Origin of the sequence: Microcoleus harperi Pol14_C6, assembly GCF_036701295.1 — a bacterium.
In the GTDB taxonomy this organism is placed as follows: Bacteria; Cyanobacteriota; Cyanobacteriia; order Cyanobacteriales; family Microcoleaceae; genus Microcoleus.
The window spans coordinates 1-57,671 of record NZ_JAUBQN010000028.1 but is presented as its reverse complement, the minus strand read 5'-3'; the positions used below and the strand labels follow the sequence as shown (position 1 = coordinate 57,671).

The following is a 57,671-nucleotide window of genomic DNA, read 5'->3' as shown; positions in this document are numbered from 1 at the left end:
CGATCGAAGCCGCCAGTACAACTGATATCATCAGAATTACTAGCAAGCTGCGCAATTGCCACAGCAGCACTAGCAGCAAGGACGATGCTACAATTAGCAGCAAATTAGGTAAAGAAATGGTAATCCGCTGTTCTGACATGATTAAGTAATCAAGGTTTGTATTCGGGCTTATGTCATCCCGCAGGGCGGGTTTATTTATATTCTCATTTACGAATGATATGTCGGGTTAAACCCGCACCTACTCATATTATAATAAAAAGTAACATCGGTTCTAAACAAAATAATATGCAACCGCCATATTCAACCCAAGATTTGTCCACTATTTCGTCTATAAAATCACCAACGCTGTTTTACGAATGGCAAAATTACCGTTGTGCTTATGAAGTTTATAACCCAACTACTGCGACAGAAGATAGCATCCCTTTGTTATTAATTCATCCGATTGGAGTTGGATTGTCAAGAATCTTTTGGCATAGATTTTGTGAGAGTTGGTACAAAGCAGGGAATACTAATCCCATTTATAATCCCGACCTTTTGGGCTGCGGCGATTGCGAAATGCCGGCTGTCGCTTGCTATCCAGACGATTGGGCCGCACAGTTGCAGTATTTCTTGGAAACTGTAGTGAAAAAACCTGCGATCGTCCTCGTGCAAGGTGCTTTACTGTCTGTAGGCTTGGTTTTAGCAAAAATGCAGCAGGAAAGCGGCTCAAATTTAATTCGCGGGTTAGTTCTCGCGGGGCCTCCCGCTTGGGCTGTGATGAACAAACATTCGACAGAAAGACAGCAACGAATTGTCTGGAACTTGTTAAATTCTCCCTTGGGAAACGCTTTTTACCGGTACGCCAGGCGCGCTGAGTTTTTGCGTTCTTTTTCAATCAAACAACTGTTTGGCGATGCGGCAAAAGTTGACAGCGAATGGTTGGATGCTTTGCAGGCTGGGGCGGCAAATCCTGACAGCAGACACGCGGTTTTCTCGTTTTTAGCGGGGTTTTGGCGCCAGGATTATAGCGGTACGATCCAAAAGTTCGATCGCCCCGCACTCGTTGTGATGGGAGAAAAAGCCTCAAGCATCAGTCAAGCGGGTAAGGAAGAGAAACCGGATGAAAGATTAGCGCAATATTTGGCTGCTTTTCCCAACGGTGAGGGTTTGTTGATACCGGGGCGGAATGTTTTACCTTACGAATCAACGGCAGAATTTGTGGCGGCTGTTGCTGAGTTTGTCAATGGGAGTTTTTAACCGCAGATATTAGCAGATGAACACAGATCAACGCGGATGGAATTTTATCTGCGTTCATCCGCGTTCATCTGCGGTTAAAAAACTCTAAATTTCAACTGGGATGCCAAATTGTTGTGCCATCTTTTTGATCGATCAGAGTAATGCCCCGATCCTTGAGTTCGTTGCGAATGCGATCGCCCTCTGCAAAATTCTTAGCTTTGCGGGCATCTTTCCGCTGCTGAATCATCACCTTAATCTCCTCATCAGTTAATCCGCTAATCACTTCAAGTTTATTAATACTCATTTTCGAGTTATCGGTAAACATAGTCGCACTTCCCACGACGAGTTTGGGTTTTCTAAATCCTAAAACTTCGGATAACTTAACCAGATTCTGCCACTTTTGTTGCAACACTTCCGAAGGTATTTCCGTTTTTCCCCCATGTACAATTATATTGCTTTCGCGCCGCAATTCCTTCGCCAATTCAAACAGAACAGCTAAAGCATTAGGAGTATTGAAATCATCATCCATCGCGGCTCTAAATTGCTGTACAGCCTCACTCTCCACTATGGGCAATTTCAGAATTTTATCTGGATCCCAGCCCAATTGGGAACCGTGCACCTTACCAAAAACTAGGCTTTCTTCAAGAGTATGCCAGCCATTTCGAGCGCTAGCGATCGCCTCTTCGGTAAAATCAATTTGACTGCGGTAGTGCGCTGTTAACACAAACAGCCTCACCGCCATCGGATCTACCGGTTTTGACTTCTCGCTTCTTTCATTCTGACTCCCCCCGTTACCAAGGGGGGGCTGGGGGGGGTTAGATTCCAAATCGCCCGACCAATTCCCATTTAACAAATCGCGAATTGTAATAAAATTGTGCAAAGATTTCGACATCTTTTTGCCGTTGACAGTCACAAAAGCATTGTGCATCCAATAATTAGCAAGCGACTTGCCCGTCGCCGCTTCAGATTGAGCAATTTCGTTTTCGTGGTGCGGAAAAGTTAAATCGGAACCGCCGCAGTGAATGTCAATTGTTTCGCCCAAGCAATCGCGCACCATCGCCGAACATTCGATGTGCCATCCGGGGCGACCTTTTCCCCAAGATGAATCCCAAGCAGGTTCTCCCGGTTTAGCGCTTTTCCACAGGGCAAAATCAGAGGAATCTTGCTTTTTTTGAGCTTCTATTTCTGCGGTTTCCAATCTACCACTAGCCCCGGCCTGCATTTCTTCCAACTTGCGGCCCGAAAGTTTTCCGTAATCGGCAAACTGCCTCACGTTGTAGTAAACGTCGCCGCCGGAAGCATAGGCATAACCTTTATTTTCTAATTCGTGAATCAGCCGTTTAATGCCGTCGATTGTATGGGTGGCGCGGGGATATTCATCGGCCCTGAGAATATTTAGCTTGTCCATATCTGCAAAATATTCATCGATGAAGCGTTCCGCCACAGCTTCCATTGTGGAATTAGTTTCGCGGGCGCGGTTGAGAATTTTGTCGTCAATATCTGTAAAATTCTGCACGTAGCGCACATCGTATCCCCGCCACATCAGATAGCGCCGCACCATGTCCCAAACAATGTAAGCGCGGGCGTGACCGACGTGGCAGTAATCGTATACCGTAACGCCGCAGCAATACATCCGCACCTTTCCTGGTTCGAGGGGTTCAAAAGGTGATTCGCGACGGGTCAAGCTGTTGTAAAGCGTTAAGGGCATGGGATTTGAGATTTGAGATTTGAGATTTTACAAGATTTAGGCAGAACGTCTATGTCTAGGGTGTGCAGTACCCACATTATCTGTATAGGTAGTGCATCCAACCATTTTTGCATTCAGGACTACGGGCTTGTAGTTACGATCGCCCGTTAGCGAAGCTTGCAGAAAAAGAGCGCCCAACTGCCAGCCTAGGAAATTTGGTACTAAATCTCCTCTATCCATAGTACCGCCCCGGCCGACTCAATCTCACATCTCATTCATGTCAGGGAATCTTGACAATAGTTGGTGACGATCCCCACAAGCGTTTTATTGTCAAGGTTTCCTGACATATTGATCCCCAAAATCACGAAAATGCGTATAACTACTCATGATTGATGGCAAAGACCCCTTGACCCGATCGCAACTTGTCTGCAACATTAAGTCATGACAAAGCGATCCCAAAGAAATGCTTGAATTAAGCAGCCCTGGGAGTCGAATAGCGCGTGTGCTGCCAGCACAGCGTTGCTAGCAGCACCGATCGCACTCACAAAATCGATCTTGTCAATCAAGAATCGACAGAAAAGTTTTATTTAGATCGGACGGTGCGCGCAGAAGCCAAGAAGTCACAACCCTCGATCGCATGGGGGATAAGACAAGCTAAAAACAAGCAAGGCTTCAAAGGTTGGAGAGATTTGGAAGCTCGATAATATTTGCATTTAAAAGAGTTTCTAACTCAAAAAATCAACACCTTTGTGTTGAAACGAAAAATCTAACCCGCCATCCCAAATAAGTGGAGAACAAACTCATGGCAAAAGAACGCCCACCATTAGAAGAGATGACTTTGCGACAACTCCGCAGAGTTGCTAGCGAATGTGGAGTCTCTCGCTACAGCCGGATGCGGAAATCGCAACTTCTGGCATCAATTCAAGAAATTCAGCGCACCAAATTTTCCTACAGCCCATCTCGCAAACTAGAGGCACAAGAAGCAGTGGAAGCAGCAAAGTTTGAACTCGGTCAAGAAGATAGAACAGGCGGTTCTTTGTCGTCTGTAGATGAAGGTTTAGCAGATTTGCCCAACGGCTACGGCGAAAGCCGGGTTGTTTTAATGCCCCGCGACCCTGAATGGGCCTACACTTACTGGGACATTCCCAACGATCGCAAAGAAGAAATGCGTCGCCAAGGAGGACAGCAACTCGCCCTGCGGATCTACGACGTTACAGATGTTAACCTCGACATCCAAAGCCCGCACAGCATTCAAGAATATCCCTGCGACGAACTGGCGCGGGAATGGTATGTGCCAATCCCCGTGAGCGATCGGGACTACGCGATCGACATCGGCTACCGCTGTGCAGATGGCCGCTGGCTGGTATTAGCTCGATCGGCCCAAGTCCGCGTTCCTCCCGTCTATCCCAGCGACTGGATTGAAGATCAATTCATCACCCTGGATTGGGAAGAAGAGTTGCAAGGCAAAACCTTCGCCGAACTGGTTCCTCCGGCCAAGAAAATGGCTCAAGCAGCCAATGGCTTCGGTTACAGCACCGAAAATGCTATCTACGAACAAATCTTCGGCATGGCAGAATCTGCCGAATCCATGCGCGTAGCTGGTTCTATCTTCGGTTCCATGCAGCACGTCGCCGGTTCGGTCCAGCAAGTCGGTATCCACGAACAAGCTCTCAGTTCCTACGTGTTCCCCTCCGGCGTCGGAATGTGGGCGGCTCCCACCATGTCCGGCCTTACCGCGTCAGGTGTCGGTATGTCCGGCCTCACCATGTCGGGTGTCGGTATGTCCGGTCTCACAATGTCCGGTTTCGGTATGTCGGGTGTCGGTATGTCGGGAGTTGGCTTCGCCGCCCCGATGCGTCCCCGCCAGTTCTGGTTAGTTGCTGATGCCGAACTGATCGTTTACGGCGCCACCGAACCCGACGCTACCGTCTACGTAGGCGGACAGCCGATTAAACTCAATGCTGACGGCACTTTCCGCTTCCAGATGTCCTTCCAAGACGGCTTAATCGACTATCCGATTTTTGCAGTAGCAGCAGATGGCGAACAAAACCGGGCCATCCACTTGAAATTCAACCGCGAAACCCCAGAACGGCGCACCAATACCAAGCAGGATGCCGTTGTCGAATGGTTGGGCTAATCCCAAAGGTAGATCGAGCGGCGGGCGCTCATGCAGGTTTGTGCCAATTTTTGAACCATCACAAGGCATAGCCTCAGCCGATCGTGATTTGTTAAGGTTAATCCCAGACAACAACCCATAACACCCCCTATACACCGTTCTCCTGTTTTGAGGAGCGGTGTTTTTTGTGTTTGGAAGGAAGAAGGAAGAAGGAAGAAGGAAGAAGGAAGAATTATTTATTTATTTAAATGTTATCAATAGACTTGAATTGCATAAATCTTTGAGAGAAGGATCAACCGCAGATTACAGGCAGATAAACACAGATAAACGCAGATAATCTCAAGATAGTTGATGATTTTTGTAATAGGTTTAATATCTATCTGTAGATAGATGTTGATTTAACTCGCCATCTAATCAGTTAAATCAAAATTTGCACTTTTCACTCAAGCATTATTAAGTAAGCTAAAGTTTACTTAAATTTTTATTGCACAAACTCGGTAAATCCAGCGAAACAAAAGAAAGCGAGTTATGAGAGAAAGAAGGCGATCGCACCGCCATTTCTCAAAAGCAAATGCAAAAAATAAATTCCCTGCAGCAACGAAGCCAGAAGCGTCCCCGTCTTTTAGCCTTATTCGCTGCCACATTAACCGCCGTCTTGTTTTTATTTATTCTGCCTGCACTGACTCAACAGCCAGTCGTGCTCACCATGTTAATGCAAGGACAAGACATTGTTAACTGGAAACCCTTTGTCAAAGAATTTGAACAGAAAAACCCCGACATTCGCATCAACCTCATAGAAGGGCCTTTTGACACCAACCTCATAGAAAATCTTTATACATCTGCCTTTCTGTTAGGCGAATCGCCCTACGACATCATCAACATGGATATTGTCTGGGTTCCCAAATTTGCAGCCGCAGGTTGGGTAAGGGATTTGACAGACAGAATTCCCCCCGAACAACTTTCTAAATTTATCCAAGGTAACGTCGAAGGCGGGCGGTATCGAGGCAAACTTTACCGAATTCCCCACGCTTCCGATGCCGGAATGCTTTATTACCGCAAAGACATTTTAGAACAAGCAAAAATTCCAGCCCCGAAAACCTTTGAAGAGATGGTAAAAATCTCTCAAAACTTGCAAAAACAGGGGAAAGCAACTTGGGGTTATCTGTGGCAAGGCAAACAATACGAGGGAGTATCTGCGATGTTTGTCGAAGTGCTATCAGGTTTCGGTGGCTTCTGGGCAAACCCTCAAACTTTTGAAGTTGGGCTCGATAAACCCGAGGCAATTAAAGCAGTGGAATTTCTCAAAAAAACGATCGCCTCCGGCATCTCTCCTCCGGGTGTCACCACCTACGGCGAAGAAGAAACCCGGCTGTTGTTTCAAAATGGCAAAGCGCTGTTTTTGCGAAACTGGCCGTATGTTTGGAAGCTGGCAAATGCCGAAGGATCGAATGTTAGAGGCAAAATTGCGATCGAGCCAATGCTCAGCAGTACCGGTAAAACAGGCGGTTCCTGCTTGGGTGGCTGGGGCTGGGGAATTGCCAAAACCTCAAAACATCCAGAACAAGCGTGGAAAGCAATTCAGTACCTTACCAGCGAGGAAACCCAGCGCAAATTTATTTTAGAAACAGGTTTAATTCCCAGTTACAAATCCCTATTTACCAACAAAGAAATAGTCGCCAAATATCCCCACTACCCGCAACTGCTAAAAGTAGTGGAACGGCCAGCTTTGCGCCCGCCCCTGGCACAATACGCTCAAGCTTCTGATATTTTGCAGCGTTATTTGAGTTCAGCTTTTACCGGAAGAATGAGTGCAGAACAAGCAATGAAAGCAGCAGCTAGCGAAACTCGCAATTTATTAGGCAGTTTGAAACAACCCCAAACTTCATAAATTTGACATCTTGCCTCTGTCAGAAACAGGCAAGATGCCTGTTCCACAAAGAGTGAATTTTTTTATTGTGGGGTGGGCATCTTGCCCGCCCGAACAGGCTTTCCAGCCTGTTCCACAAAAGCTAATTCTCTTGCGGGTTGGGCTTCTAGCCCGCCCTAAAATAAATTAAAGGTGAACAATATGCAATTAGACAAGATGCGACAGCGCGAACAAAAAACCGGATGGATATTAGTAGCACCAGCTTTGATAATTCTGCTGCTAGTATTTGCTTACCCAATATTACGCGCTTTTTGGCTGAGTTTATTCACCCAAAACCTCGGTACAGAATTAAAACTGGTTTTTTCCGGTTTTGGTAACTACAGTCGAATGTTAGGGGACGGGCGTTTCTGGCAAACTTTAGGCAACACCACTGTATTTACAGTCGTCTCTGTTTTGCTGGAATTAATTCTCGGTATGGGCATTGCCTTAGTCTTAAATCAATCCTTCGCAGGGCGTGGCATTGTTCGCACAATCTCCTTGCTACCTTGGGCGCTGCCCACTGCATTGATGGGAGTAGCTTGGGCGTGGATTTTTAACGACCAATACGGCGTAATTAACGACATTTTAAGGCGTTTGGGATTGATTCAAAATAGCATTAGCTGGTTGGGAGATCCAACTTTGGCAATGATGGCAGTAATTACAGCAGATGTGTGGAAAACGACGCCCTTTGTCAGCTTGCTTTTGCTAGCGGGATTGCAATCAATTCCCGGTGATTTGTACGAAGCACACGCGATTGACGGCGCCAGTAGCTGGCAGAGTTTCCGTCAAGTTACGGTTCCCCTGCTGATGCCCCAAATTGTGATTGCTTTGCTGTTTCGATTTGCCCAGTCTTTCGGCATTTTTGACTTGATTCAGGTGATGACGGGAGGGGGGCCGGCGGGGGCAACCGAGACGGTTTCTATCTACATTTACAGCACGGTAATGAGGTATTTAGACTTTGGGTACGGGGCGGCTTTGGTGGTGTGTACTTTTTTGCTGTTAGTGGCAGCAGTTGCGATCGCCGCTTACCTGTTATCGAGAGCCCGCACCAATGCAGCAGGAGGAAACTAAGACGATTTTAGATTTGGGATTGAAGATTTTAAATAACCAACTGTTGCACTTTTATTTCATTGGTATAAATTATGTCTATCGCCCGCGAACACCCCACGAAAAAAACCTTTAACATCCAGCAATTAATCTTGCCAATCTCAGCGCTCTTAATTGTCGCCTATTTCCTCGCACCTATTATCTGGCAGGTGCTAACTTCTTTCAAAGTAAATGCAGATATTTCGGCGATTCCCAACATCTACATTCCCAAACGAATTACTTTCGAGCATTACCTGTCCCTCTTCCAACGTCGCCCGTTTGCTCTTTATATTTTAAATAGCGCTTTTGTTTCCATTACTTCAACATTGCTGTGTTTAGCAGTAGGCGCTCCTGCTGCTTACGCTTTAGCTCGGTTGCGGTTGTGGGGCGAGAGAATAATTCTGGCAACAGTGACGATTGTAACGCTATTTCCGGCAGTTCTGCTATTTTTGGGACTGCTGGAAATTGTCAAAGCTTTGGATTTAGGCAATAATTATTTAGCATTAATTATTCCTTACACCGCGATCAATCTGCCCTTGACAATTTTGGTAATGCGGAGTTTCTTTCAACAGTTGCCCAAAGATTTGGAAGATGCGGCTAAAGTAGACGGATATAACACTTTCCAAATGCTGTGGAAAATCGTGCTACCGATGACATTTCCCGCGTTAGTCACAACGGGAATCTTGACATTTATTTCAGCTTGGAACGAGTTTATTTTTGCACTAACATTTATGACTCGCGAATCTCTAAAGACAATCCCCGTCGCCACGGCTCAACTCAGCGGGGTGTCAGTATTTGAGATTCCTTATGGCCCGATCGCCGCAGCCACCGTTTTGGGAACTTTGCCCTTAGTTTTGCTGGTTTTAGTGTTCCAGCGGCGCATTGTTCAGGGTTTAACTGCGGGGGCGGTAAAAGGATAGTTTAGAACTCGTTCCCCGGCAGAGCCTGGTAACGAGTAAACAATCAACAGTCAACAGTCAACAGTCAACACTTTAAAAATCATGGCAAAACTGCAACTAAAAAACCTCAATAAAACCTACAGCCCTAAAGTAGTTCCCGTAAAAGACATTAGTTTGGATGTCAGCGAAGGAGAATTTCTAACCTTGCTGGGGCCGTCGGGGTGTGGCAAATCTACGACACTGCGGTTAATTGCAGGGTTGGAACAGCCAACTAGGGGCGAGATTAGAATTGGCGATCGCAATGTCACTTATCTCAGACCGGGCGATCGCGATATTGCAATGGTTTTTCAAAGTTACGCGCTTTATCCGCACATGACAGTATACGAAAATATGGCATCGAGCCTCAAACTTCGCAAAATCTCCTCCAGCGAAATCAACCGATTAGTGACGGAAGTTGCAACCTCCCTCGGATTGACGGAATTAATCGATCGCAAACCCGGCAAACTATCAGGCGGACAGCGGCAGCGAGTCGCCCTCGGCCGCGCTTTAGTGCGCCAACCGGAAGTATTTTTGCTCGATGAACCTTTGAGCAATCTCGACGCATTATTACGGGAAAAAGTTAGGGCAGAACTCAAACAATTATTTTCCTCCCAAAAAGCTCCTGTAGTATACGTAACTCACGACCAAACCGAAGCCATGACGCTTTCTACCAAAGTCGCAGTTCTCAACAGTGGCAACGTGCAGCAGCTCGATCCGCCACACTTAATTTATACTCGTCCGGCAAATCAGTTTGTAGCTGGTTTTGTAGGCAGCCCGCAGATGAATTTGCTAGTGCTTAAATGCCAGGGAAATTTTGCTATGTTGGGCGAGTCTGGAGTTCCACTTCCAAATATGCCGACTGTGCCGCCAGAAATTGTGTTAGGAATTCGCCCTGAACACGTCGGCTTTGCAGATGCAGAGGCTGGCAAGATGCCGAACTCAGAGGCAATTAAAGGTGAGGTTTATTTAGTGGAAAACTTGGGAATGCAAAATTTAGTTAGCGTCCGAGTTAAAGGTGTGGAGCCAGTAACGGTGCGGGCTTTGCTGCCCAATGACCGCCACTGGAATTCCGAAATTGTAGAGCTGGTTTTTCCGCCTCAGTTGCTGCACTGGTTTGACGTGAAAACGGGCGATCGCTTGCAATAAGAATTTTCCCTGCATCGCATGATTGATTAAAAATTCTCTAACCCTGTGCTGAAAAATATTTTTTTTGCTTCTAACTAAGTTATGACTTTAGTTAGAGGTAGAACTATTTGGCTGCTGTTAAGGTGATATTCATGTGTGAAAAAGCTAATTGGCTGACACATAGGTTGCGTGTTTACTAAATTTTATCGCTAACCTATAACTCTATTTAGGTCGTTAATCGGAAGTTAAAGCTAAGTTGGCTTTACCTCGCATTAGCTGCTGGTTTTGGAGCGAGTCAATTAGATGAAAAAATGTTGAAAATTATCACCAATCAACTTAGGGAGTATGACCGAGATGAATTTGATTTCCACAGCCATTGCTCGCATCAGTTCCCTGCTTAAGGGATTTCAAATTAAAAGTTTTTTGAGTGTTGTCCTAGTCGGTTTTCTGGTTCTGACAACCACTGTTGATTCGGGACGCACTAACAAAGGTTTTGGCACGCAAGCAAGCTCAAAGTCTGAACTCAACAATCCTGAAAGACCCCAAACAACGCGGGAATGGAGGCAAGAAGCTCGCGAAACCTCAGACTCTCCGGGCGATCGAGCTCAGAAGATTGGCCAAGAGGCAGGAGCAGCCGTGAAAGAAATGGGGGAGATGTATCAAGACACTGCTAAGAGAAGTATCCGCGAATTAAAGGATTAGTAGCTCCACCTAAAAAATATAACACTGAGAAACCTGATTGCTTTCGGGGCGCAGCCAAGAGTGCTCGCCCTTCCGGGTTTCTGAACACCTGAAAAGTTTGACGTTTAAATAAGTTGAGCTACTTAATACGACAGACGCAATCAAGTAGTCGAGCATAAATAAACTAGGACAGACGCTCAAAAACCCAGTTTCTCATGTGAAACTGGGTTTTTGAGTTGGAATCATTTTATGTTAAATTAAATCAAATTTCCGTTAAAAACCCTTTGAGCAGACTCCGTGGTTAAAAATGAGATATTGCAGGATTCTCAATTACAATTTCAAGACAGAACTAGAAGCAACTACCCACAATAAAATTGAACTATGGGTGGAACAGGCGGGAAAAGCTATTCATGAAAACGGTGCCTGAGCTGAGTTAAAACTGGTTTTGAAATCAAAATTTTATGTGGCATCGATCGCCCCTGGAATGCGGGTTAGAGGTTAAACTACAGAAACTTTCGTCCCTTTTGCTTTAGACTAATAAATAAGCGGTAAGGCGCTTAGGTTGCACCCTACATATAGAAGTTCCACGTAATTCCTGATGAATAAACATTTTAACAGTCTTTGCTTGACCGGCCTGCTGTTCATCCTGCCTGTTTGTCCGGCAACAATTGCCCGCGCTCAACTTCCCGAAACTTCGGATACTAATGCCAAGCAAACAAATCTCCTCAAAGATGAACTCTATTTTGGCTTAACAAAACCGGGAGGCGAGACAATTTCGGAATCCGAATGGCAGGAGTTTGTCAGGGCAGTTATTACCCCTCGCTTTCGGGAAGGGCTAACCGTATTAGACGGCTCCGGGCAGTTTCTCAACAGAGCGGGAATTCTGATTAGAGAAAACTCTAAAATAGTTATTTTAATTTATGAAAGTAGTCCTGAAAAAAATCAAGCTATTAATGAAATTATCGAAACTTACAAGCGCACTTTCCTGCAAGAGTCTGTGCTGCGGGCAACCAGCGAAGTTAAGGTTTCTTTCTGATGCGGTCATCCAATCAGCGTATTTATGATATTATCCGTGGTAATCAAGGTCATATCCTCAAAGATAATTAGGGTGCGGTGCAAGAAAATTCATCAGTTGTGGGTATCGATCGCAGACTGCAAAAAATCCCTATAAAAATCTGCCCGGGAGAAAACAAAAACATGATGAACGACGGCAACCAAAAAGCTGAAGCGCCGGAAAGCGAGGATAAACAAAATTTGTCCGCCATGGCTAAAGCTTTTCTTGTGAGTGTGGCTTGGTCTTACGCAGAGGCATTGGAGCGAATGAAACGATCGCAAAATCCACAGGAACCCGCGCCGGAATCTCCGACAGAACGAGTCGAACCCGATCCTGAAAAAAATTGATGAAAGACTATTAATGCGATCGACTTGCCAAACTATATGTGCGATCGAACGCAATAGTCAATTAGCTGTTTTGAGTTAAAAACAATCAACTCAGAACAGCGAACTGTGCAGCTTAAACCGGATTTGTATGGGATTTTACAAGAAAAAAAACTGAAAGCCCCGTGACCCTTCAACAAGCTCAGGAAAAGCTTTAGTCCGGGGATGACAACTGCGTTGCAGGTTTGAACCTCAACCTATATCTGCCCATAAAAGAAATTTAAACTAAACAATTTACGGTTTTACCGCTACAGTGTACAAAACAAATAACCAATTTTTAGATCGGTCTCATGTCTAATTCAAAAATGATTGGTAAAGCGATCGCAGGTAGCCTTTGCTTGGGCATCCTCATTAGCTTCAACACCTCACTCGGCCCTGCATCCGCAGCAGCACCAACAATTGCCCAAGAAACAGCAGCCCCGGCCCCCAGCAACATCGACACGCAACTCCTAGGCCAATGGCAAGGCACAGTCCCCTCCGGTCAGTCTTTCACCTTCGTCTTTGCCCCAGAAGGCAAATTGTTTCTCATGGCTAAAGGCCCCGACGGAGCCGCCCGCGCCAAAGAAATGAGGTACAAAGTTAATCTCGGTGAAAAACCGATGCACCTTGATGTTGGCCTCAGCAGCACAGAAACCGTTGAGACTGTTTTTGAATTGACTCCAGAAGGTCAAATGCGGCTTCAGTTGCAAGGCACCAATCCCGGACAGGCCAGACCTAATTCCTTAAACGAACAGGCAACCGTGTTTAAAAAGGTCTCCGAGGCCACTGCACTGCCTGCTGACACTCAAATCATTGGTTTTTGAGGAACATTACTCGCAGGCAGAAGGCACCCCAGTAGTTCTGAGTTTTGAGTTTTAAGTTATAAACCATTTAAAATTCAAAACTCATCCGCGGCGAAGCGTTGCGAAGAATGTTAGCTTTCGCCATCTGTTATGCAAAGCCATCTTAAAATCTTCCTACTGCCTTCTGCCTTCTGCAGGCCCTGCTACAATCCACTTAATCTCCATTTAGCTGCCATAGACCTCCATGAGTGAAACCGTCCTAGAAGTTCGCAACCTGCGGGTTCAATTTCAATCTGCGGACGCAGGCGATGCGTCTGCATCCGTCAAAGCGGTTGACGGCATTTCCTTTGAGGTCAAGCGAGGGCAAACTCTGGGCATCGTGGGAGAGTCGGGATCGGGAAAATCGGTAACATCCCTCGCTGTTATGGGTTTGCTGTCGAGTTCGTCAACGAAAATCGACGGCGAAATTTGGTTTTCTCCGACAAAAGACGGTGCTAGCAATGGGCCTGTGAATCTGCTGGAAATGCCGGACAGGGAAAAACAAACATACCGGGGCAGCCAGATTGCGACGATTTTTCAAGAGCCGATGAGTTCGCTAAATCCCGTTTATACGATCGGATTTCAACTCACAGAAGCCATTTGTTTGCACCAACAGGTGTCGCAGACAGAAGCACGACGCCAAGCTGCTTCTCTGCTACAAGAGGTGAAGCTGCTACCGGGCGACGATGAGCTCAGGCAGCGGTGTTTGACTTTGCGGCAAGAGCATTCCCGGACTGCTGCGGGGAATCAAGCAGTTATGGACGACGATCGCGATTTGATGCAGCTCGTCAACGGCCAAAAACAAGCTATGCTCGATCGCTACCCCCACGAACTCTCAGGCGGTCAAATCCAGCGCGTGATGATTGCAATGGCCATTTCTTGCAATCCAACTTTATTAATTGCTGATGAACCGACAACGGCTTTGGACGTAACCGTGCAGGCAACAATCTTAGCTTTGCTGCGGGAGTTGCGGGACTCTAGAGGCATGGCAATGATTTTTATTACCCACGATTTGGGCGTCATTGCTGAAATTGGCGATACCGTGGCGGTGATGTACCGAGGCAAGATTGTTGAGTGCGGTGCGATCGAACAAATTTTCAGCAACCCCCAACATCCTTACACAAAAGGTTTATTAGCTTGTCGCCCAACTCTCGATCGGCAACTGCGCCGCTTGCCGACAGTTTCCGATTTTATGGATGTCACCACAAATGCTAGCGGCGAATTGGTAATTGTCGAGAAAAATGCCGATTTAGACGGCGACAGCAGCGGGGGAAATCCTGCTTTTACAACAGGAAAACCGCCTCGTCTGCCGCATATTTCTGGCCCTTTGCTAGCGGTTGATAACTTGCGAGTTGGTTTTCCGGTGCAGGGAATGTTTGGCGAAACCAAACGCTTATTTATGGCGGTAAACGATATTTCTTTTGAGGTTTATCCGGGCGAGACTTTGGGTTTGGTGGGCGAGTCGGGCTGCGGCAAATCTACTTTGGCGAGAGCTTTGCTGCAATTAATTCCGATCGCCAGCGGTAAAGTGTTTTTTGAAGGTCAAGAAATTACGCCTCCTGCCAAAAGTAGTTCGGCATCGCAGTGGATGGCTAATTATCGGATGAAAAAAGAGTACGATCGCAAATTGCGCTGGCTGCGGCGCGATCTGCAAATTATTTTTCAAGATCCTTTTAGTTCTCTCGATCCGCGCCTAAATGTTGGGGATGCGGTGATGGAACCGATGGTGATTCACCGCTTTGGTAAGAACCAGAAAGAACAGCGCGAGCGCGCGGCTTATTTGTTGGATAGAGTGGGTTTAAATCCCGATTTTATGCGGCGCTACCCTCACGAGTTTTCGGGTGGACAGCGGCAGCGAATTTGTATTGCTAGAGCTTTGGCTTTGAATCCTAAGTTTATTATTTGCGATGAGTCGGTTTCGGCATTAGATGTGTCGGTGCAGGCGCAAGTTTTAAATTTGCTGAAGGAGTTGCAAACAGAGTTTGGACTGACTTATATTTTTATTTCTCACGATTTGAGCGTAGTCAAGTTTATGAGCGATCGCGCGATCGTCATGAACAAAGGTAAAATCGAGGAAATTGGCACTGCTGAACGCATTTACCGCCAACCGCAGCAAGCTTACACGCGACAACTGATAGCTTCTATTCCAGCAGGGAATTTGGAGCGAATTCGGCAACAGCAACTAGGTCGCCAAGCTGCTTGGCCCCCATCGCCTGCAGATGAATCAGAACAAAATTAATATCTAGTGTTTTAAACTGGTATCAATTACGAATTACTAATTAGCCATTACGTGCGAACATATCGGGCTCCGAAAAACTGCTACGAAGTTTTTTTTCATTTTATCTTGACAAATTAGCAGTTTACCTTGATGTTAACTTGATAATTTATGGTCAAATTCTACCTACTTGAACTTGACTAACATTCCAGGTTTTTCAACCCACAGCCAGGGCGCTCCACGCAGTATTTTCCTACATAAAACCCTGTTATTTCTATACGCAAACAGTGGGGTATAACACGCTACTCTAATACAGTAATCAGCTTCAGGCTCCGCCTACATAATTAGGTGATGCACCCAGGAGTGCGAGTTTCTGAGTCCACAACTAGCTAAATTAGGCCAAATGTCCAATGACTAACAACAATATGTCGCGTAGTATTATAAGTAAACTCTCTCAATGAGTCGGAAAAATTATAAAATAGGTATTCAAGCCAAAAAGAGATTGGTTGCTACTTCAGTAAATACACTTAATTATCGCCTCGTATTGCGTAAATTTACGTAATTAGCCAATACTAGAGATCGCCAAATAGCAAATATTTATAATATTTAAACATCTTTATTGTAATTTTTAAATCAGCACAACTCAAAGTAACTCTAGATTAAAAGAATGAAACATTCAGTTCAACTAGAAGAATTCAAAAGCACTAAATTGGTGAAATTGCTGCAAGTGTTGTGGACAAAAATTACGGCAGCAGTCACCACAATACAAAAAGCAGAATCTAGAAAGCAGTATGAAAAAAAAATGCGCCTAGCGACGATCGCCCCTGGCAGTGTATTCTCAATTTTGATAATTGTACTGCTTCTCTTAAACGGGTGGCTCGTAGCTAACAGCGGTGATAATTTCTACGATAGCCAACTCGCCCTGGGATTTTTGGCAATAGCAAATATTGTCTTTTTAGCGGTATCGGCCGGCTCAAACGCCTCTGCTGTCGTAGCCCAAAACGATCGCCCCTCCAGCCCACCTAATGCGGGCGATCGCTTTTTTAGCCTCTCGCTAGATCTGCTGTGCGTCCTTAGTTTTGACGGTTATGTAACACTGATCAACCCAGCAGCAGAAAAAATACTCGGCTATTCCCCAGGAGAAATGATTGGCCAACTCTTCCTCGAATTCGTGCATCCAGACGATCGCGAAGCTACTTTAAAAGAAGCTGAAAGTCTTGCTGCGGGGAATAATACCGTTGGGTTTGAAAACCGCTGGCGCTGTCGGAACGGTTCTTACAAGTGGATAGCCTGGACTGGTAGCCGTTTCTGGGAGGAAGAATTGATGTATGGTGTCGGCCGCGACATTACCGCTCAAAAACAAGCAGAAGCAGCGCTGCAAGAGAGTCAGCATTTTGTTGAGCGAATTGCCAATACCAGTCCGAATCTTCTGTTTGTTTACGATGAAAGCGAGCAGCGAAATGTCTACAGCAACCGCGAAATCAGTGACATCCTCGGCTATACTGCCAAAGAAGTTGAAAACATGGGCAGCAATCTACTGCCCACCATCATCCACCCTGACGACTTAGCTAAATTTCCCGGATATTTTCAGCCATTAGAAAATGCTCCCGACGGCGAAGTTATTGAGTACGAATATCGGGTGCGCGACAAACATAATTGTTGGCACTGGTTAGTCAGCCGGAATATTGTATTTAGCAGAACAGAGGAGGGAAAAATTAAGCAGCGTCTCGGTGCTGCTACGGACATTACAGAGCGCAAAATAGCAGAACAAGCTTTAGCAGAACAATTGAAACTTTCTTTATTCACAGCAGATGTGGGAATTGTTCTAACTCAAAACCAGGGTTTGCGTACAACTTTGCAATATTGCGCCGATGCAGTTGTGCGCCATTTGGATGTTGCCTTTGCTCGGATTTGGACATTGAATGAAGACGGAAATGTATTGCAACTGCAAGCAAGCGCGGGGATATATACTCATATTGACGGCGGTCACAGCCGCATTGCTGTCGGCGAGTTCAAGATTGGTTTAATCGCCCTGGAGCGACAACCTCACATCACTAATTGTGTGAAAGAAGATCCCCGAATCCAGGACAAAAAATGGGCCTCACGAGAAGGAATGGTGGCTTTTGCTGGATATCCGCTAATTGTTGACAATCAGTTGCTGGGAGTAATCGCGATGTTTGCTCGCCAGGAGTTGAACGAATCAATGTTGATTGCTTTGGCGTCAAGTGCCGATACGATCGCCCTGGGAATTAAGCGCAAACAAACAGAAGAAGCTCTCGCCAGACAACAGCAAACTTTGAGGGCAATTATTGACAACGCTCCGATCTGGGTATGGCTGACAAATGCTAGCGGGCGGATGTTATTAATTAACAAAACTTTCTGCGAAGATGTGGCTATACCTGAATCAAGATTTTTAGCAGCATCTCACTATTCCGAAGTTTTGGGATTAGAAGCATCTGCTACGTGCATGGAATCTGACGCGCAAGCGTGGAGCCAAGATATTCCCTGTTATGCTGAAGAAGCGATGCAGCTTGCTGATGGTAAAAAACATTATTTGGAGACAATTAAAACTAAGGTAAAAGATGATTTTGGAAACGCGATCGGCTTAATCGGTTTGGGTTTGGACGTTACAAAACAAAAAGAATCTCAAAGACAGTTGCAAAAGTCGGAAGCGAGATTTCGCAAATTAGCGGAGCAGGAAGCGCTGCTGAACCAGCTAGCTAGCAATATCCGCGAATCTCTGGATTTAGGTACTATTTTAGCAACAACTGTGCAGCAAATTCGCGACTTGCTGCAAGTCGATCGCTGTGTGTTTATCTGGTATTTGCCCGACGCTTCGCCACCTGCTTGGGATGTCGTCCACGAATCTAAAAATGATGATTTATTCTCGCTTTTGGGTTATTACCCTGCTGACATAAGGGGTACGCTGCCGCAAAAAATCGCTAATTTGGAAGTTTATCAAATAGATGATGTTGCAACTTTCAGCGATCCAGTAGAAAGGGAATTCTTTTTGCAGGTTGGTTGCAAGTCTGTTTTGGATTTGCCGATTAAAAGTGCCGGAGGTTTAACTGGTGTTGTTAGCTGCGTTTCTTGCAGGGAAATTCGCAAGTGGACAAAAGAGGAAGTCGAGTTAATGGAGGTAATTGGCGATCAATTGGCGATCGCCATCAGTCAATCTGAACTTTACACTAAAAGCGTCGATTCCGCTCGGATAGCACAAGAACAAGCTGCAAAACTCGAAGTAACTCTGTGCGAACTCCAGCAAGCTCAAACTCAACTCGTGCAGGCAGAAAAAATGTCTAGTCTCGGTCAGATGGTAGCAGGAATTGCCCACGAAATCAATAACCCAGTCAGCTTTATTTTTGGCAATCTTACCTACACAGAAGAATACACCAGAAACCTGATGAAACTGCTGCAAATGTATCGAGATGAATACCCGGAACCTTCTCCAGCGATTCAGGAGGAAATAGAAGTTTTAGAGCTGGATTTTGTGCTAGACGACTTGCCGAAAATGCTGTCTTCTATGCAGGTGGGAGCTACTCGCATCCGGGATATCGTGCGGAGTTTGCGGAATTTCTCTCGCCTCGATGAATCTGACATGAAAAAGGTTAACATTCACGAAGGCATCGACAGCACATTGATGATTTTAGAACACCGTCTGAAAGTTCAGCCCGATAGCGTAGCGGGTACGGAGTACCATCGCCCCGCAATTCAAATCGTTAAAGAATACGGAAACTTGCCACTGGTGGAGTGCTACGCCGGACTCTTGAATCAGGTGTTCATGAATATTATTGCTAACGCTATTGACGTGTTACAAGAAAAGCTCGAAAATCCGGGAATTATCCGCATTCGTACAGAGGTAGAAGGTACTCTCGCTGTGATTAGAATTGCTGATAACGGTGCAGGTATCACCGATCGAGTCAAGCAACGGATATTTGACCCATTCTATACTACCAAACGGATCGGTTCAGGAACGGGAATGGGTTTAGCGATTTCCCATTCAATTATTGTCGAAAAACATAAAGGTGAAATTAAGTGTTTATCGTTGGTGGGGAAAGGCACTGAATTTATAATCGAGATTCCGATTAAAAGGAAAGGAAATTAAATTTGTTGGTATGCCAAAATACTAAGCTGGGTCAGTGAGAAAAACCCTATTTTTTGTATAAACTTTAAGACAGACGCACCTACAGGCTACAAAACAATAAAAGTTATTTTACCAGAAAATTGTCTGGTTGACAATATGCACGAGACAACTAAAATTGATATGATATTAAAAATCTAAAATCTAAAATCTAAAATCTAAAATGGCATTACCTCCCAGCAGTTTAGGTTTACCCCTAATTGGCGATACCCTCAACTTTTTGCAAGATTCCGAATTTGCCAAAAAACGCCACCAGCAGTACGGGCCAATTTTCAAAACTAGCATCTTCGGACAGCCTACCGTATTTATGTGTGGCCAAGAGGCTAATTTGTTTGTTTTAAGCAATGACAACCAATATTTTGTTGTGGCTTGGCCTGCCAGCACGAGAGCGCTTTTAGGGCCGCTTTCCTTGGCGTTGCAAACGGGTGCTAACCACCAAAATCGGCGCAAGTTGCTGTACCAAGCGTTTCAGCCGCGAGCTTTGGTCGGCTACATCGGCGCGATGGAAAATATAACTCAGCGCTATTTGGAAAAATGGGAAAAAATGGAAACCATGACTTGGTATCCTGAACTGAGGAAATATACTTTTGATGTTGCGGGTAAGTTGTTAGTTGGGATTGATAATGGTTCGGAAACGGCGCTTGGACACTATTTTGAAACATTTGCAGAGGGTTTATTTTCTATCCCTTGGGATTTGCCTTTTACTCAGTTTGGCAAAGCCAAAAAGGGTAGGAAGTTACTGTTAGCAGAACTGGAAAAGATTATTCGCGATCGCCAACAAGGAACCCCTAGTGGCAATGATGCTCTGAGTTTGCTGATTTCGGCTCGCGATGACGAGGGAAATAGTTTGAGTTTGGAGGAGTTGAAAGATCAAGTGCTGTTGCTGCTGTTTGCGGGACACGAAACTTTAACTTCGGCGCTCACCTCTTTTTGCCTTCTCCTAGCTCAAAATCCCGATGTGGTGGCAAAAGTGCGGGCCGAACAGCAGCAGTTCCCCGCAACTGAACCCCTAACATTGGAACAACTCAAACAAATGACCTATTTAGAACAGGTGCTGCGAGAAGTGCTGCGTTTAATTCCACCGGTGAGAGCTATTTTTCGGACAGCAATTAATGCTTTTGAGTTCGGTGGCTATGAAATTCCTAAAGGTTGGAACGTGGTTTCTGGGATTAATCAAACCCATCAGGATAGTCAACTTTATCCTGAACCCGATCGCTTCGACCCCGATCGATTTAACTCCGAGCGATCGGCTAAACCGTTCAGTTACGTGCCATTTGGCGGCGGTTTGCGAGACTGTTTGGGCAAAGAATTTGCCCGATTAGAAATGAAGTTGTTTGCGGCCAAGATTATTCGGGAGTTTGAATGGGAGCTGTTACCGGATCAAGATTTGAATTTAATCACAGTACCGATTCCTCATCCGCGCGACGGTTTGCGAGTGAAATTTCGTCGAACAACTATGAATAGGTAGAAAATCCAGCTCCCCGACTTCTTGAAGATGTCCGGGAGCTAATACCAAATCCGGCTGTATACCCTCCCGATCGATCTTCCTCTTCTTCTTTGTGTCCTTCGCGTCTTCGCGGTTTATCAAAAAAGACTAAGGCAAGCGTGTCACAATCAGTAAAGTGCGTCAGATGCCAAAACCCTCGATCGGCCGATAGCATCTCAATCAACATCCAATTGCATCGGCCCCAAATACTTAGTTAAATAAGGAGAAAAAACCTCATAAATCAGAGTCAATGGCTTCCCGTGATGCCAAAACAAATAGTGTCGCCCCCAAAAAGGCCCCGACTCTTCAAACGCTGATTCCAAAGCAGCCGAATTACCGCAATAAATGCCCTGCACATCGCGATACAATTCTGTCCGCAGTCTCGCTAAACTAGCCCAAATTGGCAAAGATTTATTTTGTAAATATTCGTCTACGTGGCTCGCTTCCCACCAAGAAGTTGCATAGGCTAAGCGCTGTCCCGAAGCAGTCCGCAGCCACACTTGGCGGCGCAGCCGCGGCCCCGGAACCGCGACAATTTGCTGGGGCGCGCCATCTGCATCTTCACCGACTAAGGACATATCGATGACATCAACTTCTGTGGGTTCCCCTGTCAGCAGTTGCAGGTGACGGGTGGGGGAACCGTCGCCCAAGAGCAGTATTTGCCACGCCGGTGCGAGCTTGGTGTGGGGTAAACCCTTTTGTACTGCGTCTTCTGCTCCTTCCCACAGGGGGTTGAGAGCGTGCCAGGTTCGGCTGTTTTTAGGTGTGAATGTTGCAGTCAAGGGTCTTTACAAAACTTAATTTTTTGTTTATTATAACGCTTCTTCAATTATCCGCTCAAAAATTAAAAATTGATCGACCGAGGACGATCGCCCATAGGATGTCCGGTTAAATAGTTATAATACTTCTGTTCGGGATTTTTATTCTTCCTTCTTCCTTCTTCCTTCTTCCTTCCACTATATGTTACGAATAACCGAAATAAAACTCCCCCTCGATCATCCTGAAGATGCGATCGCCAGTGCCATTATCAAAAAGCTGCAAATTCCCCCCGAAGAATTGCTCGGCTATTCCATCTTCAAGCGCAGCTATGATGCTCGTAAAAAAGCAGAAATCCTCCTTGTCTATATTGTGGATGTAGAAACGACACAGGAAAAGCAACTTCTCCAACGCTTCAAAAAAGATCCTCATGTGATGGTAACACCAGACACGAGTTATCGGTATGTAGCCAAAGCCCCCAGCAATTTGACGATTCGCCCCATTGTGATTGGTACAGGGCCGTGCGGTATGTTTGCAGGTCTGATGCTGGCACAAATGGGGTTTCGCCCTATCCTTTTAGAACGCGGAAAAGCAGTGCGCGATCGCACAGTTGACACCTTTGGATTTTGGAAGAAGAAAGCAGAATTTAACCCGGAATCTAACGCTCAGTTTGGCGAAGGTGGTGCGGGTACTTTTTCGGATGGCAAGCTCTACAGCCAAGTTAAAGATCCTCAACATTATGGACGCAAGGTGCTGACGGAACTTGTGAATGCGGGAGCTTCACCAGAAATTTTATATATTAATAAACCGCATATTGGCACGTTCAAACTGGTGGGAATTGTCCAAAGCCTACGCGCCCAAATTGAATCATTAGGCGGAGAAATTCGGTTTCAAACTCGTGTGGAAGATATCCACATCGAAAATGGAAAAGTGCAGGGACTTACCCTTGCCAGTGGAGAATATATTGCTAGTAATTATATAGTTCTGGCGGTGGGACACAGCGCCCGCGATACTTTTGAAATGTTGTTTTCGCGCGGGGTTTACATTGAGCCTAAACCTTTTTCCATTGGTTTTCGGGTGGAACATCCCCAAACTATCATCGATCGCTGTCGTTTTGGCGATCGGGCCGGCCATAAACTTTTGGGTGCCGCCGATTACAAACTGGTTCACCATTGCCAAAACGGCCGTTCTGTATATAGTTTCTGTATGTGTCCCGGTGGTTTGGTAGTGGCGGCTGCGTCAGAACCCGGGCGAGTTGTCACTAATGGGATGAGTCAATATTCTCGCAATGAACGCAATGCTAACAGCGGGATTGTGGTAGGTATCACGCCGCAGGATTATCCGGGTCATCCCTTAGCCGGAATTGAGTTTCAGCGTCGCTTAGAAGAACGGGCATTTGAGTTAGGAGGTGGCACTTATAACGCCCCTGGGCAGCTTGTGGGTGATTTTTTGGCGAATCGCTCTTCCACGGCGCTAGGCAGTGTGCACCCGTCTTATACGCCGGGAGTTGTGATGACTGATTTGAGCGAAAGTTTGCCAGATTATGCGATCGCAGCTATCCGCGAAGCACTTCCGGCTTTTGACAAACAGATTAAAGGATTTGCGATGGATGATGCGGTTTTGACTGGGGTGGAAACGCGCACTTCTTCACCAATTCGGATTAAACGCAAGGAAGATTATCAGAGTTTGAATACAGAAGGTCTTTATCCTGCTGGGGAAGGGGCAGGATATGCGGGTGGAATTCTGTCGGCGGGGATTGATGGGATTAAAGTGGCGGAGGCGGTTGCTTTGAGTATTTTGCAATCTTCAAACCACAAAATTTAAGGCGGGATTTGAGGATTTTTAGATGATTTGAAGATTGCCGTTAACCGTCAACTGTCAACTGTTCAAACAGCAGCTAAACGCGATCGAATTTCCGTATCGGTATACTCAGGCGTCCAACCTTCTTTAGTGGTAAAATAGCGCACAGCTTTAACTTTCCGGGCTGCTGTCAAATAAAACCAGTGTTCTGTATTCGCCGGCACGTTGATAAATTCTTCCGGCTGCACTGTGAGTTCGACTTGGCTGCCGTCGGGCCGCACGAAGCCGAAAATGCCCTCGCCTGCTACGATATAGCGGACTTCATCATCGGCGTGGATGTGGCACTTGTTGAATTTGGACAGCATGGTGTCGAGGTTGGGAATGTCTGGGTGCAGTACAATTAAGTCGCGATCCTGATAGCCTGCACTTTCCAACAACTGTTGAAAGTAGCCGTCGAGGGCTTGCAGCACTTGCTCTTTTTGATTGTCGTCAAGAGCATCTTTAGCTAACAAATTTTGAAGTTCAGCGCTGTCACCCACGGGCCAGCGGTTGAGTTGAATGTTTAAGGAAGCGAGTTCTCGGGTAATGTCGCTTTGTTGAGTGTAGGTTGTACCGTTTTCGAGTCGCAGGATAGCCATTTTTGCACGTTCCAATTTTTGGGTGAGGCGATACACAGGCACTGTGAAAGATGTTTGTCGATCGCGTCTTTGGCAGAATCACAATTTTAACGTTAATTTTAACAGCACTTACAGGGGAGTCCAGAAACCGAGTTTTTTTACGCAATACTTCGTTACACACCGTAAATTCGCTAAAAAACCAGGTTTCTGGGATGGGAGTGCGTCTAGGACTGATGAACAGTTCAACATTTGTCAAGATAAGATTGATAAGTCAGGCGCCAGCTAGCACCCGCAGCGCTCGGCAACACTGAGATATTTTAGATGTAATTTTTGCAACTACCATGCCTACTTATACTGGAATTTCTAGCGAAGCATTTCAGCATCCCCTCGATCGCCAAGCTGAGGAAGCGCTGCGAAGCGTGCCTGGATTTGACTTAATTGCCAGCAAATTTGTAGAATTTGTCTACGAACGACCGCAATTCGTTTACCTAATGGGAAATAGCATTCAAGTCGGACCACGCCAATATGCCAGCATTTATCATATATTTCGGGAGTGCGTGCAGGCTTTAGATATTTTTCCAGAACCGGGTTTGTTTGTTTCTCAGAATCCCTCAGTTAACAGCTATGCCCTGGGAAAAAACCAGCCTTATGTAGTGTTAAACACTGGTCTTTTAGACTTGTTGGACGAGGCAGAACTGCGGGTAGTCTTGGCTCACGAGTTGGGACACATTAAATGCGGCCATCCAACTTTAAATCAAATGGCGATGTGGGCGATGAGCGTCGCATCGACAATTGGCGAGATGACTTTCGGTTTGGGAAATATGGTCGGTAGCGGTTTAATTTTCGCTTTTTACGAGTGGCGGCGCAAGGCTGAATTGTCGGCAGATCGGGCGGCTTTGTTGGTGACGGATGACTTGAACAGTGTGATGAAGACGATGATGCAACTGGCGGGGGTTAGCAGTAAATATGCTGACCAATGCAGTTTGCAAGAATTTATCCGCCAGTCTGACAAATATCAAGAGCTCGATCGAGACAATCTCAACCAAGTGTATAAATTTTTACTTTACAATGGCGGCCAAGGCGTGATGCTGAGTCACCCTTTCCCGGTGGAACGGCTGAGGTATTTGCGAGACTGGGCAAGTTCCGAGGAATACCGCCAAATTAAGCTGGGGAACTACAAGCGGGCTGTAGCTGAGGGTGCGGTTGATGTGAAGTCCCAAACGCCTAACAGCGAGACGGAGGCTTTGCGCCGTCAGATTGAAGAGTTGCAGCGGGAGATCGAGAGGCAAAAATCAAAGCGAAACTAAGTTTAAATTCCTCGTCCCCAGGCTGTGCCTGGGAACCAGCTAAATGTTTTGTTGAAGATTTACCGGATTTGAGGGAGGGGGAAACGTAAAAGGAAGGTAAACCAGTGAGAGACTTACTCGCAACTGAGCTCCAATCTAAAAACTGTCCCCTCCTTTCGGAAATCTGTTTCTGAGGAGGTGTAGTTTAAATCAAGAGAAGCTTATAAATCAACAGGGGTAAAAAAAATGAATATTGATAACGCAATGAATACTAACAAGCCAACTTCTAATTTTTTCGGCAATGTGGGAAAAGTCGCGATCGCTCTGACTCTTCTAGCCGCCGGCATGGCATTTACAAATCCTGGGAGAGACAAATACCTCACTTATGCTTCCGGCGTACTCCAAACCGAGTTGGAAAGCACTGTGTGCAAAGATTCTCGCGTGCCGAAAGCTTTGAGCGGCATTACAGATACTTTAATCGGCAGTTGCAAGAATTTGCTGACTTCGCAGCGGGACACGATCGAAAGCTTGCTCGACAATACAACGCAGCGTCAAAATTTAGGTGTTGTCAGTATTTACACAACTGAATTAGGTAAAAAAAGCTATCAAACGGTTGGAGCTTTTGGTAATTTTGTGACGCTGCCACCTAGTTCTGAAAATGCTCAAAATTAGACTCAAATTAAGTTCAATTGTTGAAACCGGGTTTGGTAGAAAGCCCGGTTTTTGCTTACGTAATTCTCTCTCAGTAAATCTCAATAACTTCGGAGAGCAGCAGCACATATTTTTAATGAGACTCGCTACGCTATTAGAGACAAAATATTAAGTTTTCTTAAAGAATAAAAGTTATTATCCCACTTAATATTAACATGAACGTTATAAAGTTTGAGGTTTAACAAATAAGCAGATGGCAATGCAATTAAGTAAGGGTGAAAGATTTAATATCTCTCAAGAAGCGCCCGGTTTAAAAAAAATGGCGATCGCCCTCGGTTGGCAGGTGACAGAGGCAGGACAAAGCTACGAGATTGATGTCTCTGCCTTTATGCTAGATGCTGACGGCAAAATACCTAACGATAAATATTTGATATTTTACAATAATCTGCAATCCGGTGACAGTTCGGTACTGCAAGTGATTCGGGATAAAAACAACCGAAATCAAGAGAATAAAACGATTTACGGCATTATCTTAAAAAGAGTTAATCCTGAAATTGAGGAAGTAACTTTTGTTGTCACTATTCACGAAGCAGAAAAAATTAATGCAAATTTTAGCAATATAAAAAATGCTTTTATCAAGATTTACAATTTGGATACAGAAAACGAACTTGTTCGTTATGAATTAAAAGAGAATTTTTCGCGAGAGACTGCTGTAGAATTTGGTCGCTTGTATAGAAAGAATGGAGAGTGGAGATTTCAGGCGGTAGGAGCAGGATATCAGGCAGGATTGCAGAGTTTCGTTGATAAGTATTGCAGCTAAAATAGCAGCGTTGAGAAAATCTCACCTGCCTGATAACAGCGGCACAATAACTTGCAGCAGGCTAAGAAACAGGAGGTAAACCGCTGTGCCATTAGTTAGTAGACGACAAAATCTGCTGGTAAGCATCGATGGTTTGCTGGGCGATCGCCTCCCAGTTATAATGCTTTTTGGCATACTCTTTGCCGTTCAATCCCCGCCGTTGGCGCTCCTGTGGATTCAGAAGTGCTGATTTAATTGAATTGGCGATCGCCCCTACTTCCAAAGGCCCCACCCAACCAGCTTCTGCTTGCTGTATGTCTTCCGCAATATGTATGCGATCGGAAATGGCGACAGGTACACCCGCAGCCATCGCTTCTGCTACAGCAATGCCAAAGTTTTCGTAATAAGAAGGCAATACAAATAAGTCGGCTTTTGTCAACAGTTTAACTTTTAAATCACCGCTCACAAAACCAGTTATTGTTGTATATTTTGCTAAGCTTGAATAGTGTATTTTACTTTTAATTTGTGTTTCATAATCAGCATCCTGGGGATTTGACCCAGCTAAAATAAAGTGAAACTCTATGCCTGATGCCAAAATACTTTCTAATGCTGTAATTAACAAATCAAGCCCTTTTTTAGGTTCAATTCGCGACATAAATAAGATGATTGGCACTTGAGATTCCCGCAATCTCTGAGGAAACAGACCTGCTGTCACCCCCAATGGAATAACCACATCTCGTGGCACGGGCATCTTGCCTGTGAAGTCCAAATCCCGTGGCACAGGCATCTTGCCTGTGCAGTTCAAACCAAATCTTTCTGAGATTTTAGCTTCTTCTTTACTTGTGAAGTGAATTGCGGCCGCCCCTGCTAAATTAGGGCGTTCTAAAAGCGTGGCATAAATCTGTTTCAAGCGCTTTTTTTTCTGCAAATCGGCGGGGTCAAGCATACCGCAGGGACGCATAATATATGGCAACTTGTGATATCTAGCAATTGTAGCAGCGAGGGTAGTTACTGGTGAGAAAAGAGCGTGAATGTGAGCCAGGTCAAATTCTCGCGCATTTTGATTTAACCACTGCAATAAATTCAGAGAAAACTTATATCTACGAAACGGAGAACAGCGGAAATAAATAATTTGATAACCGTTTTGTTTTATTGGTTGATTTAAGGGGACATCTAAGGGATTCTGACCGATATCTCCGTTAGAATCTGTGGTGATAATCGTCACATCAATGTTTTTGGCCGCGAGGGCCGCAGAAAGTCCGAGTACCATTTGACTCGGCCCGCCGTAGACGAGGGAAATGGAGGGGATAATTTGGAGAATTCGCATGGGGGATAGTTCTTTCAATCAAAATATCAACATCTCCCATGACAAATTTAATTATCTGGAAAAGGCTGCCCGTCTAGCTGTTCAGCTTCCTCTCTCTTTGTCGCTGTAATTTGGGTATTGTGAGCCATTGTCTTGGAAAATTCATACATTTCACTGGCTTTGGCTTCCGCAGCTTTCACAATTTCAAGGATTTCCAGGAGTTGGCTTTCATCTGGTAATTGTTTCATGGCAATGCTTCTAATCTCTCAATTACTTTGTCTATCATAATTCTCGCTTCAGGAGCCATACGTAGCAATGCTGCTAAATAATCTCCTGCTTTTTGAACATCTTCATCGGGCACACCAGCCATCAACACATTACCCACTATGTGCTCGGCTTGTAAGCGAACACCTGATACGCAGAATTGAAAATTACTGATCGAAGAAAAGTATTGCATCAGTATTTCATTTTCTGGAAAAAGAGACATTGCTCTTCTAAGTGCAAAAAGTCCCTGCGTTGCTTGGCGTTCTGTCTCGTGTAGTACCTGGTAGAGTTCGTCAACCAAAGAGCGTATGTCGGAAGGAATAGACATTTACTACAGCTTTTATTTAACACTTGTATTATACTGCTAAAAGTTACAACAATTCTTTGTAAAATTCCAATAAGTGCTCAGCTAAAGCTTGATTGGTATAATTGCTCATCGCTCTATGATAACCCCGATCGCCCAAATCTGCGACTAACTGCCGTTGCTCCATCAATTGCTGCAAACACTCGCGCAAAACCCCTGCATTTCCCTCGGGGAATATTAACCCCGCATCGCCGATCACGTGGGGAATTTCCCCGCAGTCGGAACCGATAACCGGAATTTGACAGGCCATCGCTTCAATTAAAACGTGACCGAATTGTTCTTTCCAGCCCACAGTGGTCAAAGTTTTGAATTTATAGCTGGTTTGCGAGGGCAATACCAAACAGTTCATTAAGTTAATGTAGGGGGGAATCTCTTCGTGGGAAACGCTTTCTACCCAGATTATTCGATCGCTGATTCCCCATTCAATACATTTTTCGGCGAGGTACGTCCGCAATTTTCCTTGTCCTACTAACAGCCACTTCCAAGGGATTTTTTTCAACCCTGCCAAGGCCTCAGCTAAAGTTAACAGTCCTTTTTCTTCGACAAACCTCCCTACAAACCCTACCACAAAATCGGTCGGTGCAATGCCGAACCTGCCGGATAAATCAGCGTCTTTACCAGTGCGGCGAAACAAAGTTTCATCTACTCCGAGTTGTGGCATTACTTTTACCGAACCTTGATAGCCCCGCTGCCGCAAAATTTTTGCTCCATCTAAGTTGCCTGCAATAATTCCGTTGGTGTGATGAAGATTGTAATTTTCTAAAATTGAAACAGGCCAATTCAATTGATAAGGCAGATTCCACCAGGTAAACAATATATTTTTTGCCTTTAATTTAAGCAGTTTATTTAATAAAATTAATTGAGCGCAAGCAAGGGATTTTGAACCTTGTTCAACTTGGATGATCTGGGGTCTAAAGTTTTGCAAAACTTTAATTAAATCACAACCAAAGCTTAGCAATCCTTGATTGTTTTGACTAAAGTTGGAGACAGGGATTACTTTAAAGGAACCCTTTTGATAAAATTCCGTTTCTATAATTTTATTTTGAACCCCTCCGGGTTTCCAACGCTGCGGCACTACAACTGTTACTTCAATATCGGGTTCTAGGTTGGCTAATATCTTGAATTTTTCCCGGTTAATGTCCACAATATAGGTGTGACTGGCAACGAGAATTCTCATTTAGGGGAAGGAATAGGGAATTATTGAGCGTTAATATTGTCTTGATGGCTGTAAATTTGTCCATCATTCCACAGAGATTGAATTACTGTATTTATAGCACTGAGAAAACCCAAGATATAAAAAGCAAATCTAGTTATAATTTTAATGGGCGAGTGGCTTTTATAACAAGGCGGATTTCCCAAAACGTGGCAGTCAAAGAGTTTGGCAAAAAATCGCAGGCATTGAAAAGCTGTTAAATTTTTCAATCCCATTAGAAAGTGATTGTGATAGAATGTGATTTGATATTCGATCGATCGCGTGCTGACATCGTGACACCCGCCGCTCTCTTCCCCCAAGTGAACTAAACAGGCATTGGGATCGTACCAAATTTTCAGGCCAGTCGATCGCAATCTCAAACAAAAATCCGACTCCTCGCGCACCGCACTCCCTGTAAACCGCTCATCAAACCTCAGCCCCCACTCGGCAAAAACCTGCCGGCGAAATGACATATTGCAGCCTCTAGCCGAGAGCACCTGCTGCGGTTTTACTGTATGCACCAAATCGATAAAATACCAGGCAATGCCCGCATCCATCGCTTCTGAGGGCAAATATTCGATCGCCAAATCGCCTCCACAATTGTCCAGTTTCATTCTGTCAAAAACCCTGCCCGCCACACATCCTACATCTGGTTTTTCTAAATAGTTGTCAGCATGAGCAGCCAAAAAACCCTCTGGCAATTGTACATCATCATCAATAAATAAAATAATCTCTCCAACTGCGCGCCGGACTGCATAATTTCGAGCAGCAGGCAAACTCGCCCAATCTACCCGAAACCACCGAATTTTGCCAGCATTTGCCAATTCCTCTAAATAAACTTGAGTTTCTGATTCGTGGGTGCGAGTTTGATCAATTACCAGAACTTCAAAATTCGGGTAGTTTTGCCGAATGGCATCAGCCAATGTCTCTCGCAGAGGTTGCTCGCGGTTGTAGGTGGGGATCACAACAGAAATCATCATTTATTTGCAGTTGCCGCCTTCATTATTTCTCTACACGCCAAAGCCAGACATCGCCGGGTTTGTAAATTGGTGTGATTTGATATTTTTGCACTTTTTCTAGTTCAAATTTTAATGCTGCTGTAGCTCGGTAGAGAAATACATCGCTAAAACCATCAGGAATTTTAACTTGATAGGGTTTAACTGCCAGCAAAAGCTTTACTTGCGACTTCAGCAGATAGCTGACAGACAGTATTTTTCCTGTGATGTTGTTGCCTCCGTGACTGATTACTAAAGGTTTTTTCGCTTGATTGACAATCGTGGCTACTTGGGGATTGTATTTAGTGCTAGAAGGGTATTTGTTCCACCAAAGTTGTGACTGTGAGCTGACGGCACAAGAAATTATTCCACTCGATATTAGTGCTATAAAACCTAGCTGCCACAGTTTTTGTTGGCGGGGATTGGGGGTGACTGTAATTTTAGCGGTGAATAAGTAGGCAACAGCTATCTGGATTGCTAAAATATAGGGAACTAGATAGCGATCGGCAACGCCTCGCACTGCTATCAATACTATCGCTGTAATTCCGATCGCTGTCAATACAAACAGCGCAACTCGTTTGGGAGTTGAGCGGCAGAGCGAGTATAGTGAATGTGCGATCGCTAACAGTAATACGGCTACTACAATCAGTCTGATTAAATTTGTAGCAAGACCGCTTGCACCCAATTTGATAATTCCGCCCGCCCAATGCGTGTCAATAAACATTCGGCAGGTCAGGATAATTAAAGGTTGAAGTGAAGACATCAAAGGCAGGGAAAAGCGGGAGAAACCTACTGTTGCCTCAATTTTTTCCGAGTTATAAAGTAATATCCAAATCCAAGGAGCAAAAAACATTATTGCTGCCAATGAAGCTAGTAAATAAGCAATTAATGTTTTGCTAAAACTCCAATTTTCGGTGATAATTACATAGGTGGCGTGGGCGCATAGTACTAAAAAAAATAATAAACTAGAATAGAGTCCGAAAGTAAGGGCGATCGCATAAATAAACCAAACAGCCTTACTCAATTTAGATATGCTGGGAGAATTTTGTAAGGCGATCGCCCGCAGCAGAATTGCATTCGACAGCAAAACCAAGACTGCAAACATCATGTAGGGTCTTGCCTCTTGCGCGTACAAGACGTGAAAGGGTGAAACAGCAACGATTGTAACAGCCATCCATCCCACAGACGCAGAGCGAAATAATTCCCAGCACAGCCAATAAATGCTGGGAAAAACTAACAAACTAATCAAAGCTGAAAGACTTCTGACAGTCGCCACTTGCGGGCCGAACAACTGCACCCAAAATTGGGCTAAAATAAAATACAGCGGCGACAGTTGAGGTTCTTCTGTAGCTAAACCTTTAACAGTATCCAACCAAGTTTTTTCGGCATTTATCTGCTGGTATTTCCGCTGCAAATCTGCGACGCTAATTATTTTGCCTTGAAAATCTTGCTGCACCATTTCCGTCCAAGTGTAGCCAGAAATTCGCAGCGAGGTGATAGATTCGTCGAACGAGTAGACTTTGCGATCCAGATTACTAAAGCGAAACCATATCCCCGTTATTAATATGACGACAATTAAAAATTTTAACGAAATTCGATGCAGCCGCCCATTTTGAATTGATTTGGTGTTCATACAATCAGAAATGGGGAAATGAAGAAAGAAGGATTTAGTTATTTAGAACAGAGGGAATAAGCAAGAGGGAATAAAGAATGAGAAATTAGTTTCAATAGCCCCTATATTTATCTAAGAGGCTTCTTCCTTCTTCCTTCTTCCTTCTTCCTTCTTCCTTCTTCCTTCAGATTAATTCCCCATTTCCATCAGATAGCTATGTGTTGCTGAACGGCTAAAACTAAATTTTCAGTCCAGAAATTAGCCAATTCGGCGCTGGCAGCTTCCACCATAACTCGAATTAGCGGTTCAGTGCCAGAAGCGCGCACCAAAACCCGTCCCTGTTCGCCCATTGCTGTTGTAGCACGTTCGATCGCCTTTTGCATTGCCTCGCACTCCTGCCATTTCAGGCGTTTTTCGCGATCGTCCACCCGAATATTTCGCAGCAACTGCGGATAAGTTTGGAAACTGCCACTTACCAATTGTGCCAAAGATTGCCCGGACTGGCGCACCAGCGAAGCCAAATGCAAAGCTGTCAGCAAACCGTCGCCGCTGACACCATAATGCGGACAAAGAATATGTCCCGACTGTTCGCCGCCCAACATCGCACCGGTGCGCTGCATTTCAGCATGAACGTACTGATCTCCGACGTTGGTTCTAGTTAGTTTGCCGCCCAATTCTTCCCAAGCTCGCTCGAAGCCGAGGTTAGCCATTACAGTAGAAATAATTAAATTGGATGGTAACTGTTGGGAGTCGCGCAACTGCCGGCCCCACAGATAAAGAATGTAATCGCCGTCAATCGTTCGACCTTGGTTGTCAACACACAAAACTCGATCGGCATCGCCGTCAAAAGCAAAGCCCAAATCAGCATTGTGTTCCAAAACCGCCGCTTGCAAACTGTCGAGATGAGTAGAACCGCAGTTAACATTAATGCGAGATCCATCAGGAGAGTCGTGCAAACAGATAACCTCCGCCCCCATTTGCGCGAACACCGCCGGACCCAAACCCGCGGCCGCCCCCCAAGCCAAATCCAAAACTATCCGCATCCCCTCCAAATTCATCTTTTGCAGCGAATCACAGAGCGAAGTGGCATAATCTTTAACCAACTCAGAGCGATGGTAGTGGTGTCCCCAAGCCAAGCTAGCAACCGGAACCTTTGCCCCCCGGATTCCCGCTTCGATTTGTTCCTGCAACTGCTGCGACAGCTTGGAGCCGTTTGAGCCGAAAAACTTAATGCCGTTGTCTTCTGGGGGATTGTGAGAAGCCGAAATCATCACTCCGCCGACCGACTCCGAAACGCTTGCCAGATAAGCAACGCAGGGAGTGGGACACAATCCCAAATTCCACACTTCTAAACCGGCGGCCGTCAAACCCGCTGACAGTGCCATTGCCAGCATATCGCTGGAATTCCTGCTGTCTTGCCCCAAAATCACAGGCCCCTGGTTGGGGGTATTTTGGCGTAGAACTTGTCCAGCCCAGAAGCCCACTTGCAAGGCTAGGGGTGCATTCAGCAATTCTCCAACTTTCCCGCGAATGCCGTCTGTGCCGAAGAGTTTGGTATTTGGCAGGGAGAGGCTATTTCCCAGCAGAATCGTATCCAGTTTGGCTGGCTGTACCGAGTTAACAGCCGGAAACTCGCTGCCACGAGGGCGCGAAGGTGTCTGAACCATATTCACTCCTTTAGGAATATTCACACTCACACTTTGGGTTCATGTTACAACTGAAAGTCTTTATTTTCAGCGTAAACTCCATTTATTTCGTCGATTGCTCAAGCAACTTGCTGTGACAACCTACGCACAAAGCTTAACTTCATCGGAAAAATTTGTATTGTACCCAAGGAAAAAACTTGGACTCCCGGGCGCGCCAACGCCATGAAACCCGGTTTCTTTTTGCGTCGAGTAGTGACGCTGCTGCTGTTTGAGCCTGTCAGCAACTGCGTGTGTAGAAGGTTAATGCTGTATTGCCGTATATTTTCTGGCGGCAAATTTCTAGACCGGAAATCGGTTGTGCCGATCGCTCCGGGCTGTGTTCGATCGCGATTTCGCCGTTTGGTGCTAGCATTTCTTGGCTGGCGATCGTGTTTAACACAGGTTCGTACAAGTCGCTGGCGTAGGGCGGATCGAAGTAAATGCGATCGAACTGCTGCCCCGCTAATGTCGCCAATTTCGCCGTCGCGTTTCCCCGCAGTATTTGGAATGTTTGGGACGAGTCTGCTACTTGCTCCCAGTTTTCGCGGATAATCGCACAAGCTTTCGCCGACTGTTCGATGCCGGTGACACTCGCGGCTTGCCGACACAAAGCTTCTGCACCCATCGAACCACTGCCGGTACAAATGTCAAGCCATCTGCAATCTGCGATCGTCCCTTGCCAAATATTAAATAAAGCTTCTCTGACTCGCGAAGGTGTAGGGCGAGTGGCGAGTCCCGGCAGGGTTTTGATTTGGCGATTGCCACAGATTCTCAGGCTCATTTAGGAAGAAAGAAGAGGAAAGAAGGAAGAAGGAAGAAGACTTTTAAAAATGTCAAACCCGGTTTCGGCAATCTACCGGGTTTTTCAATATTCATGCCACCTAAGCAGGTACTTTTTCCCTCACGAGACTGACAAAATTTGACAGCATTTGCAATCCCGTACTCGAAGACTTTTCCGGGTGAAATTGCACGGCCATCAAATTGTCTTTAGCTATAGCCGCCGTCACGTTTTGACTGCCGTGACTCACCATTGCCGATCGCACTTCCCAATCAACTGGATCGACATAATAAGAATGCACGAAATAAACCCAAGGATCGGACGGTAAATTTTGCCACAGCGGGCAATTCTGCTGAGTAAATTGCAACTGATTCCATCCCATGTGGGGAATTGTCAAACCCGGTTCCGACCGAAATCGGCGCACTTTTCCCGCAATAACGCCCAATCCCGGTTCTACACCTTCTTCGGAACTTTCCAACAGAATTTGCATACCCAAACAAATGCCTAAAAAAGGTTTTCGCGAGGCGATCGCCCTTTTTATCGGTTCTATCAAATTGCGCGATCGTAAATTCTGCATTGCCGGGTCAAACGAACCAACTCCCGGCAAAACCACCGCATCAGCCTGCTCGATTATAGCAGGAGAATCTGTAATTTTTGGCACTGCACCCACATTTTCCAAGCCTTTACAGACTGAGTGCAGATTCCCCATGTCATAGTCTACTACTGCAATGACAGACATTGACTTACTTGCCTTATATTATCAATATCAGTATTATTGCACAAATATGACGGCGAAAATCCTGCTAACCTCATTTGATACTTGGCTTCCCCATCAGCAATCCAACTCTTCGGACGACTTATTAGCCAAGATTTCCCAAATCAAATCTTTGCCTGATTCCCTGACTTTTTTGAGGAAATTGCCAGTAGATTTTCAGCTAGCACCTAATTTAGCGATCGCCAAAATCAACCAACTTCAACCCGATACTATTATCTGCTGTGGCATGGCCGAAAGCCGGCAAAAGTTAACCGTAGAATCCTGCGCTTGTTGCGAGAGCGACATTATGAAAACAACAGTTAATCTCAAACCGCTAGTCGCTGATTTAGCTACAACAGAAATCAGTCACGAAGCGGGAAAATTTGTTTGCGAAGCTCTATATTATGCAGTTTTAAAACACCTTGCAGATTCTCAACTTAGCACCAAATGTATTTTCGTACACGTACCAATTTTGACAGAAGAAAATGCCGACAAAATTGTCGCCGATTTTTTATTAATTTTAACTCGCCTCCCTTAACAACTGACAACTGACAACTGCCAGTTGCCAATTGCCAACTCTTTAGCCGCCGTAATTCCAACCCGTGCTTTCTAGCAGCAACGGATTGCCTTCTCGGTGGACGCCTGCGGCCACAACTTCTCCCACATAAACCGTGTGATCCCCGTGTTCCACAGAACCGACAACTTTGCACTCGACGTAACCCAGAGAATCCGAGATAATCGGACAACCAGTTTCCGCGCCGGGATAAAATTCTACATCCTCAAATTTATTGCCAACGCGGCGCTGCTGCTTGAAGAATTTCTGGGCTAACTCTTTTTGCCCTGCTTCTAGGAAACTCAAAGCAAAGACACCGCTGGCTTTGATCATGCCGTGGGATTTGGAGTCTTGCTTGACGCAGTTAACAACTAAGGGAGGGGTAAAGGAAGATTGCATCACCCAGCTAGCGGTGAAACCGTTGACTTCCTCCCCGTCTTTGACACCGCAGATGTACAATCCGTGAGGGATTTTCCGCAAGATGGTTTTTTTAGCTTGTTCGTCTAGCACGGGCTTACCTGTTCGATCGATAATTCTACACCGCCCAGTTTACCAATGTCGGGCCCACAAACCCAACTGTCTTAAGGGCGATCCCGATACCGAAACTGTTGAGATTGCCAATATTGTTTTTTTCGATACCAAATCTTCTGCTTCCCCCAACATTTATTTTTATTAACTTAAATTAAGTTGCTCGGATTTGTTGGCAACTAACTATATGCTGTGTTAAAACTTTAGCCATTAATATTGCAATCTCAAAGTAGTCCCTCAATTCGTTAATAAAATCGGAGATAATTCGATGACAGAATCGTTTAAGCGGAACTTTGGTTTAGGTCTTTTAGCCGTCAGTATATTATCTCTAATTTGTTTCGGTATAATAGGGATTGGCAGAGACGGTCAACTCAATGCTGATGGTGGCGTCCTTTACGCTGCTGGACGTGCTTGGCTTAAGGGTTTCAATCCCTACAACCACGATTTCCTCGTTCAAAGTGTAGCAGGAATAAAGGAAATTGACGGCCTGGAAAATGCCGCTTTCTTTTATCCTCCTTCATCAGCCGCATTGTGTATGTTTGTCGGTCTGTTCGATTACTCCGTTGCCAAATTCGTCTGGGTCTTACTCAACTTGCTGTCAATCGCAGCTATTATTGCGATGACAGTTCGCACCATCAACCAACATCAAAATAATAGTGAAAATCAACTCGGCATTTGGGTAATCAGTGCGATGATTATTGGCAACCCATTCACAGCCCACGTTGTCTGGATGGGTCAAACTTCTTTGATAGCTTTTGCTGCGACAATGGGTGCTTGGTTCTTCAGCCAACGGCAAAAATTTGTATTAGCAGGAATCTGTTTGGGTGTAGCCAGCTTTAAACCGCAACTATGCTTATTGCTCGGTATTTGGTTTTTGCTAGAACGCAACTGGAAAATACTAGCTGTAGCCTTCGCAACTGTTACAATTATGAGCGCTTACCCATTGGTGCTGTACGGCGGGCCCGTTGGGATGCTGGCAGCGTGGCATCAAGGAATTCAAGACAGCTATAGCTCTTTGCCTTTCAATCAACCGGGGTTTCAAGATAAAGTTGGTATGGAAAGTCTTTTTGCTTCTTTAGGCTTGAAGATACCGGCTATCAAGATTGTGGCAGTAATTTTAGCGGTTCTGCTGTGGGTGTTCCGCAATAGAATTAATCGAGAAGATATCTTGGCTGTGCTGATGGGTATATCCTTCACATTTCTCGGATATACTCACGTTTACGATTATGTAGGTTTGTTCCCGATTCTGACATCGCTGTGGCTGTACTGTAGCAATAACCGCAATGCTTTGCTCACCAGTATTGCTTTAGTTTTTCTGCTCTTTTTTCCGAGACGTATATTTTTAGCAGCGGGTCTGCCTTTTTTGATTCACTGGAGAACAATTGTTGTTTTGATGCTGGTAGCTGGTGTTCTTGCATTCAGCATGAAAGCTAAATCTCGTCAAGGATTTCAGCAAGAAATGGCTTGATTTTCGCAGAGTTGCCAGGGGCAGAAATTATCATAAGGGGCGCTTGCCTCATAAACCCGGTTGATACGAAAACATCCTGGTTGGGCGCCTAAATATCTACGAATAAACCGGGTTTATGAACTTCAAAACTCATCGAGAGGCGAAGGGGTGTGAAGAACGAAAAAATCTCAAAACTATTGTGCAACTCCGTGCTTCTTAAACCAATCTTGCATCAGTTTCCAAGCATCCTTAGCTTCTTTTTCCCGGTAAGTGGGGCGATAGTCGGCGTTAAAACCGTGCGGCGCATCTGGATAAAGCACAATTTCGGAACCGCTGCTGCCAGTTTTGAGAACTTCCCGCATTTTCTCGACTGTATCCTTGGGAATTGACTCGTCTTTGCCACCGTAAAGCCCCAATACAGGCACTTTCAAAGTTGCTGCAATGTCGATCGGCTGTTTGGGAGTTAAATCTGTAGAATTGCCCACCAAACGCCCGTACCAAGCCGCGCCAGCTTTGACTTTGGGGTTGTGGGAAGAGTACAGCCAAACAATTCTGCCACCCCAGCAAAATCCAGTAATTCCCAACTTATTAGTATTGCCTTTTCCGGACTTTTGTGCCCACTCTACGGTAGCATCTAAATCCGACATAACTTGAGCGTCGGGAACTTTCGAGACAACTTTACTAATAATTTCTTGGATGTCGGTAATTTTAGAAACATCACCTTCACGGGCAAACATTTCTGGGGCGATCGCTAAATAACCTAATTTGCCAAAACGGCGGCAAATATCTTGAATGTGTGCGTGAACTCCGAAGATTTCTTGAATTACTAAAATTACTGGAAAATTGCTGCCACTGGCTGGCATGGCTCTGTATGCTGGAATTGAGCCGTCTTTTACAGGAATTTTTACCTCACCTGCTATTAAACCAGCAGCATCCGTATTGATAACGGCAGCCGCAATAGGATGAACTGCTAAGGCAAATCCGGCGCTTAATGCGGTGACGGTGATAAATTGTCTGCGAGTTAAATCAGTCATGGCGATTTTAGATTTTAGATTGGGGAATTGGGAATTGGGAATTGCTCGTTTTTCCCTCTTTCTTTTTCGTGACATTCGTTACATCGGTTAGACAATCGGTTGCCGAACTTCCTTCGAGGGTCTAAAAAGCCGATCGTGCTCTGGATGGTACAAGCGCGATCGCCCTTCTGCTGATTTTCCCAAGGCCGGACTAATAACATACATTGTCGTTCTGATCAAATTATTTTCGCGCGTAGCAACTGCCATTTTGTCAAGGGGAACTAGCACAATTTTTTCATCCGGCCAACCCAACCGATAACAAATCCCTACAGGCAAATCCGATGGGTAATGTTCCATCAATTTAGCTTGAGCCTGTTCGACATGGCGGGCACTCAAATACAGGCACAAACTCGCTTGATGAGCCGCTAAACTCGCTAATTCTTCGCGTTCCGGTACTTCGGTTCTGCCGCTAATTCGCGTCAAAATAATTGTCTGCACAACTCCTGGAACTGTCAACTCTATTTTAAGTTTAGCCGCTGCAAGTTGGAAAGCGCTAATTCCCGGAATTACCTCAAAAGCAATTCCCTCGGAAGCCAAAGCTTGCATTTGTTCGCCGACGGCCCCGTAGAGACAGGGATCGCCGGAATGGAGGCGGACGACGCTTTTCCCCTCGCGCACTCGTTCCACCATCAAAGGTACAATCTCTTCGAGGGTCTTATCCGCAGTTTGGATCACTTCAGCATCGGCGCGCACCCCCTGCAAAATTTGCTCTGGAACTAACGAATCAGCAAACAATATGACATCCGCTGCAGCCAGTAATTTTTGAGCTTTAACAGTCAACAAATCCGGATCTCCCGGGCCTGCACCTACAATGTATACCCCTGGAATTAGGGCTTCAATCTCTGTCAAACTCATTGCTGCTAAAAAATTTGCTAAATTTACGGACTCTTCCGGATGTACCTATTTTAGTTGGAAGTAAGAGATGGTAGATGCACCCTGGTTTTGAACCCTAGAGACTAACCTCTCTGGGGTTTTTTATTGATCCTCTGGCAATTTCTGAGTGATATTTGCCCGATCGCTATTGGGGGAGACAACATCAGGTAAAGGTCGATCGAGCAAATAAAGCCAAGTTAACCCACCCAACCCTAAAACAATCCCAGTCAAGCTTACCATTTGTGCTGTCCGCAGCGGCCCGAACATCAAACTATCAGTCCGCAACCCTTCAATCCAGACTCGACCGGAACTGTAAGCTGCGATATAAACCAAAAATAAAGCACCAGTTTTCAAGCGAATTTTGCCCTGCAAATCGCGGAAAAACAAAGTCAGAAGTAACCCAAATACTGTCAAATTCCACAGGGATTCGTAGAGAAATGTGGGGTGGAAGTATTCAAAATTAGCGTAGGCGGGCGGGCGGCTGTTTGGGGGAATATAAAGTTTCCAGGGCAAATCCGTAGGACTGCCAAAAGCTTCCGAGTTAAAGAAATTTCCCCAGCGTCCGATCGCCTGACCGAGAATGGCCGAAGGTGCGATTAAATCTGCCAATTGCCAAAAAGAAACTCGCTGGATTTTCGCAAAAATTAAAGCTGCGATCGTGCCACCCAAAATTGCCCCGTGAATGGCAATTCCGCCTTTCCAAATCGCAATAATATCCTCTGGCCTCTGGGCGTATTGCTGCCACTCGAAAGCTACGTAATAAATTCGAGCACAGGGAATAGCGCCCAGAACCAGCCAAATTGCCAAATCGCCCAGCAATTCCGGGTTAACGCGGCGTTTTTGGGCCAAGTATTGGGACAGACTCACCCCAATCAAGACGGCAGAAGCTATCAACAGCCCGTACCAGCGAATGGCTAGGGGGCCGAGTTGAAAGATAATCGGGCCTGGCGATGTAAATTGAAACGCTAAGGGCAGCGCAAGAATATTTAGCACCATAAAAGTTGCATTAATTGTGATCGAAAGCAGTGAAATTTTGCATACCCTTTAACAAACTACAGAGTTTATTTTAAGTGGCTGCGGTCCTTTATACGCAATTTTTGGGGAATTTTGCCAAAAATTAACTTTGTTGTCAAGATTTGTGTTATTGCCACCTTGTTGACGTGGCACGACGGACTCAAAGGCTATACTCAGAATCACAGAATTACCTTGAAATGCGTCCAGGAATATACAGCAGGTTGCAGGTTTATGAAGTACACCCGCTTATCGATAAATTCCCGTCGGGACAAGGCACTGCAGTCTCCATACTGCACTTCATAAACCGGGGATACGCTGTAAGCATCAGTGAGGCTTGACATAAAAAAACTATGGGTGTTAGTATTCACGCATCAAAAAAAAAATATTCTTTTAAAAAAGATTATGACACAATCCAAATTTTACATTCCTTCCTTGGACGGAATTAGGACGATTGCTTTTCTCATTGTCTTTTTATCTCATGCAGGGGGCGAGAAGATTTTCCCTGGACCCTTTGGTGTAACAGTGTTTTTCTTTTTAAGCGGATATTTGATCACAACTTTGCTGAGACGTGAATATGAACAAAACCAATTCATTAATTTAAAACATTTTTATTTACGACGTATTCTGCGAATTTGGCCTGGGTTTTATCTAGTCTTATTCGTAGGAGCTATCTTGACATTGACAGGTGTACTTGAAGGAGAAATTAAACTGCCACCTTTTTTAAGCCAGGCTCTCCATTATTATAACTATTATACAACTTTTTTTGTTGATGGTGGCGCAGTAGCTCCTGGTAGTGGTGTATATTGGTCTCTGGCGGTGGAGGAACACTTCTACTGTCTTTTCCCTTTTCTCTACATAAGTTTACTCAAAATGCGTGTGAGCCCCCAAAGGCAAATGTTAATTATTTGGGGAATTTGCTTAGCTATTCTACTTTGGAGATGTTTTCTAGTGTTTGGCAGGGGAGTAGATGAAAATAGCATCATTTTTTTATCTGATACCAGAATAGATAGTATATTGTTTGGCTGCGCATTAGCGGTCAATGGCAACCCAGTATTAGATCCTCCCTATGGCTCTGATAGACTGTGGAAGTATTTCGTACTACCAGCCGGAATTACTGTAATTATTTTGTCGTTTATATGTGATTCTAGTGAATTTGAAAGTACAGTGCGTTACACTATTCAAGGTATTGCACTATATGGTCTTTTTATTGCTGCTATCCGTTTTCCCGATTGGGGAGTATTTCAAATTCTCAATTGGAATTGGATGCGGTTTATTGGTTTGCTTTCATACTCGCTTTATTTAGTACACCATACTGTAATTAACGCTGTTGAGCTTTATTTACCTCAAATTTATGTGGTTTTGCAAGGAGCGATAAGTATGCTGATTTCCCTTATATTAGCCTATGCAATATATAGGTATATAGAGCGGCCATGCGGAAAGCTACGCAAGCAGTTGTCATCCTCATCAAGTTAAGTGCCAGAAAATATTTACCACGCCTATTTGAGCCAATTTCTTCACAGATAGACGGCTGTTTTGGTCAAGAAGTTTTAGTATAGAGAGTGACCGTAAATTTTTGCTATGACCTATGTCTCCTACTTCCGTTTCTCAGGTGTACTCTTCTGGTAATTCCAAGGGTGCGAATCAGTCTCGCAAGACTGCTGCTTTGGCTGTTGAGTCGGGTAAAATTCCGCCCTTGCTGGGGGCGAGTTTAGCTGAGTTAACGGAGTGGGTGCAGCAGCAGGGACAACCGGCTTATCGCGGAAAGCAGTTGTACCAGTGGATTTATGAGAAAGGTGCGCGATCGATCTCTGACATTTCTGTATTCTCGAAACAGTGGCGCGAGACTGTTGCTAAAATTCCGATGGGGCGATCGACCATTCACTATCGATCGGTCGCACCAGACGCCACGGTAAAGTATCTCTTAAAATTGGCAGACGGTCAAATCATTGAAACAGTCGGCATTCCCACAGAAAAACGACTGACTGTGTGCGTCTCAGCCCAAGTTGGCTGCGCGATGGGCTGCGACTTTTGCGCTACCGGAAAAGGCGGTTTCAAGCGCAATTTAGAAAAACACGAAATCGTCGATCAAGTCTTGACAGTACAGCAAGATTTCGGCCGCAGAGTCAGCCACATCGTATTTATGGGAATGGGCGAACCCCTACTGAATTTCGATAATGTTGTAGCTGCTGTCAAGTGTTTGAATCAAGACGTAGGAATTGGACAGCGAAATATCACCATTTCCACAGTAGGAATTCGCAATCGCATCAGCCAACTAGCCGAACATCAACTGCAAGTTACCCTCGCCGTCAGCCTCCACGCTTCCAATCAAAGATTGCGCGAAGAGTTAATTCCCAGCGCCCGCCCTTATCCTTTGGGTGAGTTAATTGCAGAATGTCGGGAATATGTGCGATCGACTGGACGCAGATTGAGTTTTGAATACGTACTTTTAGCAGGTGTGAATGATTTGCCGGAACACGCAGCGGAGTTAGCAACTCACTTGCGCGGTTTTCAGTGTCACGTCAATTTGATTCCTTACAATCCGATTCAGGAAGCTGAATATAAGCGACCGACTCCCAATCGAATTAACAGTTTTGTGGCGGTTTTGAAGGAAAAGAAAATTGCAGTTAGCGTGCGCTATTCTCGCGGCTTGGAAGCAGATGCCGCCTGCGGACAACTGCGGGCCTCCGAGGTTGAAAAATAGATTTTCTACCGATAAACAATCTTGTAGGGTGCGTCCGAGTGCGTGATTTCATCAAAAATCGACCAGCTACGATCTGACGCACCTTACTAATGCGAGCTGTATCGATCGGGAACAGTTGGTGTTGGAGTTTGTATAATTTGGGATGAACAATTAGGGTGGGAGAAATAATTGGCTATAATAAAATACGTCATTTTTGATCTAGATGATACACTTTGTGATTATCAGAAAGCTAAAAAAAACGCAATAAGTCTTGTTAATCGAGTTCTTGAATTATCTAGGATAGATGCTAACCAATTCTGGAATAGTTATAGCTTGATAGAACCTACGTTGTTCCGACAATTTGTTAAGGGAGTTATTTCAAGGGACGAGTATAGGTTGCGTCGCTATGCTGATGTTATACAAGGCGCTCACGAAAATCCTTTAGCGTTTTCTTCAGCACTAAATTCTATTTACATGAAAGAGGCTAATCACGCAATAACATTATTTGATGATGTGATGCCCTTATTAAAAACTTTAAAAAAAAAGAAATTAATACTGCTATTCTTACAAATGGACCTTCGGACGGGCAAAGGGATAAAATCAAGGCTTTAAAGCTAGCTCAATATATTAAAAAAATCTATATTAGTGAAGAAATTGGCCTTTGCAAACCTAGCTGTAAAGTTTTTGAATTTGTTATGAATGATTTAAATATAGAACCATCACAAGTTTTAATGGTTGGTGACTCAATGGAAGATGATATTGAGGGAGCTGAGCAGTTTGGAATAAAAACAGTTTTAGTCGATAGAAAAGGCAAGTATTTTGACTATCAGGGCACAAAAATTTTTGATTTATCAAGTTTGAAAGAGACGCTTGAGTGCCAAAAGCATATTTAAAGAAAAACCCAAAATAAAACTAGGTAGATTAGGGAAAATTGCCGTAGGGTGCTGAGCGAATGCGTGATTTTCTCAAAAATCGACAAGCTACAATCTGACGCACGTTACTAGCTAAAATTTGTCGTATGATGATGCGGAGCAAGTGCGTTATTTTCTCAATCATCAAAAAGCTACAATCTAGCGCACCCTAATACTTTCTACAAGCGTTGAACCAGTATCCACCGCAACTCCAACGGCGGCGTTTCTTGCACCGGAAATAAATCGCGGCCGCTAGCCCAACTGACAAACCAAGGTGTCGGCGGCCACGCAGAGTCAGGCAAATGTTTTTGTTCGTATTCAATCACAGATTCATCTGAAATAATTTCTAACGGCAAACCCTCTATTGCTGCTTGCAATTCTTGTCGGGTAATCAGATAAGACCAACACAATTCAGACATTTGTTTTGCCATCTCGTCTGGTTCGTAACCATCAACTGCTAAGAAAGCACTGAATAATATAAACCCGCCACTTAAAACAGCATCGGACATTTTACCCAGAAAAAGACGAATTTGTTCGGGGTAGCGGAAATGAGAGAGAACTTCGGTAGCAATGGCTAATTTGTACCGATAAGTTTTCATCCTCAATAAGGGGTCTAAAACGTCGCCTTGTGTGACATTTATCGGCAAGTTTTCGGCGGTTGCCGCTGCTGATAGTTTCTCGGCAAATATCGGTGTTAGTTCGATCGCATCCACGGGATGACCTAACCTTGCTAAAGGCAAACTATTGCGCCCTGGGCCTGCACCAACATCTAAAATAGGTGCTTTTGGGGGTTCGCCTAATTCGGCGGCAATGGCGATGACTTTGGCATCGGGATGGCTGCCGAATAAAGGTTCGGGGCGAATATCCGGCCAGCTATGATATTTCTGGGCCATCGATTCGATTTGAATCTTGGTATTCAGAGTAATGCCACCGGCTAAACCGCTTTGGGAATTGGCGGGAAAATAGGAGACTATTAGATTAGCGTGGGGGGAATTTTTGAATCCTTCTGCTAAGGCGTTGGCGATTAATGTCCGCAAGTTTTCGGCTTGGGCAGCGTCGATGTTTTGTCCGAGAATGTTTAAGAAGTCTGAGAGTAATTTAAGATAGTCATCTAGCATTGATGGCAAGCAAGGAAGATAGAATTCTCCCTTGATGCCAATGCTCTTTTTGAGCCTTTCTTTGAGAATTAATTTCAGGTGATTGGAGTCTGTCAGCGGCGGGCCTGTTTCGGGTGAGTCGCTGACGGGCAATTCCGGGATAGATGACGCACTGGTGAGGTTTTTAGTCACAATATTTTCGATTAGATTCGGCAATAAGTGCGATCGCACCGAGCATAATCTTGTGCTCTTGCACCTGAATTCTCGCGTGCAGTGTTTCTGCGGTATCATCAGGCAATACCGGCACCGCAGCCTGCATTAAAATCGGCCCGCTGTCTACTTCTAAACGGGCGATATGCACCGTACATCCGGTGATTTTAACCTTGGCAGCGAGTGCTTGCTCGACGGCGCGAATTCCTGGGAAACTCGGCAGCAAACTGGGGTGAATGTTAATAACGCGATCTGGAAAAGCATCCAACAAAACTTTGGTAACAATTCGCATCCAACCCGCCATCACTACCCATTCTACATCATATTCTTGAAAAGTTTTGACAATTTTTGTATCTAATTCTTCGCGGCTTTTGCAGTCGCGGTGATTGAGCAGAATCGAGGGAATTCCGTATTTTTCTGCTCTGGCTGCGGCTTTGGCTTCGGGGTTGTTGTAAATTAATACTGGGATTTTAGCGTTGAGTTGTTGATTTTGGATGGCTTGGGCAATTACCTCGAAGTTGCTGCCGCTTCCTGATGCTAGAACTCCTACTTTTAATGGAGGATGGGCCGGAGCCAGCCCACTTTTGCCAATCTCAGGAGAAATCAGGCAGGCATTGGAATTAACAGATACTGGATTAGCGGTCATAAAGATAAAAACTATTCACTCGTATTCTAATATAGAGGTAAAGGGTAAGGTGTGCTTCGGCGCACTCTACATGGAGATATTGCGGAAGTCCTAAGTATATTATTTTTTTTGCAGACCGACTGATTCACTCCTATTCTACAATGTTATCAAAAAATTCTTCCCTGAGAATCGAGTAAAGTTTTAGATCCCAATATCTGTCTTTCACAAATAGGTGCTGTCGCAATATCCCTTCCAATTGCATCCCCACTTTTTCCATCACCCTAGCTGAAGCAATATTGCTAACTTCACATCGAGCCAAAATTCGATTCAGCAACATCTCCCGAAAACCGAATTCAATAACGGCATTGACAGCCTCGCTCATGTATCCTTCGCCCCAATAATTCCTAGAAAGTGCGTAGCCAATTTCCGCGCGGCTGTGCGTCATGCTCCATTCCACAAATCCGCAAGTCCCAATAAACTTTTTATCGGCTTTATGGACTATTCCCCAATCTACCAACTCTCGTCTCTTGTACATTTTAGTAATTGACTTGAGAAAGTATTTAGTATCTTCGAGAGATGTGTGAGTTGACCACATTGTGTATTTTGACACTTCTGGGTTGCAAGCGTATTCAAACATATCGCTAGCATCGTTTAAAGTTATTTTTCTGAGCAGTAGCCTTTCTGTTTCTATAGTAGGTAAATGAGCTAATATATCTAGAAGGTTCATTTTGAGATTGACCTATATTGTGATACCATTTAAAACTAAAAGCTAAAATTTAGAAGCCAATGGTTCGGATTAAATTTGGGCGTTTTAACTGGTTGGATAATGATACTATCGCAGCTTGGACTTTCCTGGCCCCAGCTTTGCTGTTTCTGGGTACTTTTTTGATTTGGCCGATCGCCTATTTATTTTACCTCAGCTTTACCAGCGGCAGCTTTACCCAGTCGGGAGTGCGTTGGATTGGCTTCAACAACTACTTGCGTCTAGTCACAAACCCGGATTTCTGGCAAATTCTCCAAAATACACTCTATTTTACTACTGCAACAGTCATTCCCAGTTTAGTGATTCCATTAGGCTTAGCAGTTTTGCTAAATCGCTCGTTTGCTTGGCGAGGAGCTCTCCGCACCGCTTATTTTATTCCTTCGATTACCTCTTTAGTTGCAGTTGGCTTGGGTTGGCGGTGGTTGTTTCAAACCGAAGGCCCGGTGAATAATGCCCTAAGTGCGATCGGCTTAAATCCAATTCCTTGGCTGAGTAGCACAGTTTGGGCAATGCCAGTGATAATTCTGCTCAGTGTTTGGAAACAATTAGGCTTTAATATGGTAGTATTTTTAGCAGGATTGCAAGCAATTCCGATAAATCGTTACGAAGCCGCAGAATTGGATGGAGCTAATGCTTGGCAGCAATTTTTGTACATCACTTTACCCGGTTTGCGGCCGACTTTAGTATTTGCTACCGTCACTACTGCTATTTTTACCCTCCGAAGTTTCGAGCAAGTTTACGTCATCACCGGCGGCGGTCCTTTGAACTCTACTAATTTGCTCGTTTATTATATTTACGAGCAAGCTTTTTCGCAATTTGATTTTGGCTATGCAGCCGCTGCGGCAACTTTCCTGATGGCTGTAGCTTTGCTATTAGTTTATTTACAACTAAAAGTTTGGGGCGAAGATTCTTAATTAGGTTATTCGTAGTTTGGCGTGCGGGAATTACAGCGGTAAGGTGCGCCGAGGCGCACCCTAAATTTAGAGGTTTTGTGTATGTCCGGAATTAACTGGATTCCCAATTATCAATTCCCAATTTTATATTCCATGTGCTCTGCTGTTTGTTCAGCTTGTGCGGTACCCAAAAGTTTGCCAACAACGTGCAAAGACATATCAATCCCCGCAGCAATTCCCCCAGAAGTGATGATTTTGCCGTTATCTACAAATCGCTGATTTTCGATAATAGTTGTGTTGGGAGCTAATTCTCTCAATAACTCCAATACCTGATGGTGTGTAGTTGCTTCCAAACCTTCCAACAACCCAGCTTTTGCCAAAAGCAGCGAACCCGTACAGACAGAAAGCACTAATTCTGCTGTTCGCGCAGAATCTTTTATCCAATTAATAACTGCTGAATTATCGATTAACTTTCTCGTACCTTGTCCTCCCGGTACAATTAAAATATCCGGTGGCGGACAATCGGAAATGGTGCAGTCGGGATTTACGCTCAAACCGTTGCGGGCGTTGACAGAACCCGGATGTTCGGCTACGGTAGAGACTGCAAAAGGTCGCTCGCCCTTACTTAATTCTGATGCCACCGAAAACACTTCAAAAGGGCCTGCAAAGTCCAGTACCTCGACATCATCGAACATTAAAATTGCTACGTTCCTACTTGCCATAAGACATACTTCTGATAGAGACCAAAAATTTCGGCGATTTGTTATCGTAGAACTGGTATAATTTAAATTATTAAAGCTATGCCGAAAAAAAATCGCCATCGCGCCCTAAAAATCTGTTTTTTGTGTCTGGCTTGTGCCTTAGCAATTGCTGTAGCACCAATTTTTACACCAGCTCAATCCACAACTCAATTAGAATTTCGCATTACTCAATTAGAACGTCAAATTTCTGAACTCCGAGGACAAATCTACAGTTTGCAGAATCAAGGTTCTAGAGTTAACAGGGCTCCGTCTCCTTCCGGTTCTGGTCGGACAAATCCTAGAATGCTGTCGGGAGACCCGATGTTTGACAATTTAGCAACTTTGGCAATTGAAACTAAGCAAGATGTTATCAAAATTCAAGAGCGGTTGTCAAAGCTAGAAGCGTCGAGAAATCGCTAGAGAAGGAAGAAGGAAGGACACGTATTTTGACACGGATACACGGATTAATTATTGAGCAAAAGTCGGGAGTCAGGAGTTAGGAATCAGGAGTCAACAGGAAGAAGGAAGAAGAAAGAAGTTCGAGGGAAGAACTTAGTAGTCAGTAGTCATTAGTTAGAGGGATGAAGTCATATTCTCCCCAACTCAAAACTCAAAACTCTTTCCCTCTCCCCCTCTCCTTCTCTCCCATCCTCTGACGTTGAGGTCGAGAACAGCAGGGTCTGCTAAAAGTTAACTTGCAGAACTATTCAATGATATGGAAATAATAGGCTGCAACCAGAAAATTGATCGCTAACAGCAACAGAAACCAGCCTGCGCGAAAGGTGTAAGGGAATTTTCCCGTTTTCATCACGGACTCGGATTTTAATTGGTTCTTCGCTATCTCTGGCATAGGTAAAGCTCCTAATTGATAATGTCACTCTATTTACAAATAGCAGAGAGCGTCGCACTTATGCACAATCCTCTAGAGTTATTTTTTGTAACAAGGAGTTGATACCGAGTTGAATTTAGATGAATTTCAATCGCTCTCTCCGGCGTGGTAGGAACTGCGGACGAGAGGTCCCGATCGCACGTGCTCAAACCCCATCTCCCGAGCGATCGACCCAAAACGGTCAAATTCGGTCGGCGTCCAGTATTTACGCACTGGGAGGTGATCTAGAGACGGTCTCATGTATTGACCGAGGGTGAGCCGATCGCACTTGGCATCCCGCAAATCTGTCATCGCTTCGACTATCTCGGCTTCGGTTTCCCCGTGCCCCAACATCAAACCAGATTTGGTGGGAATAGTTGGGTCATATTGCTTAACAATACGCAGAACGTCGATCGAGCGATCGTACTTAGCCCCCCTGCGCACCGGTCCTTGCAATCGGCGCACCGTCTCAATATTGTGGTTGTAACAAGCCGGTTTAGCCTCCACCACCGTGCCAATCCGATCTCGCTGCAACTCATCGAGGCCGGAATTCTCCCCCTCTGAACTCCTGCCCATTCCCCCCCAAAAATCCGGCGTCAGCACCTCCACTTCAGTATCCGGGTTCAGAATGCGGATTTGGGCGATCGTCCTGGCAAACCAACCCGCACCTCCATCCGGCAAATCATCCCTCGCCACCGAAGTCAGCACCGCATAGCGCAAACCCAACAACTGCACAGCTTCGGCCACCTTTTGCGGTTCCTCCGGGTCGAGGGGCATCGGAGAATGACCTTTATCTACTTGACAAAAAGCACAAGCGCGGGTGCAAGTCGGCCCCATCAACAAAAAAGTCGCCGTTTTTTGCGCGTAGCACTCGCCCCGGTTGGGACATCTCCCCTCCTCACAAATCGTGTGAATTTGCCGCTGTTTGATAATTTTTTGTACTTGGGAAAGTTCGCTAGCTTTGCCAACCGGCCTGCGCAACCATTCCGGCATCGCCTCGATTTCACCCCGCATTTGGGCGGCAACTGCTTTGACAGTAGGAGTTTTAGGAGTTTGGGGCGACATAAAATTAAGTGTCGATTGAGTTAATTCCTTCGATCGTATCCGAAATCAAAGCCCCTGAACTTGTAGAAGTATCACCCGAAATCAGAATCGCGCCGAGGTGCAACAAAACTAAACTCGCCCAGAATTATGGGTAGAATTCTGTTAGGGATATACTGAAGGTTGCAAATCATCACTCATTCATTACTGAAGGAGTCAGTCGTGGCTGGTCAAAAAATCTTGGTAATCGATGACAGTAAAGTCATCCGCGTCCGAGTCCGAGAGATGTTGCCTCAGGGTAACTTTGAAGTTCTAGAAGCAAAAGACGGCGAAGAGGGACTCAAACTGATCCGTCAAGCCCGGCCAAATCTAATTATGTTAGATTTCCTACTGCCCAAAGTCAGCGGTTGGGAAGTGTATCAAAAAGTGCAAGCCCATCCTGAGCTTTCTAAGATACCTTTGGTGATCATGTCGGGCCGCGAAGAAGAGGTGATGGAAAAAATTCCGAAACCCTTTGAGAAGCATTTTTTTGCATTCATCGCCAAACCGTTTGAGAAGAAGCAGCTAACCGAGGCAATCAAATCGGCGATGGTACTGGCCAAAAAGAAACCAGTGCCGGAAGCCCCAGCCGCCGCCGCTGCACCCACTTCTGGAGGGGGCGCCGCCGAAATTCAGGCGATGACTGCGAAAATGGCGAAAATGCAAGCGGAAATTGATGCACTCAAAAAACAAATGACTCAGGTGATTACCATCATCAAGCAGAAATTGAAATAATTCTGCTGTTTTTTGAAGGCACTTATGTAGAAGGAAACTTCCACACCGTGAAACTTTCAGTTGAGTCTCAAGGGCTGCGATTTTATCCGCATTTTTTTGCCAAAGTGTTTGAGCGAGTGCGATTGCCAATAGCCTGCAACTGGTTGCTCAAAATCCCAGTGAGAAAATCAATTAAAAGTTAAAAATCAAACAAGGGAGGAAATTAATTATTAATTAATATTAGGATTTTTAATTCCCGCTCGTTCCACACTCAATTATCAACTCCTCAGTCTCATTTTTTTGGTTAATGACTAACGACTATTCCGATTTTTTGCCTCAACTGCGTGCCTCAACAGAGCAATTATTGAAAAGATTAGACTGCTTCGATCGAGCGCAGGTATTAGCGATCGGAGATTTGACCTTGGACGAGTTTCTTACCGGACAAGTAGAGCGAATTTCCCGCGAAGCACCTGTGTTGATTTTGCGCTACGAAAATACTCAGCAAGTACCCGGAGGTGGCGCAAATGCTGTCTATAATTTAGCCAAACTGGGAGGCAAAGTAAAAGTTGCTGGTTTGGTGGGAAAAGACGACCAGGGAAAGGCTTTGTGCGGTATTTTTGAGGCGGCGGGAATTGATACGGGTGGGATTTTAATCGATTCGCAGCGTCCAACTGTCACCAAAACTCGAATTTCCGGGCACGCGCGGCAGTCGGTGACTCAGCAAATTGTCCGAGTCGATCGCAAATCGGACGAGTTGCCGGATTTAGATTTGCAGTTGCAACTGGCAGACTACATCCGGCAGCAAATACCGACAGTAGATGCAGTGGTTTGTTCCGACTACGGCGACGGAGTTTTGACGAATTTGGCGATCGAATCGGCAGTGGTTCCCGGCAAAACAATTGTAGACGCTCAAACAAATTTGCAGCGATATTCTGGATCAATGTTATTTACTCCGAACTTGCCCGAAGCCGAGCAAGCCGTCGGATATGCTATCAAAAACCCTCAAAATTTAATGCAAGCAGGACGCGATTTATTGAACTTAACTCAAGCTCAAAAAATCCTGATTACTCGCGGCGAAGAAGGGATGACTTTGTTTGAAAGGGCGAACGGCGAAGAAATCAAAAATTCACCTTCTCCAACATCCACTTGTGAAAAGGGGGAATTTGCCATTCAAAGTTGGGACATTCCCCCTTTTAACAAGACTGATGTATTCGACGTAACCGGTGCTGGAGATACAGTCGTAGCAGCAATGACTTTAGCTTTGTGCGTCGGTGCATCCGGTTGGGAAGCGGCAGTTTTGGGAAATTTAGCGGCTAGCATTGTCGTGCGTCAATTCGGTACGGCGACAACAACTGTAGAGGAGATGAAAGAAGCTTTGCGATCGCTGATGAATCTGGAGTAAAGCCAAAATAGAAACCTGCTGGCGATCGATCGAGGTTGAGTTAATCTAGTTTATATATAAATTAGTTTAAAAACTTATGGCTGAGACTTCAGGCTATTACCTTCGCGCCGCGAAACTTGCAGAAGTCGAGACAAAGGGCAGCTTGTTAGTGAATTTGGAAAAACACACGATCGCCCTTTTTTACTCAAACGATCGGGTATACGCGATCGACAACCGCTGTCCCCACATGGGTTTTCCCCTCAACGGCAGCACTTGCAAAGATGGCATAGTCACCTGTCCTTGGCACTACGCCCGCTTTGATGTCGCCAGCGGCGGTACTTTTGACTCTTGGGCCGACGACGTGCCATCGTTCCCAGCGGAAATTCGCGACGGGGAAGTTTGGGTAAATTTAGCACCGCAGCTTGACTCTTACGCCCACCAGCGCCAGAGACTTCAAGATGGTCTAGAACAAGGAATTTCTCTAGTCATCGCCAAATCAGTGATTGCCTTGCTAGATATGGGGGCAACTGCCAGCGAACCTTTCCAAATCGGATTAGAATTTGGCACCCGCTACAACAAATCGGGATGGGATACGGGTTTATCGATCCACACCTGCTTGATGAATATCCTGCCTTATCTAGATCCAGAAGACCGACCCCCCGCCCTCTATCAGGGACTTTCGGCCGTGGCCCGCGATAGTGCAGGCGCACCTCCTCACTTTGCGGTTCACCCCTTGCCTAATGCTGAGGTTGATGCAGAGACGCTCAAAAGCTGGTTCCGGCAATTTATTGAAATCAGAGACAGCGAAGCGGCAGAACGATGTTTGTTGACAGCAGTACGCGCGCCTCTTGAACGAGAACAAATTGCTGATATGCTGTTTGCGGCCGCTACTGACCACCGCTACATTGATGTGGGTCACAGCCTCGACTTTATTAACAAGGCGTTAGAAGCGCTGGATGCAGTGAATTGGGAAGGGGCAGAAACTGTTTTCGCGAGTTTGGTAGCTGGTTTGGCGAATGCGGCGCGCATGGAAGAGTCGAGTTCTTGGCGCTATCCTGTGGATGTGGTGGCAATTTTAGAGTCAGCGATGGCGCAGTTGCCGGCAGCTTTAGAAATGGGCCGATCGCACCGGGGCAATTGGTCGGGAAGAGAACAGTTAATTCCGATGTTGTTGGGCGAAGATGTATTGGCGATCGTCGATGCACTTTTAAGTGCCTTGAAAGAAGGTTGTAGCGAAGCAGAATTAGCAAGTGCCGTCACGTATGCTGCGGCCCTCCGCGTGGCCCGATTTAATACGAATAACGACCATAGCGACTGGAATTCAGCGCACCATCCCTTTACCTTTGCGAATGCGGTGCATCAAGGATTGCGACGATCGCCTTCCATAGAATTGCTGCGGGGAGTTTTCGATGCAGCGATCGCCGTATATCTCAACCGTTTCTTAAATGTACCCCCTGCGCGACTTCCAGAACCAACAGATGTAGTTGAGAATCCAGAGGAATTGCTCAAACAACTGCCAGACTTGTTGGACAGACAGCAACAGGTGAATCCAGTCGGTAAATTAGTTGCAAAATACTTATACAGCGGCGGCAAATCGGAACGGTTGATGGCAGTTTTAGGAAAACTGATGCTGCGGGAAAATCGGGATTTCCACGTTATTCAGCAGGTAGAAGCAGCATTTCGCCAGTATGCTTTATTAGAGAATGCGGGCGATCGCATTGTGGTATTAGTGGCGGCGGCAAGGTATTTAGCCGCCCATGCCCCGACAGTGCGATCGCAAGCACAAACTTATCAAATGGCAGATGGATTGCACCGGGGCGATCGCTTATTTGAGGAGTCACCGGAAGTATAGCTTCTCGTCATAAGGCACTTCTTCGGTAAGTAATTGTCCCGATCATTTCTTGGAAATTATCCCCTTATCATCAATTTTCAAATCTGTGTTGGGAAAATCGCTTTTTGTCAAACTGCGAATCAACCCCACACTCCTAAAATCGTCATCAATAGATGGGATGCCTTGCCGATTAAGTTCCACTGGGATAATCTTACCCGAAACAAAATCCCCTTGCGGAGTCATTTTCACATCCAAAATTAGGGATTTACCGAGTGTTCCTGCTGTGGACAAAGTGCGATAACCCATAAAATTGCCCAGGGAATACGCAATCAATTTGCCTTTGTAAAGTTCCAAAGCTCTCATAACGTGCGGGCCGTGTCCCAAAATCAAATCTGCTCCCGCATCAATCATCGTCCGCGAAAACAAAACCATATTTCCCCGGTTTTCTCCGTAAAATAACTCGTTTTTATTTCTCACATTCTGAGCTCCCGTTCCTTCAGCTCCAGCATGAACTGATATCACTACAATATCAGCCTTTTCCTTTGCTTTCTTGACAACTTCGGCTCCAGCGTTCAGTTCCAGCAAGGAATTGTGAACTTCGCCGTAGTTGCTGAAACCGATAAAGGCAAAATTCACGCCTTTGACATTTTGATAAACAATTTGATCTCTTTTGCCAACAGCTTTCATGCCGTTGCTGTCGATGTTTTTAATCGTGTCCTTAAATCCCTGCTCGTTAAAATCGTAAGAATGATTGTTGGCAACATTCAAAATATCAAAACCAACATCTTTGAAAATTTTGGCATAACTCGGAGGCGTCCGAAAGGCAAACAGCATTCGTCCGCCGCCTGCTTTGGAACTGTAAGGATAATTGGTCATCGTGCTTTCAAAATTGCCAAACAGAATATCAGCTCCTTTGAGGTACGGTTTTACCGACTCCAATAAAAGTTCTTTTTTTGGCGGCAGTTTGTTGTACGGATAATTTGTGCCGGGGATCATGTCGCCAACTGCTTTGATGCTGACAGTTGCGGGCACAGTGGCAGGTTTTTTGGCAGCCGGGGAGGGCGATTTTGGAACTGGAATGGGTTTGGCTGCGGTTGCAGGTGCTGGTGTCGAGCTCACTTTTTGTACCGCAGGGTTTGACGTTAGAGGGTTAATAGTAGCGGTGCTTGAGGATTTGTAAAGTTGAGAAGCCAGAACAAAGCCGGATATCGGCACTAGAATCAGACTCAGAACACCGACTGACAGCCCAGATTTTTTAGTTTTAGTGCGGGCTAACTCGGGCTGCGGTGATGGCTTTTGCTGCCTTTGGTTTGTGGGTTTTGGAGTTGGGATTTTCGGGGGTTGGGGCCGAGATTTTTCAGGTGTTTGAGTGGGCGCAATTGTGGCATTTTGAGTTTTTTCTACCTTTGGCAAAGCCACAGGAATTGGGGAAGCGGGTAAACTCGCGGCTACTGCTTCACTCGCAGCTACTGCTGCATTCACGGCAACTAATGCACTCACGGGTGCGGGAGTCAAGCGTTTTTTTAATTCTACCGTCTGAGTCCAAGCGGGCAATTGCTGGCCGCCCCGCCGTCCGTAAACTGTCACTGAGTAAACGTTATTTGGTTGCAGCCGCTGCAACCCTTTGACTGCGACTCGGAGACAGGCTTCTTCTGCGGGCAATTGTTCTGCTTCCAGCAGCAGGTGCAGGGTGTCATTTTCCCGGCTGGCTTTAGCCGTGACCCCGAAGCTTTCGAGTGCTTGGCCGATCAGAAATGCGATCGCCCTGGCATCGCCTTCTTTTGCTAAATTTAAAATATCTTGTTGGCTCACAAACGCCTCTACTCTCACACTAGAAATTTAGGTCGATCTTATATCAAATTTGGTGGCACAGCGTTAAATACTGATTGATTTAACTTAAGTAAGTGGGTACAAATAAACAAAACGCTGGCAAAAGACGCCTGCGTGAAAGGGTGTACTCGCTGTCACTATAGCTCCTAACTAAATCCTGGGGGGTGACAAAGAGGTCTAGGAGATAGACCGAATAAGGGTTGCAGCCCGAATACCTTGTTCATAAAAACGGCGTTTATTTGGAGTTAACTTAATTAACTGTTCCACCTCTTCAGAATATTGTTCGAGGTAATTAACCCACTTTTCTCCATCTAAACCACAACCAAATGTACTCCGTCTTCGATATCTTTTTTTTTGTTCTTTACGGCGATCTACATATTTTTGTACCTGTTTTTTTCTCAGTTCAGTGCCTTGAAATATCGCCTCCATGTAGGCGAGAGTCATGAGCAGAATCATGTTAATAAGTCGGTTTCCTTTTAAGCTAGTTCCTTCAATATCGTAGCCTCCTGTTTTACAGTCTCGAAACATTTCTTCAATACCCATCCGTTGCTTATAAGCATTGATGGCTGCTGGCAGTGAGCCTAAATCTGTGAGAATAAACCAAGCTTCGTCAACCTTCCATTTCCCATAGTTCTTTTTCCACTTACAAGCAACATCAAATCCGGTTAGAGGCCCGTGTTTTCCTGATTCTTTTTCCTTGAAAATACAAAGAGGTTCCTGGTACTATACCTAATTCATCTAACCGTTGCCAAACTAAATGTTCTGTTTCGATCTGGGGGGGTGACAAACAGGCTCAAACCCAGAGTTGGTAAGGATTGAGCCAATGTGTGCTCAAAAAAGATAGGCA

General features: G+C 45.2%; 55 protein-coding genes (1 of these 55 running past the window's edge). 29 read left to right on the top strand and 26 right to left on the bottom strand.

The window, feature by feature from the left end; translation table 11 throughout:
• On the bottom strand, nucleotides 1–139 hold the beginning of the coding sequence (locus QUA27_RS18765; RefSeq protein ID WP_333069667.1) for an AI-2E family transporter. The gene continues 974 nt to the left of window position 1, outside the view; the window shows 139 of its 1,113 coding nt (coding positions 1–139); it begins with the start codon at nucleotides 137–139; its stop codon lies off the left edge, out of view.
• 146 nt (nucleotides 140–285) lie between these two features.
• Here QUA27_RS18765 and QUA27_RS18760 point away from each other — a divergent pair, with 146 nt between their 5' ends.
• A complete protein-coding gene (locus QUA27_RS18760; protein WP_333069665.1) occupies nucleotides 286–1,236 on the top strand; it encodes an alpha/beta fold hydrolase in 951 nt (316 codons plus the stop codon).
• 91 nt (nucleotides 1,237–1,327) lie between these two features.
• Here QUA27_RS18760 and cysS read toward each other — a convergent pair whose 3' ends face one another.
• Both cysS and QUA27_RS18750 read right to left on the bottom strand, forming a co-directional pair.
• Complete coding sequence (gene cysS / locus QUA27_RS18755) at nucleotides 1,328–2,923, bottom strand: cysteine--tRNA ligase (protein ID WP_333069664.1); 1,596 nt, start codon at nucleotides 2,921–2,923, stop codon at nucleotides 1,328–1,330.
• Nucleotides 2,924–2,959: 36 nt separating this feature from the next.
• Nucleotides 2,960–3,142 (bottom strand): hypothetical protein, encoded by a 183-nt coding sequence (locus QUA27_RS18750; protein ID WP_333069663.1) that lies wholly within the window; start codon nucleotides 3,140–3,142, stop codon nucleotides 2,960–2,962.
• 260 nt (nucleotides 3,143–3,402) lie between these two features.
• Here QUA27_RS18750 and QUA27_RS18745 point away from each other — a divergent pair, with 260 nt between their 5' ends.
• From QUA27_RS18745 to QUA27_RS18685, 13 genes are all read left to right on the top strand, one after another.
• Nucleotides 3,403–3,606: a hypothetical protein gene (locus QUA27_RS18745; protein ID WP_333069662.1), complete on the top strand. Its 204-nt coding sequence runs from the start codon at nucleotides 3,403–3,405 to the stop codon at nucleotides 3,604–3,606.
• Between the two features lie 98 nt (nucleotides 3,607–3,704).
• Nucleotides 3,705–5,039, top strand: a complete 1,335-nt coding sequence (locus tag QUA27_RS18740; RefSeq protein ID WP_333069661.1) for a DUF4912 domain-containing protein — start codon at nucleotides 3,705–3,707, stop codon at nucleotides 5,037–5,039.
• A 550-nt stretch (nucleotides 5,040–5,589) separates the two neighbouring features.
• A complete protein-coding gene (locus QUA27_RS18735) occupies nucleotides 5,590–6,906 on the top strand; it encodes an ABC transporter substrate-binding protein (protein ID WP_333069660.1) in 1,317 nt (438 codons plus the stop codon).
• Between the two features lie 180 nt (nucleotides 6,907–7,086).
• On the top strand, nucleotides 7,087–7,995 hold the full coding sequence (locus tag QUA27_RS18730) for a carbohydrate ABC transporter permease (protein WP_333069659.1): 909 nt from the start codon (nucleotides 7,087–7,089) through the stop codon (nucleotides 7,993–7,995).
• Between the two features lie 71 nt (nucleotides 7,996–8,066).
• Nucleotides 8,067–8,930, top strand: a complete 864-nt coding sequence (locus QUA27_RS18725; protein WP_333069657.1) for a carbohydrate ABC transporter permease — start codon at nucleotides 8,067–8,069, stop codon at nucleotides 8,928–8,930.
• A gap of 81 nt (nucleotides 8,931–9,011) precedes the next feature.
• Nucleotides 9,012–10,094: an ABC transporter ATP-binding protein gene (locus QUA27_RS18720; protein ID WP_333069656.1), complete on the top strand. Its 1,083-nt coding sequence runs from the start codon at nucleotides 9,012–9,014 to the stop codon at nucleotides 10,092–10,094.
• Nucleotides 10,095–10,427: 333 nt separating this feature from the next.
• Nucleotides 10,428–10,775, top strand: a complete 348-nt coding sequence (locus QUA27_RS18715; RefSeq protein WP_333069655.1) for a hypothetical protein — start codon at nucleotides 10,428–10,430, stop codon at nucleotides 10,773–10,775.
• Between the two features lie 577 nt (nucleotides 10,776–11,352).
• Complete coding sequence (locus QUA27_RS18710) at nucleotides 11,353–11,790, top strand: DUF3574 domain-containing protein (protein WP_333069654.1); 438 nt, start codon at nucleotides 11,353–11,355, stop codon at nucleotides 11,788–11,790.
• 77 nt (nucleotides 11,791–11,867) lie between these two features.
• Nucleotides 11,868–12,155, top strand: coding sequence for a hypothetical protein (locus tag QUA27_RS18705; RefSeq protein WP_333069653.1), 288 nt, complete (start codon nucleotides 11,868–11,870; stop codon nucleotides 12,153–12,155).
• Between the two features lie 326 nt (nucleotides 12,156–12,481).
• Nucleotides 12,482–12,994, top strand: coding sequence for a hypothetical protein (locus tag QUA27_RS18700; protein WP_333069652.1), 513 nt, complete (start codon nucleotides 12,482–12,484; stop codon nucleotides 12,992–12,994).
• A 223-nt stretch (nucleotides 12,995–13,217) separates the two neighbouring features.
• Nucleotides 13,218–15,251 (top strand): ABC transporter ATP-binding protein, encoded by a 2,034-nt coding sequence (locus QUA27_RS18695; RefSeq protein ID WP_333069651.1) that lies wholly within the window; start codon nucleotides 13,218–13,220, stop codon nucleotides 15,249–15,251.
• A gap of 643 nt (nucleotides 15,252–15,894) precedes the next feature.
• On the top strand, nucleotides 15,895–19,332 hold the full coding sequence (locus QUA27_RS18690) for a PAS domain S-box protein (RefSeq protein ID WP_333069650.1): 3,438 nt from the start codon (nucleotides 15,895–15,897) through the stop codon (nucleotides 19,330–19,332).
• 199 nt (nucleotides 19,333–19,531) lie between these two features.
• The gene (locus QUA27_RS18685) at nucleotides 19,532–20,836 is read left to right on the top strand and encodes a cytochrome P450 (RefSeq protein ID WP_333069649.1); all 1,305 of its coding nucleotides are present in this window, start codon (nucleotides 19,532–19,534) and stop codon (nucleotides 20,834–20,836) included.
• Nucleotides 20,837–21,030: 194 nt separating this feature from the next.
• On the opposite strand, the gene QUA27_RS18680 is transcribed toward QUA27_RS18685, so the two are convergent.
• Entirely contained in the window at nucleotides 21,031–21,636 is a 606-nt protein-coding gene (locus QUA27_RS18680; RefSeq protein WP_333069648.1) for a chorismate lyase, read from the bottom strand.
• A 178-nt stretch (nucleotides 21,637–21,814) separates the two neighbouring features.
• Here QUA27_RS18680 and QUA27_RS18675 point away from each other — a divergent pair, with 178 nt between their 5' ends.
• On the top strand, nucleotides 21,815–23,434 hold the full coding sequence (locus tag QUA27_RS18675) for an NAD(P)/FAD-dependent oxidoreductase (RefSeq protein WP_333069647.1): 1,620 nt from the start codon (nucleotides 21,815–21,817) through the stop codon (nucleotides 23,432–23,434).
• A 62-nt stretch (nucleotides 23,435–23,496) separates the two neighbouring features.
• On the opposite strand, the gene QUA27_RS18670 is transcribed toward QUA27_RS18675, so the two are convergent.
• Complete coding sequence (locus tag QUA27_RS18670) at nucleotides 23,497–24,048, bottom strand: 1,2-dihydroxy-3-keto-5-methylthiopentene dioxygenase (RefSeq protein ID WP_333069646.1); 552 nt, start codon at nucleotides 24,046–24,048, stop codon at nucleotides 23,497–23,499.
• 320 nt (nucleotides 24,049–24,368) lie between these two features.
• Between QUA27_RS18670 and QUA27_RS18665 the strand changes: the two genes are divergently transcribed.
• From QUA27_RS18665 to QUA27_RS18655, 3 genes are all read left to right on the top strand, one after another.
• On the top strand, nucleotides 24,369–25,334 hold the full coding sequence (locus QUA27_RS18665) for a M48 family metallopeptidase (protein WP_333069645.1): 966 nt from the start codon (nucleotides 24,369–24,371) through the stop codon (nucleotides 25,332–25,334).
• Nucleotides 25,335–25,559: 225 nt separating this feature from the next.
• Nucleotides 25,560–25,985, top strand: coding sequence for a DUF4359 domain-containing protein (locus QUA27_RS18660; protein ID WP_333069643.1), 426 nt, complete (start codon nucleotides 25,560–25,562; stop codon nucleotides 25,983–25,985).
• Between the two features lie 238 nt (nucleotides 25,986–26,223).
• Entirely contained in the window at nucleotides 26,224–26,784 is a 561-nt protein-coding gene (locus QUA27_RS18655; protein WP_333069641.1) for a TerD family protein, read from the top strand.
• Between the two features lie 91 nt (nucleotides 26,785–26,875).
• On the opposite strand, the gene hpsP is transcribed toward QUA27_RS18655, so the two are convergent.
• From hpsP to hisH, 9 genes are all read right to left on the bottom strand, one after another.
• Nucleotides 26,876–28,090 carry a hormogonium polysaccharide biosynthesis glycosyltransferase HpsP gene (hpsP, locus tag QUA27_RS18650; protein WP_333069639.1) on the bottom strand — a complete coding sequence of 405 codons (1,215 nt, stop codon included), beginning with the start codon at nucleotides 28,088–28,090 and terminating at the stop codon, nucleotides 26,876–26,878.
• 47 nt (nucleotides 28,091–28,137) lie between these two features.
• A complete protein-coding gene (locus QUA27_RS18645; protein WP_190738631.1) occupies nucleotides 28,138–28,317 on the bottom strand; it encodes a hypothetical protein in 180 nt (59 codons plus the stop codon).
• The gene (locus QUA27_RS18640) at nucleotides 28,314–28,661 is read right to left on the bottom strand and encodes a hypothetical protein (protein ID WP_333069637.1); all 348 of its coding nucleotides are present in this window, start codon (nucleotides 28,659–28,661) and stop codon (nucleotides 28,314–28,316) included. Before QUA27_RS18640 ends, QUA27_RS18645 begins: the two co-directional genes overlap by 4 nt.
• Before the next feature lie 43 nt (nucleotides 28,662–28,704).
• Nucleotides 28,705–29,874 (bottom strand): hormogonium polysaccharide biosynthesis glycosyltransferase HpsO, encoded by a 1,170-nt coding sequence (gene hpsO / locus QUA27_RS18635; RefSeq protein ID WP_333069636.1) that lies wholly within the window; start codon nucleotides 29,872–29,874, stop codon nucleotides 28,705–28,707.
• 20 nt (nucleotides 29,875–29,894) lie between these two features.
• Nucleotides 29,895–30,869, bottom strand: a complete 975-nt coding sequence (gene hpsN, locus QUA27_RS18630) for a hormogonium polysaccharide biosynthesis glycosyltransferase HpsN (RefSeq protein ID WP_333069635.1) — start codon at nucleotides 30,867–30,869, stop codon at nucleotides 29,895–29,897.
• A 22-nt stretch (nucleotides 30,870–30,891) separates the two neighbouring features.
• Nucleotides 30,892–32,517: a glycosyltransferase family 39 protein gene (locus tag QUA27_RS18625; RefSeq protein WP_333069633.1), complete on the bottom strand. Its 1,626-nt coding sequence runs from the start codon at nucleotides 32,515–32,517 to the stop codon at nucleotides 30,892–30,894.
• A gap of 185 nt (nucleotides 32,518–32,702) precedes the next feature.
• Nucleotides 32,703–34,163, bottom strand: a complete 1,461-nt coding sequence (gene glmM, locus QUA27_RS18620; RefSeq protein ID WP_333069632.1) for a phosphoglucosamine mutase — start codon at nucleotides 34,161–34,163, stop codon at nucleotides 32,703–32,705.
• A gap of 256 nt (nucleotides 34,164–34,419) precedes the next feature.
• A complete protein-coding gene (rsmD, locus tag QUA27_RS18615) occupies nucleotides 34,420–34,962 on the bottom strand; it encodes a 16S rRNA (guanine(966)-N(2))-methyltransferase RsmD (protein WP_333069631.1) in 543 nt (180 codons plus the stop codon).
• Between the two features lie 100 nt (nucleotides 34,963–35,062).
• Complete coding sequence (gene hisH, locus QUA27_RS18610) at nucleotides 35,063–35,698, bottom strand: imidazole glycerol phosphate synthase subunit HisH (protein WP_333069630.1); 636 nt, start codon at nucleotides 35,696–35,698, stop codon at nucleotides 35,063–35,065.
• Between hisH and QUA27_RS18605 the strand changes: the two genes are divergently transcribed.
• Nucleotides 35,688–36,251: a pyroglutamyl-peptidase I family protein gene (locus QUA27_RS18605; RefSeq protein ID WP_445251525.1), complete on the top strand. Its 564-nt coding sequence runs from the start codon at nucleotides 35,688–35,690 to the stop codon at nucleotides 36,249–36,251. The two genes, hisH and QUA27_RS18605, sit on opposite strands and share 11 nt — an antisense overlap.
• Nucleotides 36,252–36,293: 42 nt before the next feature.
• On the opposite strand, the gene QUA27_RS18600 is transcribed toward QUA27_RS18605, so the two are convergent.
• A complete protein-coding gene (locus tag QUA27_RS18600) occupies nucleotides 36,294–36,776 on the bottom strand; it encodes a flavin reductase family protein (protein WP_333069629.1) in 483 nt (160 codons plus the stop codon).
• A 286-nt stretch (nucleotides 36,777–37,062) separates the two neighbouring features.
• On the opposite strand from QUA27_RS18600, the gene QUA27_RS18595 reads away from it, so the two are divergent.
• On the top strand, nucleotides 37,063–38,262 hold the full coding sequence (locus tag QUA27_RS18595) for a glycosyltransferase family 87 protein (RefSeq protein WP_333069628.1): 1,200 nt from the start codon (nucleotides 37,063–37,065) through the stop codon (nucleotides 38,260–38,262).
• A 173-nt stretch (nucleotides 38,263–38,435) separates the two neighbouring features.
• On the opposite strand, the gene QUA27_RS18590 is transcribed toward QUA27_RS18595, so the two are convergent.
• The 3 genes from QUA27_RS18590 to lgt all read right to left on the bottom strand — a co-directional run bounded on the left by QUA27_RS18590 (nucleotide 38,436) and on the right by lgt (nucleotide 41,183).
• Entirely contained in the window at nucleotides 38,436–39,275 is an 840-nt protein-coding gene (locus QUA27_RS18590) for a dienelactone hydrolase family protein (RefSeq protein WP_333069627.1), read from the bottom strand.
• An 87-nt stretch (nucleotides 39,276–39,362) separates the two neighbouring features.
• Nucleotides 39,363–40,169 carry a precorrin-4 C(11)-methyltransferase gene (cobM, locus tag QUA27_RS18585; protein WP_333069626.1) on the bottom strand — a complete coding sequence of 269 codons (807 nt, stop codon included), beginning with the start codon at nucleotides 40,167–40,169 and terminating at the stop codon, nucleotides 39,363–39,365.
• A gap of 120 nt (nucleotides 40,170–40,289) precedes the next feature.
• Nucleotides 40,290–41,183, bottom strand: a complete 894-nt coding sequence (gene lgt / locus QUA27_RS18580; protein WP_333069625.1) for a prolipoprotein diacylglyceryl transferase — start codon at nucleotides 41,181–41,183, stop codon at nucleotides 40,290–40,292.
• Between the two features lie 420 nt (nucleotides 41,184–41,603).
• Between lgt and QUA27_RS18575 the strand changes: the two genes are divergently transcribed.
• The 4 genes from QUA27_RS18575 (at nucleotide 41,604) to QUA27_RS18560 (ending at nucleotide 44,774) form a co-directional block, all read left to right on the top strand.
• A complete protein-coding gene (locus QUA27_RS18575; protein ID WP_333069623.1) occupies nucleotides 41,604–42,674 on the top strand; it encodes an acyltransferase family protein in 1,071 nt (356 codons plus the stop codon).
• Between the two features lie 112 nt (nucleotides 42,675–42,786).
• A complete protein-coding gene (gene rlmN / locus QUA27_RS18570) occupies nucleotides 42,787–43,902 on the top strand; it encodes a dual-specificity RNA methyltransferase RlmN (protein WP_333069622.1) in 1,116 nt (371 codons plus the stop codon).
• A gap of 168 nt (nucleotides 43,903–44,070) precedes the next feature.
• On the top strand, nucleotides 44,071–44,493 hold the full coding sequence (locus QUA27_RS18565; RefSeq protein ID WP_333069621.1) for an HAD family hydrolase: 423 nt from the start codon (nucleotides 44,071–44,073) through the stop codon (nucleotides 44,491–44,493).
• Nucleotides 44,406–44,774: an HAD family hydrolase gene (locus tag QUA27_RS18560; protein WP_333069686.1), complete on the top strand. Its 369-nt coding sequence runs from the start codon at nucleotides 44,406–44,408 to the stop codon at nucleotides 44,772–44,774. The genes QUA27_RS18565 and QUA27_RS18560 overlap by 88 nt, the downstream gene beginning before the upstream one ends.
• Before the next feature lie 197 nt (nucleotides 44,775–44,971).
• Here QUA27_RS18560 and QUA27_RS18555 read toward each other — a convergent pair whose 3' ends face one another.
• The 3 genes from QUA27_RS18555 to QUA27_RS18545 all read right to left on the bottom strand — a co-directional run bounded on the left by QUA27_RS18555 (nucleotide 44,972) and on the right by QUA27_RS18545 (nucleotide 47,451).
• Nucleotides 44,972–46,081, bottom strand: coding sequence for a class I SAM-dependent methyltransferase (locus QUA27_RS18555; protein ID WP_333069619.1), 1,110 nt, complete (start codon nucleotides 46,079–46,081; stop codon nucleotides 44,972–44,974).
• Complete coding sequence (gene purN / locus QUA27_RS18550) at nucleotides 46,074–46,745, bottom strand: phosphoribosylglycinamide formyltransferase (RefSeq protein WP_333069617.1); 672 nt, start codon at nucleotides 46,743–46,745, stop codon at nucleotides 46,074–46,076. The genes QUA27_RS18555 and purN overlap by 8 nt, the downstream gene beginning before the upstream one ends.
• A 130-nt stretch (nucleotides 46,746–46,875) precedes the next feature.
• Nucleotides 46,876–47,451: a GNAT family N-acetyltransferase gene (locus tag QUA27_RS18545; RefSeq protein WP_333069615.1), complete on the bottom strand. Its 576-nt coding sequence runs from the start codon at nucleotides 47,449–47,451 to the stop codon at nucleotides 46,876–46,878.
• Between the two features lie 59 nt (nucleotides 47,452–47,510).
• On the opposite strand from QUA27_RS18545, the gene QUA27_RS18540 reads away from it, so the two are divergent.
• On the top strand, nucleotides 47,511–48,401 hold the full coding sequence (locus QUA27_RS18540) for a carbohydrate ABC transporter permease (RefSeq protein WP_333069613.1): 891 nt from the start codon (nucleotides 47,511–47,513) through the stop codon (nucleotides 48,399–48,401).
• Between the two features lie 110 nt (nucleotides 48,402–48,511).
• Here the strand turns inward: QUA27_RS18540 and QUA27_RS18535 are convergent, their stop codons facing one another.
• The gene (locus tag QUA27_RS18535; RefSeq protein WP_333069611.1) at nucleotides 48,512–49,102 is read right to left on the bottom strand and encodes a DJ-1/PfpI family protein; all 591 of its coding nucleotides are present in this window, start codon (nucleotides 49,100–49,102) and stop codon (nucleotides 48,512–48,514) included.
• A gap of 78 nt (nucleotides 49,103–49,180) precedes the next feature.
• Here QUA27_RS18535 and QUA27_RS18530 point away from each other — a divergent pair, with 78 nt between their 5' ends.
• A complete protein-coding gene (locus QUA27_RS18530) occupies nucleotides 49,181–49,540 on the top strand; it encodes a hypothetical protein (protein ID WP_333069609.1) in 360 nt (119 codons plus the stop codon).
• A gap of 283 nt (nucleotides 49,541–49,823) precedes the next feature.
• On the opposite strand, the gene QUA27_RS18525 is transcribed toward QUA27_RS18530, so the two are convergent.
• Together QUA27_RS18525 and lipA are read right to left on the bottom strand one after the other, a co-directional pair.
• A complete protein-coding gene (locus tag QUA27_RS18525) occupies nucleotides 49,824–49,970 on the bottom strand; it encodes a photosystem I protein PsaX (RefSeq protein WP_333069608.1) in 147 nt (48 codons plus the stop codon).
• A 126-nt stretch (nucleotides 49,971–50,096) separates the two neighbouring features.
• The gene (lipA, locus tag QUA27_RS18520; protein WP_333069607.1) at nucleotides 50,097–51,053 is read right to left on the bottom strand and encodes a lipoyl synthase; all 957 of its coding nucleotides are present in this window, start codon (nucleotides 51,051–51,053) and stop codon (nucleotides 50,097–50,099) included.
• Between the two features lie 198 nt (nucleotides 51,054–51,251).
• Between lipA and QUA27_RS18515 the strand changes: the two genes are divergently transcribed.
• From QUA27_RS18515 to QUA27_RS18505, 3 genes are all read left to right on the top strand, one after another.
• Nucleotides 51,252–51,803 carry a response regulator gene (locus tag QUA27_RS18515; protein WP_333069606.1) on the top strand — a complete coding sequence of 184 codons (552 nt, stop codon included), beginning with the start codon at nucleotides 51,252–51,254 and terminating at the stop codon, nucleotides 51,801–51,803.
• 286 nt (nucleotides 51,804–52,089) lie between these two features.
• Nucleotides 52,090–53,184 (top strand): bifunctional heptose 7-phosphate kinase/heptose 1-phosphate adenyltransferase, encoded by a 1,095-nt coding sequence (locus tag QUA27_RS18510; RefSeq protein ID WP_333069605.1) that lies wholly within the window; start codon nucleotides 52,090–52,092, stop codon nucleotides 53,182–53,184.
• A gap of 76 nt (nucleotides 53,185–53,260) precedes the next feature.
• Nucleotides 53,261–55,015 carry a Rieske (2Fe-2S) protein gene (locus QUA27_RS18505; RefSeq protein ID WP_333069604.1) on the top strand — a complete coding sequence of 585 codons (1,755 nt, stop codon included), beginning with the start codon at nucleotides 53,261–53,263 and terminating at the stop codon, nucleotides 55,013–55,015.
• A gap of 42 nt (nucleotides 55,016–55,057) precedes the next feature.
• Here QUA27_RS18505 and QUA27_RS18500 read toward each other — a convergent pair whose 3' ends face one another.
• Together QUA27_RS18500 and QUA27_RS18495 are read right to left on the bottom strand one after the other, a co-directional pair.
• Complete coding sequence (locus QUA27_RS18500; RefSeq protein ID WP_333069602.1) at nucleotides 55,058–56,806, bottom strand: CapA family protein; 1,749 nt, start codon at nucleotides 56,804–56,806, stop codon at nucleotides 55,058–55,060.
• Between the two features lie 195 nt (nucleotides 56,807–57,001).
• Nucleotides 57,002–57,367: a hypothetical protein gene (locus QUA27_RS18495; protein WP_333069601.1), complete on the bottom strand. Its 366-nt coding sequence runs from the start codon at nucleotides 57,365–57,367 to the stop codon at nucleotides 57,002–57,004.
• Between the last annotated feature and the right edge of the window lie 304 nt (nucleotides 57,368–57,671).

Bases quoted from the DNA above. Each gene is read 5' to 3' on its own strand.
- QUA27_RS18760 (WP_333069665.1), top strand. From the start codon at position 286: ATGCAACCGCCATATTCAACCCAAGATTTGTCCACTATTTCGTCTATA.
- cysS (WP_333069664.1), bottom strand. From the start codon at position 2,923: ATGCCCTTAACGCTTTACAACAGCTTGACCCGTCGCGAATCACCTTTT.
- QUA27_RS18750 (WP_333069663.1), bottom strand. From the start codon at position 3,142: ATGGATAGAGGAGATTTAGTACCAAATTTCCTAGGCTGGCAGTTGGGC.
- QUA27_RS18740 (WP_333069661.1), top strand. From the start codon at position 3,705: ATGGCAAAAGAACGCCCACCATTAGAAGAGATGACTTTGCGACAACTC.
- QUA27_RS18735 (WP_333069660.1), top strand. From the start codon at position 5,590: ATGCAAAAAATAAATTCCCTGCAGCAACGAAGCCAGAAGCGTCCCCGT.
- QUA27_RS18730 (WP_333069659.1), top strand. From the start codon at position 7,087: ATGCAATTAGACAAGATGCGACAGCGCGAACAAAAAACCGGATGGATA.
- QUA27_RS18725 (WP_333069657.1), top strand. From the start codon at position 8,067: ATGTCTATCGCCCGCGAACACCCCACGAAAAAAACCTTTAACATCCAG.
- QUA27_RS18720 (WP_333069656.1), top strand. From the start codon at position 9,012: ATGGCAAAACTGCAACTAAAAAACCTCAATAAAACCTACAGCCCTAAA.
- QUA27_RS18715 (WP_333069655.1), top strand. From the start codon at position 10,428: ATGAATTTGATTTCCACAGCCATTGCTCGCATCAGTTCCCTGCTTAAG.
- QUA27_RS18710 (WP_333069654.1), top strand. From the start codon at position 11,353: ATGAATAAACATTTTAACAGTCTTTGCTTGACCGGCCTGCTGTTCATC.
- QUA27_RS18700 (WP_333069652.1), top strand. From the start codon at position 12,482: ATGTCTAATTCAAAAATGATTGGTAAAGCGATCGCAGGTAGCCTTTGC.
- QUA27_RS18695 (WP_333069651.1), top strand. From the start codon at position 13,218: ATGAGTGAAACCGTCCTAGAAGTTCGCAACCTGCGGGTTCAATTTCAA.
- QUA27_RS18690 (WP_333069650.1), top strand. From the start codon at position 15,895: ATGAAACATTCAGTTCAACTAGAAGAATTCAAAAGCACTAAATTGGTG.
- QUA27_RS18685 (WP_333069649.1), top strand. From the start codon at position 19,532: ATGGCATTACCTCCCAGCAGTTTAGGTTTACCCCTAATTGGCGATACC.
- QUA27_RS18675 (WP_333069647.1), top strand. From the start codon at position 21,815: ATGTTACGAATAACCGAAATAAAACTCCCCCTCGATCATCCTGAAGAT.
- QUA27_RS18670 (WP_333069646.1), bottom strand. From the start codon at position 24,048: ATGGCTATCCTGCGACTCGAAAACGGTACAACCTACACTCAACAAAGC.
- QUA27_RS18665 (WP_333069645.1), top strand. From the start codon at position 24,369: ATGCCTACTTATACTGGAATTTCTAGCGAAGCATTTCAGCATCCCCTC.
- QUA27_RS18660 (WP_333069643.1), top strand. From the start codon at position 25,560: ATGAATATTGATAACGCAATGAATACTAACAAGCCAACTTCTAATTTT.
- QUA27_RS18655 (WP_333069641.1), top strand. From the start codon at position 26,224: ATGCAATTAAGTAAGGGTGAAAGATTTAATATCTCTCAAGAAGCGCCC.
- hpsP (WP_333069639.1), bottom strand. From the start codon at position 28,090: ATGCGAATTCTCCAAATTATCCCCTCCATTTCCCTCGTCTACGGCGGG.
- QUA27_RS18645 (WP_190738631.1), bottom strand. From the start codon at position 28,317: ATGAAACAATTACCAGATGAAAGCCAACTCCTGGAAATCCTTGAAATT.
- QUA27_RS18640 (WP_333069637.1), bottom strand. From the start codon at position 28,661: ATGTCTATTCCTTCCGACATACGCTCTTTGGTTGACGAACTCTACCAG.
- hpsO (WP_333069636.1), bottom strand. From the start codon at position 29,874: ATGAGAATTCTCGTTGCCAGTCACACCTATATTGTGGACATTAACCGG.
- hpsN (WP_333069635.1), bottom strand. From the start codon at position 30,869: ATGATGATTTCTGTTGTGATCCCCACCTACAACCGCGAGCAACCTCTG.
- QUA27_RS18625 (WP_333069633.1), bottom strand. From the start codon at position 32,517: ATGAACACCAAATCAATTCAAAATGGGCGGCTGCATCGAATTTCGTTA.
- glmM (WP_333069632.1), bottom strand. From the start codon at position 34,163: ATGGTTCAGACACCTTCGCGCCCTCGTGGCAGCGAGTTTCCGGCTGTT.
- rsmD (WP_333069631.1), bottom strand. From the start codon at position 34,962: ATGAGCCTGAGAATCTGTGGCAATCGCCAAATCAAAACCCTGCCGGGA.
- QUA27_RS18605 (WP_445251525.1), top strand. From the start codon at position 35,688: ATGACAGACATTGACTTACTTGCCTTATATTATCAATATCAGTATTAT.
- hisH (WP_333069630.1), bottom strand. From the start codon at position 35,698: ATGTCTGTCATTGCAGTAGTAGACTATGACATGGGGAATCTGCACTCA.
- QUA27_RS18595 (WP_333069628.1), top strand. From the start codon at position 37,063: ATGACAGAATCGTTTAAGCGGAACTTTGGTTTAGGTCTTTTAGCCGTC.
- QUA27_RS18590 (WP_333069627.1), bottom strand. From the start codon at position 39,275: ATGACTGATTTAACTCGCAGACAATTTATCACCGTCACCGCATTAAGC.
- cobM (WP_333069626.1), bottom strand. From the start codon at position 40,169: ATGAGTTTGACAGAGATTGAAGCCCTAATTCCAGGGGTATACATTGTA.
- lgt (WP_333069625.1), bottom strand. From the start codon at position 41,183: ATGGTGCTAAATATTCTTGCGCTGCCCTTAGCGTTTCAATTTACATCG.
- QUA27_RS18575 (WP_333069623.1), top strand. From the start codon at position 41,604: ATGACACAATCCAAATTTTACATTCCTTCCTTGGACGGAATTAGGACG.
- rlmN (WP_333069622.1), top strand. From the start codon at position 42,787: ATGTCTCCTACTTCCGTTTCTCAGGTGTACTCTTCTGGTAATTCCAAG.
- purN (WP_333069617.1), bottom strand. From the start codon at position 46,745: ATGACCGCTAATCCAGTATCTGTTAATTCCAATGCCTGCCTGATTTCT.
- QUA27_RS18545 (WP_333069615.1), bottom strand. From the start codon at position 47,451: ATGAACCTTCTAGATATATTAGCTCATTTACCTACTATAGAAACAGAA.
- QUA27_RS18540 (WP_333069613.1), top strand. From the start codon at position 47,511: ATGGTTCGGATTAAATTTGGGCGTTTTAACTGGTTGGATAATGATACT.
- QUA27_RS18535 (WP_333069611.1), bottom strand. From the start codon at position 49,102: ATGGCAAGTAGGAACGTAGCAATTTTAATGTTCGATGATGTCGAGGTA.
- QUA27_RS18530 (WP_333069609.1), top strand. From the start codon at position 49,181: ATGCCGAAAAAAAATCGCCATCGCGCCCTAAAAATCTGTTTTTTGTGT.
- QUA27_RS18525 (WP_333069608.1), bottom strand. From the start codon at position 49,970: ATGCCAGAGATAGCGAAGAACCAATTAAAATCCGAGTCCGTGATGAAA.
- lipA (WP_333069607.1), bottom strand. From the start codon at position 51,053: ATGTCGCCCCAAACTCCTAAAACTCCTACTGTCAAAGCAGTTGCCGCC.
- QUA27_RS18510 (WP_333069605.1), top strand. From the start codon at position 52,090: ATGACTAACGACTATTCCGATTTTTTGCCTCAACTGCGTGCCTCAACA.
- QUA27_RS18505 (WP_333069604.1), top strand. From the start codon at position 53,261: ATGGCTGAGACTTCAGGCTATTACCTTCGCGCCGCGAAACTTGCAGAA.
- QUA27_RS18495 (WP_333069601.1), bottom strand. From the start codon at position 57,367: ATGGGTATTGAAGAAATGTTTCGAGACTGTAAAACAGGAGGCTACGAT.